Raw genomic sequence first — 55764 nt, forward strand, 5'->3', positions numbered from 1 at the left:
TCCGGGCGGTGCCTTCCAACTGGCCGGTGGCCTGCTGGAAGCGGAGGTTGAAAGCCTCTTTCTTCAGCGCAACCAGCTGGTCTTTCAGCTCGTCGGGCGTCTTCGATTTCAGTTCCTGCGCTTTCATGCGCCTCTTCCTTTCAACATCACCGGAGAGCCCCTGCATCGCAGGGCCACCCTGATTCCCGGTGGAGTTTCGTGATGAAGGCCTGCCCATACAGGCAGAGCCCGTTCCATGCAAGCCTTTTCCGGGGAAATGGCAAACCCCGCCGGCTGCCCGGCGGGGTCTATTCCAGAAGGTGGGGATTCACCCCACCCCTTACCAGTCTTCGCGCGCCACGATGCGGGTCAGAACCGGCAGCTTGTTGGCGCCAAGACGCAGGGCTTCACGGGCGATCTCGTCGGACACGCCGTCGATCTCGAACATGATGCGGCCGGGATGGACGCGGGCGGCCCAGAAGTCGACCGAACCTTTACCCTTACCCATCCGCACTTCCGTCGGCTTCGACGAGACCGGAACGTCCGGGAAAATCCGGATCCAGACCCGGCCCTGACGCTTCATGTGGCGGGTGATCGCGCGGCGGGCCGCTTCGATCTGGCGGGCGGTCACACGCTCGGGCTCGGTGGCCTTCAGCGCGAAGGATCCGAAGTTCAGGGCAAAACCGCCCTTGGCTTCGCCATGGATCCGGCCCTTGTGCTGTTTGCGGAACTTGGTCCGTTTCGGTTGCAGCATCTCATGTCTCCTTAGCGCGCGTCGCGGTCACGGCGCGGACCACGGGGGGCGGGACCTTCCTGGGCCTCGGCGGCCTTGCGGTCGCGGGCTTGGGGGTCATGCTCCATGATCTCGCCTTTGAAGATCCAGGTCTTCACCCCGATGATCCCGTAAGGGGTCGTGGCTTCGGCCAGGGCATAGTCGATGTCGGCGCGCAGGGTATGCAGGGGCACGCGGCCCTCGCGGTACCACTCGGTTCGCGCGATCTCGGCGCCGCCAAGGCGGCCCGACACGTTCACGCGGATGCCCAGGGCACCCATGCGCATCGCGTTCTGAACCGCGCGCTTCATGGCGCGGCGGAACGAAACCCGACGCTCCAGCTGCTGGGCGATCGACTCCGCAACAAGGGCGGCATCGACTTCCGGCTTGCGGACTTCGACGATGTTCAGGTGAACTTCGGATTTGGTGAAGTTCGCCAGCTTGTTGCGCAGCACTTCGATATCGGCGCCTTTTTTGCCGATGATCACGCCCGGACGCGCGGCATGGATCGTCACGCGGCACTTGCGGTGCGGACGTTCGATGATCACGCGGCTGATGCCGGCCTGCTTGGCTTCGGTCTTGATGAAGTCCCGGATCTTCAGGTCTTCAAGCAGCAGATTGCCATAGTCCTTGTCGTCGGCGTACCAGCGGCTGTCCCAGGTGCGGTTGACCTGGAGGCGCATACCGATCGGATTGACCTTCTGACCCATTACGCTTGCTCCTCGACTTGGCGCACCTTGATGGTGATTTCCGAAAACGGCTTCATGATCTTGCCATAACGGCCACGCGCCCGCGGACGGCCACGCTTCATCACCAGGTTCTTGCCGACCCAGGCTTCCGCGACAACCAGGTTGTCCACGTCCAGCCCGTGGTTGTTCTCGGCGTTCGCGATTGCCGATTGCAGGCATTTCTTCACGTCGCCCGCGATCCGCTTGTGCGAGAAGGTCAGGTCGGCCAGGGCCTTGTCCACCTTCTTGCCGCGGATCAGTTGCGCGACCAGGTTCAGCTTCTGCGGCGAGGTGCGAAGCATCTTGGTCTTGGCGAACGCCTCGTTCTCCGCCACGCGGCGCGGATTGTTTTCCTTACCCATGACGATTACTTCCTTTTGGCTTTCTTGTCCGCCGCGTGGCCGTAATAGGTCCGCGTGGGCGAATATTCACCGAATTTCTGGCCGATCATTTCCTCGGTCACGGCAACGGGGATGTGCTTCTGCCCGTTGTAGACGCCAAAGGTCAGGCCGACGAATTGCGGCAGGATGGTCGAGCGACGCGACCAGATCTTGATGACATCGGATTTCCCCGAGTCGCGGGCCTTTTCCGCCTTCTTGAGCACATAGGCGTCAACAAAGGGGCCTTTCCAGATAGAACGTGCCATAGGTCAGCGCCCCTTCTTCTTCGCGTGACGCGAACGCAAGATATACTTGTCAGTCGCCTTGTTGCTGCGGGTCTTCTTGCCCTTGGTGTCCTTGCCCCAGGGCGTGACCGGCGTGCGGCCACCCGAAGTCCGGCCCTCACCACCACCATGCGGGTGGTCGATCGGGTTCATCGCAACACCGCGAACGCTGGGACGGATGCCCTTGTGGCGGTTGCGGCCAGCCTTGCCCAGGTTCTGGTTCGAATGGTCGGCGTTCGACACCGCGCCAATGGTCGCCATGCATTCCTGGCGCACCAGGCGCAATTCGCCCGAGGACAGGCGAATCTGGGCATAGCCGCCGTCGCGGCCCACGAACTGGGCATAGGTGCCCGCCGAACGCGCGATCTGTCCGCCCTTGCCGGGCTTCAGCTCGACGTTATGGACGATCGTGCCGATCGGCATACCGCTGAAGGGCATGGCGTTGCCCGGCTTCACGTCGACCTTGGCGCCGGCGATCACCTTGTCGCCCACGGCCAAGCGCTGCGGCGCCAGGATATAGGCGCGCTGGCCGTCCTCATAGCCGATCAGGGCGATAAACGCGGTGCGGTTGGGATCATATTCGATCCGTTCCACCACGGCGGCCATGTCGAATTTGGTGCGCTTGAAATCGACGATGCGATACAGGCGCTTTGCCCCGCCGCCCTTGCGGCGCATGGTGATCCGTCCGGTGTTGTTCCGACCGCCGTTCTTGGTCAGGCCTTCGGTGAGGGCCTTGACCGGGCGACCTTTCCAAAGCTCCGAACGGTCGATCAGAACCAGCCCGCGCTGGCCAGGCGTCGTCGGTTTATACGACTTCAATGCCATCTTTCTGTCTTCCGTTGCTTTGGACCAGGGTGGTCCGTTGTCGTCAAAAGATCAGCGGCCCCGGTTTCCCAGGGCCGCAGATTCGTGCCTGCTATCAGAGTCCGGTGGACACGTCGATAGTGCTTCCTGCTTCCAGGGTCACATAGGCTTTCTTCACGTCGCTGCGCCGGCCCAGGATACCCCGGAAGCGCTTCTGCTTGCCTTTGGTGATGGTGGTGTTGACCGCCTTCACCTTGACGCCGAACAGGGCCTCGACCGCCTGCTTGATCTGCGGCTTCGAGGAATCCTTGGACACCTGAAAGACCACGCCGTTGTTTTCCGACGTCATGGTGGCTTTTTCGGTGATGATCGGCTTGACGATCACATCGTAATGTTCAGCTTTCGCGCTCATTTCAAACGAGCCTCCAGAGCTTCGACACCCGACCGCGTGATCACCAGGGTGTCGCGCTTGAGGATGTCATACACGTTGGCGCCCATCGACGGCAGGATGTCCACGCCCTCGATGTTGCGGGCGGCGCGGGCGAAGCCTTCGTTGACCTCGGTCCCGTCGATCACCAGCACGCGCTTCCAGCCGTTTTCCTTGACGGCCTTGGCGACGGCAGAGGTCTTGGCATCGGCGAGGTTCAGATCCTCGATAATCACCAGTTCACCTGCGGTTGCCTTGGCGGACAGGGCATGGCGCAGGCCCAGGGCACGTACCTTCTTCGGCAGATCGAAGGCGTGCGAACGCGGGGTCGGGCCTTTGTAGACGCCGCCGTGACGGAAGGTCGGCGCCTTGCGGGAACCGTGGCGTGCGCCGCCGGTGCCTTTCTGGCGATAGATCTTCTTGGTCGAATAGCTGACGTCGGACTTGCCCAGCACCGAGTGGGTGCCGGCCTGCGCCTTGGCGTGCTGCCAGCGAACGACCCGTTGCAGGATGTCGCCGCGCGGCTCCAGCCCGAAGATCTCGTCCGCCAGCTCGATTTCACCGGCCTTGCCGGTGTCCAGCTTGATCACATCGAGTTTCATCACTTGTCTCCTTCGGGCGCATCAGAGGCACCGTCAGCAGCCTTGTCGGCGTTCGGATCGGCGGCTTCCTTGTCGGCAGCGATCGCCTCCTGCGCTTCGGCCAGCGCGGCTTCTTCGGCAGCGGCAGCTTCGGCAGCAGCGGCTTCGCGCGCGGCTTCCTCGGCTGCAGCGGCTTCAGCGGCAGCGGCCTCGGCCAGGCGCCTGGCTTCTTCGGCGGCAGACTTCAGCGCGGCGGGATAGATCACGTTGTCGGGCGTCGCTTTCTTCACGGCGTCCTTGACGGTGACCCAGCCACCCTTGGATCCGGGAACCGAGCCTTTGACCATGATCAGGCCGCGGTCGGCATCGGTGCGCACGACCTGCAGGTTCTGGGTGGTGACCCGGACGGCACCCATGTGGCCTGCCATCTTCTTGCCCTTGAACACCTTGCCGGGATCCTGGCACTGGCCGGTGGACCCGTGCGAGCGGTGGCTGACCGACACACCATGCGAGGCGCGCAGACCACCGAAGTTGTGGCGTTTCATGGCGCCCGCAAAGCCCTTGCCGATCGAGGTGCCGGCAATATCCACATACTGACCTGCGAAATAATGGTCAGCGGTGATTTCCTCGCCCACGTTGATCAGGTTTTCCTCGGCCACGCGGAATTCCGCGATCTTGCGCTTGGGCGCGACCGATGCCTTGGCAAAATGGCCGCGCATTGCAGCGGTCGTGCGCTTTGCTTTCGCAACGCCGGCGCCCAGCTGGACGGCAGTATAACCGTCGCGGGCGGCGGTGCGCTGATCGACGACCTGAAGGCTGTCGAGTTGCAGAACGGTCACGGGAACCTGACGGCCGTCTTCCAGGAACAACCGGGTCATGCCCAGTTTCTTGGCGATAATACCAGTACGCAGCATCATCCCCTCCTTACACCTTGATCTCGACATCCACGCCGGCGGCGAGGTCGAGCTTCATCAGGGCGTCCACGGTCTGCGGGGTCGGATCGACGATGTCCAGCAGGCGCTTGTGGGTGCGGATTTCCCACTGGTCGCGCGACTTCTTGTCGATGTGCGGGCCACGCAGGACGGTGAATTTCTCGATCTTGTTCGGCAACGGAATCGGGCCGCGAACGGTCGCGCCGGTGCGCTTGGCGGTGTTCACGATTTCCTGGGTGCTGGCTTCCAGCACGCGGTAATCGAACGCCTTCAGCCGGATGCGGATATTCTGACTTTGCATAGTCATCCCTCTGACGGGGAGTTCCAGTCGAGAGGCTGACAACGCACCACGCGGCGCCAGCATCGGACCGTATAAAAACTGCAAGGCCGCCCGTAATCAGGCGGCCAGGCGCAAGGCAAACGAATCTTCGACGAACGGACTCGACTGCGATGCGCGCCTATAGCGCGTGGAGAGCCTTGGCGTCAAGTCCGATTGCCCCCCAACCGAAAGGCCGCCTCCTTTCGGAGACGGCCCCTGGTCTTTGGCGGGGGCGTTGTCCCGCCGTCAGATCACTTGATGATCTTGGAGACCACGCCGGCGCCGACGGTGCGGCCGCCTTCGCGGATGGCGAAGCGCAGCTTTTCTTCCATCGCGATCGGCGCGATCAGCTCGACCTCGAACTTCAGGTTGTCGCCCGGCATCACCATCTCGGTGCCCTCGGGCAGCTTGACGGTGCCGGTCACGTCCGTGGTCCGGAAGTAGAACTGCGGGCGGTAGTTGGCGAAGAACGGCGTGTGGCGGCCGCCTTCCTCCTTGGTCAGGATATAGGCCTCGGCCTCGAAGGTGGTGTGCGGGTTCACCGACTTCGGCTTGCACAGCACCTGGCCGCGCTCCACCCCGTCACGGTCGATGCCGCGCAGCAGAACGCCCACGTTGTCGCCCGCTTCCCCGCGGTCCAAGAGCTTGCGGAACATCTCGACGCCCGTGCAGGTGGTCTTGCGGGTGTCGCGGATGCCCACGATCTCCAGCTCGTCGCCCACGTTGACCGCACCGCGCTCGATCCGGCCGGTGACGACCGTGCCGCGGCCCGAGATCGAGAACACGTCCTCGATCGGCATCAGGAACGGCTGGTCGATGGCGCGCTCGGGGGTCGGGATGTATTCGTCCACCGCCGCGATCAGCGCCCGGATCGAGTTCTCGCCGATCTCGGGATCGCGGCCTTCCAGCGCCGCCAGGGCCGAGCCCTTGATGATCGGAATGTCGTCGCCCGGATAGTCGTAGGAGGACAGCAGTTCGCGCACCTCCATCTCGACCAGCTCCAGCAGTTCCTCGTCATCGACCTGGTCGACCTTGTTGAGGTAGACGACCATGTAGGGAATGCCCACCTGGCGACCAAGCAGGATGTGCTCGCGCGTTTGCGGCATCGGACCGTCGGCGGCGTTCACCACCAGGATCGCGCCGTCCATCTGCGCCGCGCCCGTGATCATGTTCTTCACATAGTCGGCGTGGCCCGGGCAGTCGACATGCGCGTAGTGGCGGTTTTCCGATTCGTATTCCACATGCGCCGTCGAGATCGTGATCCCGCGCGCCCGCTCCTCGGGCGCCCCGTCGATCTGGTCATAAGCCCGGAATTCGCCGAAATACTTCGTGATCGCAGCCGTCAGCGTCGTCTTGCCGTGGTCAACATGGCCAATCGTGCCAATGTTGACATGCGGTTTCGTCCGTTCAAACTTTGCCTTTGCCATAGCGCAGGATTCCTCAATTCATCAATTCATGGGGAGATGGGCGGGACCAAGGCCCCGCCCCGCCGGTCAGGCGTATTTCTTCTGGATCTCGTCCGAGATGTTCTGCGGCACGGCCTCGTAGTGGTCGAACTGCATCGTGAACACCGCGCGGCCCGAGGACATCGAGCGAAGGTTGTTGATATAGCCGAACATATTGGCCAGCGGCACGAAGGCGTCGATGACGTTGGCGTTGCCGCGGGTATCCTGGCCACGCACCATGCCGCGACGGCTGGTCAGGTCGCCGATGATCGAACCGGTGTATTCTTCCGGCGTCACAACCTCGACCTTCATGATCGGTTCCAGAAGCTTCGCACCAGCCTTGCGCAGGCCTTCGCGCATCCCGGCACGGGCCGCGATCTCGAACGCGAGGACCGAGGAGTCGACGTCATGGAAGGCGCCGTCCAGCAGCGCCACCTTGAAGTCGATCACCGGGAAGCCTGCCAGCGGACCCGAGTCCATCACCGACTTAATGCCTTTTTCGACGCCCGGGATGTATTCCTTGGGCACCGCGCCGCCGACGATCTTGGATTCGAAGGAATAGCCTTCGCCCGGTTCGGTCGGCGTGATCGCCAGCTTGATGCGGGCGAACTGTCCCGTACCGCCGGTCTGCTTCTTGTGGGTGTAGTCGATCTCGGCCGGTTGGCTGATCGTTTCGCGATAGGCCACCTGCGGGGCGCCGATGTTTGCCTCGACCTTGAACTCGCGCTTCATGCGGTCGACCAGGATGTCGAGGTGAAGTTCGCCCATGCCCTTCATGATCGTCTGTCCCGATTCAAGATCGGTTTCGACGCGGAAGGAGGGGTCTTCGGCAGACAAGCGCTGAAGGGCCAGGCCCATCTTTTCCTGGTCGGCCTTCGACTTGGGTTCCACGGCAATCTCGATCACCGGCTCGGGGAAGGTCATGGTTTCCAGGACCACCGGCTTTGCCGGATCGCACAGGGTGTCCCCCGTGGTGGTGTCCTTCAGACCCGCCAGGGCGATGATGTCGCCTGCAAAGGCTTCCTCGATTTCCTCGCGGTTGATGGCGTGCATCATCATCATGCGGCCAACGCGTTCACGCTTGCCCTTGGTCGCGTTCAGCATCTGGTCGCCCTTTTTCAGGCCACCGGAATAGATCCGCGTAAAGGTCAGCGAGCCCACGAAGGGATCGTTCATGATCTTGAACGCCAAGCCCGAGAAGGGTTGCGCGTCATCAGCGTGACGGTCAATGTTGCGCGTTTCCGTTTCGTCACCCGGGGCAAAGCCCATCAGTGCAGGAACGTCCAGCGGCGAGGGCAGGAAGTCGATGACCGAGTTCAGCAGAGGCTGCACGCCCTTGTTCTTGAACGCGGAACCGGCCGTGACCGGGAAGAACGACAGCGACAGCGTGCCCTTGCGGATCAGGGCGCGCAGGGTCGCCTCGTCAGGCTCGGTGCCGTCCAGATAGGCTTCCATTGCTGCGTCGTCCATGTCGACGGCCATTTCGACCAGGTTCGAACGCCATTCGTCGGCCAAGTCCTTCAGCTCGTCGCGGATCGAGCGGCGCACCCAGTTGGCGCCCAGATCCTCGCCGGTCCAGACCCATTCTTCCATCTTGATCAGGTCGACAATGCCTTCCAGCTTGTCCTCGGCACCGATCGGCAGGGCGATCGGGCACGGGGTGCCGCCGGTGCGGTCCTTGATCATGCGCACGCAGTTAAAGAAGTCGGCGCCGATCTTGTCCATCTTGTTGACAAAGACAATACGCGGAACTTTGTAGCGGTCGGCTTGGCGCCACACCGTTTCGGTCTGCGGCTCGACGCCCGCGTTGGCGTCCAGCAGGCAGATCGCACCGTCCAGAACGGCCAGCGAGCGTTCAACCTCGATGGTGAAATCGACGTGGCCCGGGGTGTCGATGATGTTAAAGCGGTACTTGGTTTCGGCCGTGCCGCCAGTGGTCGGATCTTCCTGTCGCTGCCAGGAAGTGGTGGTCGCGGCAGACGTGATCGTGATGCCGCGTTCCTGTTCCTGTTCCATCCAGTCCATGGTGGACGCACCCTCGTGGGTTTCGCCCATCTTGTGGTTCTTGCCCGTGTAGAAAAGGATGCGCTCGGTCGTCGTCGTCTTGCCGGCATCGATGTGGGCCATGATGCCAAAGTTACGGTAACGCTGCAGCGGATATTCGCGTGCCATGGTCTGGATCCTTTCGCCTTACCAGCGGTAGTGGCTGAACGCCTTGTTCGCGTCTGCCATCTTGTGCGTGTCTTCGCGTTTCTTGACGGCAGTGCCGCGGCCGTTCACCGCATCAGCCAGTTCGCCGGCAAGGCGTTCTTCCATCGTGTGTTCGTTGCGCTTGGCAGCGGCCGTGATCAGCCAGCGGATGGCCAAGGCCTCGCGGCGGATCGGACGCACTTCGACGGGAACCTGATAGGTCGCACCGCCGACGCGGCGCGAGCGGACCTCGACCGAGGGCTTCACGTTTTCCAGGGCTTCGTGGAAAACCTCGATCGGCTCGCGCTTCAGACGGGTCTGGACACGGTCCAGGGCCGAATAAACGATGCGCTCGGCCACCGATTTCTTGCCGTCAACCATCAGGTTGTTCATGAATTTGGTCAGCACGCGATCGCCGAATTTGGCGTCGGGCAGGACTTCGCGCTTTTCAGCGGCGTGACGACGGGACATGGATGCCTCTCCTTATTTCGGACGCTTGGCGCCGTATTTCGAACGACGCTGACGACGATCCTTGACGCCCTGGGTATCCAGCACACCGCGCAGGATGTGGTAACGGACACCCGGAAGGTCTTTCACGCGGCCGCCACGGATCAGCACGACGCTGTGTTCCTGGAGGTTGTGCTTTTCGCCCGGAATATAGGAAATGACCTCGAAGCCGTTGGTCAGGCGCACCTTGGCGACCTTCCGCATGGCGGAGTTCGGTTTCTTCGGCGTCGTGGTATAGACGCGCGTGCAGACACCGCGTTTCTGCGGGCAGCCTTGCAGGTGCATCGATTTGGATCGCTGCACTCGCGGCTGCCGCGGCTTGCGGATCAGCTGTTGGATCGTCGGCATTCGGTTCCCCGTCTTGCTCTGTCAATACTCGCAGCAGGTTTGCTGCGCCGCTTCTCGACGGCACGTCGCGCGAATCGCGAAATGCCAAACCCATCCGGCCCCAGTTCAGGGGTGGAGGGAAAAATTCCAGAGGATCGAGGCAGTTACAGGCCCGGATCGTGACCACAAAAGGTTCTGGCCCCCGGCCGGTTTCCCGGCGGGTTTGCGGCGTATAGGGGGAATCGCCCAAGCTGTCAACATGACGGGCCGGTTCCATCCGCTGCGCAAAGGCGCCGGGCCAGCCCGTCCAGGGTTGCCCGGTCCAGGCCAAAACGCAAGCTCAACTGGCGGTCCAGGGCGTCGGGCGCGATATCCCAGGGCAGGCCCGGGCCTATGTCGCCGGAATCGCTGTCGGCATGGATCCCGCGGATGAACATCAAGGGCCGCGTCACGGCCACCCCCGGCATCCACAAGGGCAGCCTTGTGTGGTTGAAATGAAGCGCGGTCTTGGGCTGGTCCGGGCGCAGGAAAATGGTCAGGGCTACCCCCATGTTATGGGCGATGCGGGGAACAAAGCCTGCGCCTTGCGGCCCCACCCGCATCATCAGACCGCGCGAATGATCCAGCGACAAATGGCCTTCGGGACGCCATAATCCTTGGACTTGCGCAAAATCGGCCCGCGCGCGGGCGACGTAATCCAGCGCCACGGCATCATCGTCGTCATGGCGGAAATGACCGATCGCATCTGCCGCCAGATCGACATGGGCAGCGATGGCTGCGCGGCAGGCATCCAGATGGCGGTCCATGGGCGGGACCAGTTCCAGGCGCAGTTGCGGATGGCCCGCCGCCAGATCCCGCAACTGCAACAGATAGGGGTCGGGCAGGTCGGGACCGGTCATGATGACCAAGGTGAAATCGGGATCGGTCTGGGCCAGCCAGCCGGGCAGCGCCAAGGTGGTGAACCACAGCCACCGACGGGCCAGCCGGGCCGAGTCATACAGAAAGGCGCGGCGTTCCTCGATCCCGGCATGGTCGCGCTGATAGCCGCGCAATCCGACATAGGAAAACCGGCACAGGCCCAGCATCTGCACCCGCATCAGCGGATCCTTGCGATCTGCGCCTCGCGCCAGATGGTATAGGTGCCCGCCGCGACCACCAGGGCCGATCCGGCCCAGGTCCACAGGTCGGGCCATTCGCCGAATACTACAAGCCCCATCGCAATCGCCACCAGCAGCGAGGTATAGCGGAACGGCGCGACATAGGAGATTTCGCCCACTCGCATGGATGCCACGGCGGACACATAGCCCACCGTCAGAAAGGCGCTGCCCGCCAGCAGCAACAGGATCTGCGACAGGCTCGGCATTGCCCATCCCTGCCCCAGGCTGATGACAAAGCCGGCGACCGTGACCCCCGTGGCGGCGTAAAAGGCGATGGTGGCGGAACTGATGTCGCTGCGGAAACTGCGGGTCGCAAGGTCGCGCAGGGCCACCATGGCCATGGCCCCCACGGCGACGACGGCCCAGGGACCCAAGACCTCTCCTCCCGGGCGCAGGATCAGCAGCACACCGCCAAAGCCCGCCACCACCGCCCCGACACGCCGCCAGCCCAGGGTTTCCCCGAAGAACATCGTGGCCGCGACCATCACCACCAAAGGCAGGGCTTGCATGATGGCGGACAGGTCGCCCATCGCCATATGCTGCAAGGCGTTCAGGAACAGGATGGTCGAGGCGATCTCTCCCACCAGGCGCCAGATCATCGGCTTGCGCGCCGCCGCCGGAATCCGCAGGTGCAATCCGCCCAACCGGGGCGCCACGGCCGCAATCATGGCCATCACGAACAGCCCGCGCAGGGTGATCGCCTGGTACAGCGGCAAGTCCTGGGCCACGAACTTCATCACCGTGTCGTTGAGGCCAAAGGCCACCATGCACAGCGTCATGATCAGCGCGCCGTGCAGGTTGTCGCCCGGCCGATGGGCCAGCGGACGAACCGAGGCAGGCCGGACGCGCCGGGTCGGAGACAAGAGGGGGGTGCGCATGGCCGGAGTCACCAGGGAAAGGGTGCTTCCCCGTTAGGCATTGCCAAAGGATCCGGCAAGCGAATTTTGCAGGATACGCAACCCGCCGCAATCTAGGTGCCCTCGCGGATCGTTCCTGTCCTTTGACCGGCATCGGATATGCCTGAAACGCAAAAGGCCCGGCATCGCTGCCGGGCCTTTGCATCTTATCGCAGAACGATCACTCGTCGCCGTCTTGCGGCAGGTCGGCCGCCATCTGGGGCGCGACCTGTTCCGTCGCGGGGGCGATCAGGGCGGCCGCCGCTTCGGCTTCGGCACGACGGGCCTCGATCACCTCGGCGTCGCGTTCGGTCGCGATGCGGCGGATGCGGGCAGTGGCACCGCCCGTGCCCGCCGGGATCAGCCGCCCGACGATGACGTTTTCCTTCAGGCCAAGCAACTTGTCGCGCTTGCCCTGAACGGCTGCCTCGGTGAGCACGCGGGTGGTTTCCTGGAAGGACGCGGCCGAGATGAAGCTGCGGGTCTGCAAGCTGGCCTTTGTGATGCCCAGCAGCACCGGCTCGCCCCTTGCGGGACGGCCACCCTTGCTTTCGCTCTTGGCGTTTTCTTCCTCGAACTCATCGCGCTCGATATGCTCGCCCTTCAGCAAGGTCGTGTCGCCGCTGTCGGTGATCTCGATCTTCTGCAGCATCTGGCGAACGATCACCTCGATGTGCTTGTCGTTGATCTTCACGCCCTGCAATCGGTACACGTCCTGCACTTCGTCGATCAGGTAATCCGCAAGCGCCTCGATCCCCATGATCCGCAGGATGTCGTGCGGTGCCGGGTTGCCGTCCATGATATAGTCACCCTTCTGCACGAAGTCGCCTTCCTGCACCGGGATGTGCTTGCCTTTCGGCACCATGTATTCAACCGGCGTCCCGCCCTCTTCCGACGGCTCGATGGTGATGCGGCGCTTGTTCTTGTAATCCTTGCCAAAGCGCACATAGCCGTCGACCTCGGCGATGATGGCGTGATCCTTGGGACGACGGGCTTCGAACAGTTCGGCCACGCGGGGAAGACCCCCGGTGATGTCCTTGGTCCGGGCGCCTTCGCGCGGGATGCGGGCCACTACGTCGCCGGCACGGATTTCCTGCTGGTCCTCGACCGATAGGACCGCGTCCACCGACATCGGATAGCTGATCGGGTTGCCTTGCTCGTTGCGCACCGGTTCGCCGTTCTCATCCATGATGATGATCTCTGGCTTCAGGTCGTTGCCTTTTGGCGCAGAGCGCCAGTCGGTCACGATCTTCTGCGTCATCCCGGTCGCATCATCGGTCTCGTCGCGCACGGAAATACCCGAAACAAGATCGACGAACCTGGTCATGCCGCCCTTTTCGGCGATGATCGGCAAGGTATAGGGATCCCATTCGAACAGCTTGGCGCCGCGAATGACCCGTTCGCCTTCCTTGACGAAGACCTTGGACCCGTAGAACAGCTTGTGGCTGGCGCGTTCCTGCCCCTGATCGTCCAGGATCAGCAACTGCATGTTGCGCGACATCACGACCTGTTCGCCATTGGCATTGGTCAGCAGGCTTTCGTTGCGGAACTGGACCGTTCCTTCATGCGAAGCGGCCTGGAACGACTGCTGCCCGCCCTGCGCGATGCCGCCGATGTGGAAGGTCCGCATCGTCAGCTGCGTGCCGGGTTCGCCGATGGACTGCGCGGCGATGATGCCCACCGCCTCGCCGATGTTGACCAGCGTGCCGCGTGCCAGGTCGCGGCCATAGCACAGCGCGCAGATCCCGTCTTCCGACTCGCAGGTCAGGGCCGAACGGATGCGCACGGTCTGCACGCCCGCCGCCTCGATGGCATCGGCCTTGCGTTCGTCGATCACCTCGTTGGCGCGGACGATGATCTCGTCCTCGCCCGGAACCAGGACATCCTCGGACGCGGTGCGGCCCAGCACGCGTTCGGACAGCGGGCTGATGACCTCGCCGTCGTTCACGGCTGCGGATGCCGTGATCGCCTGCTCGGTCCCGCAGTCGTGTTCGCGGATGATGCAGTCCTGCGCCACGTCCACCAGACGCCGCGTCAGATAGCCCGAGTTCGCGGTCTTCAACGCGGTGTCCGACAGACCCTTGCGGGCGCCGTGGGTCGAGTTGAAGTATTCAAGAACGGTCAGGCCTTCCTTGAAGTTCGAGATGATCGGCGTCTCGATGATCTCGCCCGAAGGCTTGGCCATCAGGCCGCGCATCCCGCCCAGCTGCTTCATCTGGTTGACGGAACCGCGCGCCCCGGAATGGGCCATCATGTAGACACTGTTCGGCTCCATTTCGGCGCCGTTCCCGTCCTTGCGGGTGGCCGAGATGGTGGACATCATGGCCTCGGTCACGCGGTCGTTGCACTTCGACCAGGCGTCCACGACCTTGTTGTACTTCTCACCCTGGGTGATCAGGCCGTCCAGATACTGCTGTTCGAACTCCTTCACCTGTTCCTGGACTTCGCCGACGATGTTCCACTTGGTGTCGGGAACGACCATGTCGTCCTTGCCGAAGCTGATGCCGGCGCGGAACGCCTCGCGGAAGCCAAGGCCCATGATCTGGTCGCAGAAGATCACCGATTCCTTTTGCCCGCAGTAGCGGTAAACGGTGTCGATGACGACTTGCACGTCCTTCTTGCGCAACAGACGGTTGACCAGTTCGAACGGCGCCTTGGCGTTCATCGGCAGCAGTGCGCCCAGCCGGACACGACCCGGCGTGGTCTCATACCGCTTGACGACCTCGTTGCCGTTCTCGTCGATCTGCTTGATGCGCGCGGTGATCTTGGCGTGCAGATGCACCTCGCCTGCAGCAAGGGCGTGCTCGACCTCGTTCACGTTTGAGAAGATCATGCCTTCCCCCTTCATGCCGTCGCGCTGCATCGAGACGTAATACAGGCCCAGCACCATGTCCTGGGACGGCACGATGATCGGCGCGCCGTTGGCGGGCGACAGCACGTTGTTCGTGGACATCATCAGGACGCGCGCTTCCAGCTGCGCTTCCAGCGACAAGGGAACGTGAACGGCCATCTGGTCGCCGTCAAAGTCGGCGTTGAAGGCGGAACAGACCAGCGGGTGCAACTGGATCGCCTTGCCTTCGATCAGGATGGGTTCGAACGCCTGGATGCCAAGACGGTGCAGCGTGGGCGCCCGGTTCAGCAGGACCGGATGCTCGCGGATCACCTCGTCTAGAATGTCCCAAACCTCGGGGCGTTCCTTCTCGACCAGCTTCTTGGCCTGCTTGACGGTAGAGGACAGGCCCTTCGCCTCAAGCCGCGAATAGATGAACGGCTTGAACAGTTCCAAGGCCATCTTCTTGGGCAGGCCGCACTGGTGCAGTTTCAGTTCGGGGCCGGTCACGATGACCGAACGGCCCGAAAAGTCCACGCGCTTGCCAAGAAGGTTCTGGCGGAAGCGGCCCTGCTTGCCTTTCAGCATATCGGACAGCGACTTCAGCGGGCGGCGGTTGTTGCCGGTGATGACGCGGCCGCGACGGCCGTTGTCGAACAGCGCATCGACCGATTCCTGCAACATCCGCTTTTCATTGCGCACGATGATGTCGGGCGCACGAAGCTCGATCAGGCGCTTCAGGCGGTTGTTGCGGTTGATGACGCGGCGATAAAGGTCGTTCAGATCGGACGTGGCAAAACGGCCGCCGTCCAGCGGAACCAGCGGGCGCAGTTCCGGCGGAATGACCGGGATCACCGTCAGGACCATCCATTCGGGACGGTTGCCCGATTCCAGAAAGCTTTCGACGATCTTCAGACGCTTGATGATCTTCTTGGGCTTCAACTCGCCCGTGGCTTCCTTCAGATCCTCGCGCAGCTGGTCTGCGGTGGCTTGCAGGTCGATATTGGCCAGCATTGCGCGGATCGCCTCGGCCCCGATATCGGCACTGAAGGCGTCGGCACCATAGTTGTCCTGCGCGTCCAGGAATTCTTCCTCGGACAGCAGTTGGCCATAGGTCAGGTCGGTCAGGCCCGGTTCGATAACGACATAGTTCTCGAAATACAGGATCCGTTCCAGATCGCGCAGCGTCATGTCCAGCATCAGGCCGATGCGCGAGGGCAGCGACTTCAGGAACCAGATATGCGCCACGGGCGCGGCCAGTTCGATATGGCCCATGCGCTCGCGGCGGACCTTTTGAAGGGTCACTTCCACGCCGCATTTCTCGCAGACCAGGCCGCGATATTTCATGCGCTTGTACTTGCCGCACAGGCATTCATAGTCCTTGATCGGACCAAAGATGCGCGCGCAGAACAACCCGTCCCGTTCGGGCTTGAACGTGCGGTAGTTGATCGTTTCGGGCTTCTTCACCTCGCCATAGGACCAGGCGAGGATTTCCTCGGGCGAGGCCAGCGAGATCTTGATTTCGTCGAACTGCCGCGGCGGGGCCAGCGGGTTCAGGGGATTGGTGGCAAGTTCCTGGTTCATTCTTTTTTCCTAATGAAAGGGCGCGGGGGAGAAACGGTGCGTGAAGATCACGCACCCCGTGGCGTCACAGGGTGCGTGCCTGCAGGCTCCGTTACTCGTCCTCCTCCGCATCCAGGAGTTCCATGTTGAGGCCCAGACCCCGGACCTCCTTGACCAGCACGTTGAACGATTCCGGCACGCCGGCCTCGAAGTTGTCGTCGCCCTTGACGATGGATTCGTAGACCTTGGTCCGGCCCGCCACGTCGTCCGACTTGACCGTCAGCATCTCCTGCAAGGTATAGGCGGCGCCATAGGCTTCAAGGGCCCAGACCTCCATCTCACCCAGACGCTGTCCGCCGAACTGCGCCTTGCCGCCCAGCGGCTGCTGGGTCACGAGGCTGTAAGGCCCGGTCGAACGCGCGTGCATCTTGTCATCGACAAGGTGGTGCAGCTTGAGGACATATTTCATCCCCACCGTCACCTTGCGCGAGAACTGCTCGCCCGAGCGGCCGTCGAAGACCACCGACTGACCCGAGGTGTCGAACCCGGCACGCGTCAGCGCATCGTTCACGTCAGCCTCCTTGGCGCCGTCGAAGACCGGCGTGGCGATGGGAACGCCGGTGCGCACGGTGTTGGCGTGCTCGACCAGCAGGTCGTCATCCATGCCCTCGAAGGTTTCGGCATACATGTCGTCGCCATAGCCGATCTTCATCGCCTCGCGGACCGGGGTCATGTCGCCGTTGCGGCGGTAATCTTCCAGTGCCTCGTCGATCTTGATGCCAAGACCGCGCGATGCCCAGCCCATGTGGGTTTCCAGGATCTGGCCGACGTTCATGCGCGACGGCACGCCCAGCGGGTTCAGAACCAGGTCGACCGGGGTGCCGTCCGCCAGGAACGGCATATCCTCGATCGGCACGACCTTGGACACGACGCCCTTGTTGCCGTGACGGCCGGCCATCTTGTCGCCCGCCTGCAGCTTGCGCTTCACGGCGACAAAGACCTTGACCATCTTCATCACGCCCGGCGGCAGGTCGTCGCCCTGACGGACCTTCTCGACCTTGTCCTCGAAGCGGGCCTCGAGGGCCTTCTTCTGGGCGTCGTACTGATGGTTCAGCGCCTCGACTTCCTTGGCGGTGTCTTCCTCGCTGACGGCAAGCTGCCACCATTGGCCGCGCGACAACGTGCCCAGCAGATCCTCGGTGATGTCCGAATTGGCCTTGATGCCCTTCGGACCCTTCACGGCGGACTTGCCCAGGATCAGCGATTTCAGGCGCGCATAGATGTTGCGGTCCAGGATCGCCTGTTCGTCGTCGCGGTCGCGTGCCAGACGCTCGACTTCCTCGCGCTCGATCTGAAGCGCGCGTTCGTCCTTGTCCACGCCATGACGGTTGAAGACGCGGACTTCCACGATGGTCCCGTAAGCGCCGGGCGGCAGGCGCAGAGACGTGTCGCGCACGTCCGACGCCTTTTCGCCAAAGATGGCGCGCAGCAGCTTTTCTTCCGGCGTCATCGGGCTTTCGCCCTTGGGGGTGATCTTGCCCACCAGGATGTCGCCCGGTCCGACCTCGGCGCCGATATAGACGATGCCGGCCTCATCCAGATTGCGCAGGGCTTCCTCGCCCACGTTCGGGATGTCGCGGGTGATCTCCTCAGGCCCCAGCTTCGTGTCGCGAGCCGCAACCTCGTATTCGTCGATATGGATCGAGGTGAACACGTCGTCGCGGTGGATCCGCTCGGAAATCAGGATCGAGTCCTCGTAGTTGTAGCCGTTCCACGGCATGAACGCGACAACCACGTTCCGGCCGATCGCCAGTTCGCCCTGGTCGGTCGAGGGACCGTCCGCAATGACCTGGTTGGCCATGACCTTTTCACCCACCTTGACCAGCGGACGCTGGTTGATGGTCGAGGACTGGTTGGACCGCTTGAACTTGCGCAGACGATAGATGTCCACGCCCGCATCGCCTGCGCTCAGACCTTCCGTGACGCGCACAACGATCCGCTGCGCATCCACCTGGTCGATGATGCCGCCCCGGCGCGCCATGATGGCGGCACCGGAATCGCGGGCAACGGTGGCTTCCATGCCGGTGCCGACGAACGGCGCCTCGGCCCGCAGCAGGGGCACGGCCTGGCGCTGCATGTTGGAACCCATCAGCGCGCGGTTGGCGTCGTCGTTTTCCAGGAAAGGGATCAGCGCCGCCGCGACCGAGACCAGCTGCTTCGGCGACACGTCGATCAGGTCAATGGCATCGACCGGATTCAGCGTGAAATCGCCGGCTTGGCGGGTCGAGATCAGTTCGTCAACGAACCGGCCATCCGCATCCAGGGTCGCGTTGGCCTGGGCCACCGTATGGCGCATTTCCTCGGTCGCGGACATATAGACCACGTCGTCGGTCACCTGACCCTCGATCACCTTGCGATAAGGGGTCTCGATAAAGCCATACTTGTTCACGCGGGCAAAGGTCGCGAGGCTGTTGATCAGGCCGATGTTCTGGCCTTCCGGCGTCTCGATCGGGCACATCCGGCCGTAATGGGTCGGGTGGACGTCGCGAACCTCGAAGCCCGCGCGCTCGCGCGTCAGACCGCCCGGCCCGAGGGCCGACAGGCGACGCTTGTGCGTCACTTCGGACAGCGGGTTGGTTTGGTCCATGAACTGCGACAGCTGCGAGCTGCCGAAGAATTCACGCACCGCAGCCGCCGCCGGTTTCGCGTTGATCAGATCCTGCGGCATCACGGTATCGATCTCGACCCCCGACATCCGCTCGCGGATCGCGCGTTCCATGCGCAGCAGGCCGACGCGGTACTGGTTCTCCATCAGCTCGCCCACCGAACGCACCCGGCGGTTGCCCAGGTGGTCGATGTCGTCGATCTCGCCCTTGCCGTCGCGCAGTTCGACCAAGCCACGAACACAGGCCACGATATCCTCGGGGCGCAGGGTCCGCTGGGTGTCGGGTGCATCCAGATCCAGGCGCATGTTCATCTTGACCCGGCCCACGGCGGACAGGTCATAGCGTTCGCTGTCAAAGAACAGGCTGTTGAACAGGTTCTGCGCGGCCTCGACGGTGGGCGGCTCGCCCGGGCGCATGACGCGATAGATGTCCATCAGCGCGCCTTCGCGGCCCATGTTCTTGTCGGCGGCCATAGTGTTGCGGATATAGGGGCCAACGTTCACATGGTCGATGTCCAGCACCGGGATCTCGGTGATGTCGTTGTCCAGCAGCACTTTCAGCAAGCCGCCCGACAGGTCGCCTTCCTTGTTGTATTCTGCGGTGATCTCGTCGCCCGCTTCGGCATAGATGAAGCCGGTGGTGTCGTTGACGATATCCTTGGACACGAAACGACCAATGATCCGCTCGAACGGAACCAGCAGGTTCAGCGCGTCGCCCGATTCCTGCAGCTTCTTGACCAGGCGGGGCGTGACCTTGTCACCGGCGCTGGCAATGACCTCGCCTGTATCGGCATTCACCAGGTCATAGGACGGACGAGTGCCGCGCACGCGTTCCGGGAAGAACCGCGTGACCCATCCTTGCGACCGGCCCTCGCGGCGCAGGGTATAGTTCACGGTTTCGTAAAAGGCATCCATGATGCCTTCCTGGTCCATGCCCAACGCGTAAAGCAGCGTCGTCACCGGCAACTTGCGGCGGCGGTCAATGCGCGCGAACACCAGATCCTTGGCGTCGAATTCGAAATCCAGCCACGACCCGCGATAGGGAATGATCCGGCAGGCGAACAGCAATTTCCCCGAGGAATGGGTCTTGCCGCGGTCATGGTCGTAAAACACGCCGGGCGAACGGTGCATCTGGGACACGACGACGCGCTCGGTGCCGTTCACGATGAACGTCCCGTTCAGGGTCATCAAGGGCATATCGCCCATGAACACGTCCTGTTCCTTGATGTCCTTGACCGATTTGGCACCGGTGTTTTCATCGACATCGAACACGATCAGGCGCAGCGTCACCTTCAGCGGCGCGGCATAGGTCATGTCGCGCTGCTGGCATTCGTCCACATCGTATTTCGGCCGCTCGAGTTCGTATTTCACGAATTCCAGCGTCGCCGTCTCGTTGAAATCCTTGATCGGAAAGACCGACTGGAACACGCCCTGGATCCCGTCGCCATCGTTGTGGCCGGCGCCCTCGCCCGAATTCAGGAACAGGTCATAGGAAGATTTCTGAACCTCGATCAGGTTCGGCATCTCCAGGACTTCGCGGATATTGCCGTAATAGCGCCGGATACGCTTTTGGCCGACATAGGAATGCGCCATGGGGTCTTGTCACCTTTCGTCTTCGCGCGGTCCAGGTCGGGGCACCCAGGACACGGGCCTACGAATGCAGGGGGATAAGGTCCAATTCGTGCCGAGCGTCCCACCGCGCGGCTCCCGAACCTTGAACATGCCCTGAAGGAATGTCTGTCACAGACCGCCCTTCAAGACAGGTTCGGCAGGGACCGGGAAATCCCGGACCCTGCCCTGTTCGAACCAGCCAAAAGGCCGATTACTTCAGCTCGACCTTGGCACCAGCCGCTTCGAGCTTCTTCTTCATTTCTTCGCCATCGGCCTTGGAAGCGCCTTCCTTGACCTTGCCGCCAGCTTCGACCAGATCCTTGGCTTCTTTCAGGCCCAGGCCGGTGATCGCGCGCACTTCCTTGATCACGTTGATCTTGTTGGCGCCGGCTTCGACCAGAACGACGTCGAATTCGGTCTTTTCTTCGGCGGCTTCAGCCGGGCCCGAGGCCGGGCCGGCCATCATGACGGCGCCACCGGCAGCCGGCTCGATGCCGTATTCGTCTTTCAGGATGGTCTTCAGTTCCTGGGCTTGCAGCAGGGTCAGGCCCACGATTTGTTCGGCGAGTTGTTTCAGATCAGCCATTTTTCCGTTCTCTCAGTTAATGTTCCAACGTCGGGTTTTCAACCACACGCGGGAATTGGGGTTGCTTACGCAGCCTCACGTTCCTCAAGGGTCGTAAGAATGCTCGCGATGTTCGAAGCAGGCGCGCCAATGGCGCCGGCGATGTTGGCAGCAGGCGCACCAAGGCACGACACGATCTGAGCAATAAGCTCTTCACGCGACGGCATCGAGGCGACGGCTTTCACACCGGCCGGATCCAGAGCCGAATCACCCATTGCACCGCCCAGGATCACGAAACGATCGTTGTCCTTGGCGTATTTGTCGGCGATCCGGGCCGCAGCGGTCGGATCTTCCGAATAGGTGATCACGGTCATGCCCGTCAGATAGTCGGCGATGCTTGCGCAGGCCTTACCTTCCAGGGCGATCTTGGCGAGCTTGTTCTTGGCCACGCGAACCGAACCGCCGGCTTCGCGCATGCGCGAGCGGAGATCCTGCATATGTGCAACCGTCATCCCCTCGTAGTGGGCAACCACCACGACGCCAGAGCTTTCAAAGATCTGGCCGAGTTCTTCGACCAGCTGTTCTTTTTGTGCTCTATCCACGGTTTCACTCCAAGTTGGGGGTTTCCCCCCGGCTCTCACTTTTCCCGCCCCACGGGGGGCAGGTCGGGTCCGCTAGGGCAAGATCACCGAAGAAAGAGCCTTCGGAAAAATGCTTCCCTATCTCAGGAAGGACATTAAGCGGGTTTCCCCGCACCCTCCGTCTCGGACAGGACGGGGCGACAGGCGCCCCGCCATCCCGGCTTGCGCCGGAAATCTTAGCTCGCGGTCGCGGAGGACACGTCCACCGACACGCCCGGCCCCATGGTCGAGCTGATCGAGACTTTCTTCATGTAAGTCCCTTTCGCACCCGAGGGCTTGGCGCGGCTGACCGCGTCCACGAAGGCGCGCAGGTTCACGGCCAGCTTGTCGGCGTCAAACGACACCTTGCCGATCCCGGCATGGACCACGCCCGCCTTTTCGGCCTTGAACTGGACTTCGCCGCCCTTGGCGGCCTCGACGGCCGATTTCACGTCCATCGTCACCGTGCCGACCTTGGGGTTCGGCATCAGGTTGCGCGGGCCGAGGATCTTGCCCAGCCGACCGACCAGCGGCATCATGTCCGGCGTCGCGATGCAACGGTCGAACTCGATTTTGCCGGACTGGATCGTCTCCATCAGGTCTTCGGCGCCCACGATATCCGCACCGGCGGCCTTGGCTTCGTCAGCCTTGGGGCCACGGGCGAAGACGGCGACGCGAACGTCCTTGCCGGTGCCTGCGGGCAGCGTGACCACGCCGCGGACCATCTGGTCGGCATGGCGGGGATCGACGCCCAGGTTCAGTGCGATCTCGACCGTCTCGTCGAACTTGGCCGATGCCGCGCCCTTGACCAGGGTGATCGCGTCTTCGACGGTCAGGTTGGCCTTGCCTTCGAACTGGGCGCGGGCGGCGGCTTTTTTCTTGGAAATCTTCGCCATGGCTTAGCCTTTCACCTCGATACCGATCGACCGGGCGGAACCCAGGATGATCTTCATCGCCTGTTCGACATCATTGGCCGACAGGTCCTTCATCTTGGCTTCGGCGATCTCGCGCACCTGCTTGACGGTGATGGAACCGGCGACCGTGCGGCCCGGCTTGTCCGAACCCTTGGCGCGGTTGCGCTTGCCCACTGGCTTCAGGCCAGCGGCCTTCTTCAGCAGGAAGGACGCAGGCGCGGTCTTCGTGTCGAAGCTGAACGACTTGTCGGCGTAATAGGTGATCACGACCGGAACGGGGGAACCCTGCTCCATCTCCTGCGTGCGGGCGTTGAATTCCTTGCAGAAGGCCATGATGTTGATCCCGCGCTGACCCAGTGCGGGGCCGACGGGGGGCGACGGGTTGGCTTGGCCCGCCTTGATTTGCAGCTTGAGGCTGCCGACGACTTTCTTGGCCATGGGGCCTTCTCCTTTGTCATCACGCCCGCGATGCGGGCCGACTTAGCGGTGCGGCTTCACGCCTCCCGCGCACGATCACGCAGTCTTGGCGACCTGCGTGAATTCCAGTTCGACCGGCGTGGGCCGGCCAAAGATCGACACCGTCACCTTGATGCGCGACGATGCCTCGTCCACTTCCTCGACCATGCCCGAGAAGCCTTCGAACGGGCCATCGGTCACGTTCACCTTTTCGCCCACGTCAAAGCGGATCAAGTTGCGCGGCGCAGCCTTTTCGCCATCCTCGCGCCGGTTCAGCATCCCGTTCACCTCGTCGTCGCGCATCGGCTGGGGCTTGCCTTGCGCGCCCAGAAACCCGGTGACGCGGTTGATCGAGTTCACCAGGTGATAGGTGCGGTCCGACATATCCATGTGGACCAGCACGTAACCCGGCATGAAGCGGCGTTCGGACGTGACCTTCTTGCCGCGGCGGATTTCGATCACTTCCTCGGTCGGGACCAGCACCTCGTCGATCTGGTCTTCCAGGCCCTTTTCGGCGACGGCCTGACGAATCGCCTCGGCGACCTTCTTTTCGAAGTTCGACAGGACGCTGACCGAATACCAACGCTTTGCCATGTTCGATCAAACCCCTGTTCGTCTGCGGGAATCACCCAGGCCCAGGCCCGACAACCCCTTGAATTCTCATGCGTCCGTCAAAATCGAAATCGGCGCGCACGCGGATTCGATGCACGCCGTCTGCCGGACAGTCGGGGGCAAATACCCCTTGACGGTCCCGAATGCAAGCCCCGATCAGTTGGCGATCAAGCGCAGCCCTTCGGTGATTCCGAAACGGATGGCGAAATCCACCAGGGAAAAGAACACGCTGAACAGCGCGGCCAGGATCAGGACCATGATCGTCGTCGTGATCACCTCGCGCCGGGTCGGCCAGGAAATCTTGGCCGCCTCGGCGCGGACCTGGTTGATGAACTGGACGGGATTGGTGGCCACGGCAGGCTCCTTGACAAGACGACCGCCCATGTATCCGCCGCGGCCCTGTGATTCAAGCCCGCCGTTGCAGGTCCACTCGTGACTGCCGGGTCGCGTCCGCTTCACGCGCAGGCTTGCGAAACGCGTTGCAATGGTTCTGGATGGCCCGATCGCAAAGCCCATGGATTGTCCGGTGCTGACGATCCGGTTGCGCGCGGTGTATTGTCCCGCCCTGCCCCGCCGCCTCGAAGCCCGATACCACGGGCAAATCACTGGAATGCGCAAGGCAGCGGCCAGCCTGCAAAGGTCGGAACAGCGGCGCTGACGGCTTGCAGCCCGCCTGCCCATTTCCTAGGGGTCGGTTCGCAATAGCAAAGGGCCGGATCATGCGCATCCTTGTCGACCAGACGGGCCATTCCCGGTTCCGGTCCCTGGGACCGACCGTCGCCGCCGTTCCCGCGGCCGAGGCGCTGCGCGCGGGCGTCGGCGCCATCATCGGTCTTGCCGTGGCCGGGGGTCTGGCGATCCTCGCCGCGCCCGAATTGTGGCTGGGCATCTATCTGATCGCGCCTTTCGGGGCGACCTCGGTCCTGATCTTTGCCGCCCCGAACAGCCCGTTGGCACAGCCCTGGCCCGCGATTGTCGGCAATACGCTGTCGGCCCTTGTGGCGCTGCTGGTTTGCCGTCTGGCGGGCGATCCGGTGATTGCCGTTCCGCTGTCGGTCGGGGCGGCGATCATGGCGATGGCGCTGTGCCGGGCCACGCATCCACCGGGCGGCGCGGTGGCGATGACGGTGGCCATCGGGGCGGACAAGATCGCGCCCCTGGGTCTGGGCTTTGCCTTCATGCCGGTGGCGGCGGGAACGGCGCTGCTGGTGGCGATCGCCTTTGTCTATGCCCATGCGACCGGGCGGCGCTATCCCTTTCGCCGGTTCGGAGAGGTCAATCCCAGCGGCACCACCGATCCCGCCCCGCCCGAGCGGCTGGGCCTGACCGAGGACGAGCTGGCGGGCATCCTGGTCCGCTATAACCAGGCGCTGAACCTGGGGGTCGAGGATCTGGCCCGCCTGATCGCCGCAGCCGAGATGCAGGCGGCATCCCACCGCATCCAGCCGCAGACCGCGGGCGACATCATGTCAACCGACCTGGTGACGGTGGATCCCGCCATGCCCTTGCTGGACATCGCGGCGCTGTTTTCGCGGCACGGCTTCACGTCGCTGCCGGTGGTGGGACCGGAAGGGCGCTATCTGGGGGTGATCTTCCAGTTGCACCTGATCGCCCGCGCCCATGCCCGGTTCCGCCCCGATGGCAGGCTGTCGCGCGCGGGATCGGACCTGCGTGCCGCCGACGTGATGGGGGACCGCCTGCCCACGGCCCGGCCCGACACGCCGATTGCCGCGCTGCTGCCGCACCTTGCGTCCAGCGGCACCGACGCCGTGCCGGTGCTGGAGGACGGGCGCATCGCAGGCATCGTCACGCGCACGGACCTGATCGCGGCCCTGGCGCGCGAAAGTCTGCGTGATCGGTGATGTCTGGAAGACTGGCAGGGGTTGGGGGACTCGAACCCACGACCCTCGGTTTTGGAGACCGATGCTCTACCAACTGAGCTAAACCCCTGCAGTGGGGGTCTGATAGGGTTTGCGCAAGGGCGCGTCAAGCGGGGAAACGCGCCTCAGGCGTCGGTGTCTGCCGCCAGGAACCCGCCGGACTGCCGCGCCCACAGCCGGGCATACAGCCCGTCCCCGGCCAGCAGGTCGGCGTGGCTGCCTTGTTCGATGATCCGGCCGCCGTCCATGACGATCAGCCGGTCCATCGCGGCAATGGTGGACAGGCGGTGGGCGATGGCGATCACGGTCTTGCCAGCCATCAGCACGTCCAGGCGGGACTGGATGGCGGCCTCGGCCTCGCTGTCCAGGGCACTCGTCGCCTCGTCCAGGATCAGGATAGGCGCGTCCTTCAGGGCCACGCGGGCGATGGCGATGCGCTGGCGCTGCCCGCCCGACAGCTTGACGCCGCGTTCCCCGACATGGGCTTCAAGACCCCGGCGGCCCTGGCTGTCCGACAGAAGCGGCACGAAATCATGCGCCTCGGCCATGCGCAGGGCCTGGGCGATCTCCTCCTCGGTCGCGTCGGGGCGGCCATAGGCGATGTTGTCGCGCACGGATCTGTGCAGAAGCGAGCTGTCCTGCGTCACCACGCCGATGGCCCTGCGCAGGCTGTCCTGGGTCACGCGGGACACGTCCTGCCCGTCGATGGTGATCCGGCCTTGTTCGATGTCGTGAAAGCGCAGCAGCAGGTTGATCAGGGTGGATTTCCCTGCCCCCGACCGGCCGACCAGCCCGACCCGTTCGCCCGGCGCGACGTGCAGGGTCAGGTCGTCCAGAACCGCCATCGGCTGCGCGCCCTCCATGCCGCGATAGCGGAAGGTGACGTTGTCAAAGCTGACAGCGCCCGGCCCCCGGACCAGGGGCTTGGCATCGGGTGCGTCCTTGACCTCTCGCGGCAGGGCAAGGCTGGAGATGCCGTCGCGCACGGTGCCGATATTCTCGAACAGGGCCGCGAATTCCCACATGATCCAGTGCGCCATGTTGTTCATCCGCATCGCCAGGGGAACGGCTACGGCCACCGCGCCGACCTCGATCAGCCCGCCCGTCCACAGCCACAGCCCGACGCCCGCGACGGAGGCGACCAAGGCCACGTTGATCACGTTCAGCGCGATGTCCTGGATGCTGGACAAGCGCATCTGCACATAAACCGTTTGCAGAAAGGCATCCATGCCGTCGCGCATCCAAGATTCCTCGCGCGAGGAATGGGAAAACAGCTTGACCGTCGCGATGTTGGTATAGCTGTCCACGACCCGGCCCGTCATGCCCGAGCGTGCATCCGCCTGGGCCTGCGCGACCCGGCCCAGCCGCGGCACGATCTGCCACAGCATGATCCCATAGGCCGCGACCCAGGCCAGAAAGGGCAGCGCCAGGCGCCAGTCCTGGCTGGCCGCCAGGATCAGCGCGCCCAGGAAATAGATCACGACATAGCTGCCCACATCCATGGCCTTCATCGCGACCTCGCGCACGGCCAGGGCCGTCTGCATCAGCCGCTGCGCGATCCGGCCCGCGAATTCGTCCTGGAAGTATCCGACCGACTGGCGCAGCAGATACCGGTGCGCCCGCCAGCGGATGCGCTGCGGGAAATTGCCCATCAAACCCTGATACAGGACCAGGGATCCCAGCAGGTTCAGCGCGGGCAGCACCAGCAGAAGCACAAGGGCCATGAAGGCCAGCCGCCCGCCGTGCAGATCCCAGAACTGGTCGCGCGGGGTTTGCGACAACTGGTCGATCAATTCGCCCAACCAGCCGAACAGCACGACCTCGACGATCGCGATCAGGGACGACGTAACGGCCACCAGCAGCAGCCACGGGATCGCGCCCTGGCTGTAATACAGCACGAACCGGACTAGCGACCGGGGCGGCATCTCCGGCGTTTCGGTCGGATAAGGGTCGATGCGTCGTTCGAACCACGAAAACATGGCGTCACCGGAATGTCGTGAACAGGATCAGGCAGGGTGCGCTTGCTGGACCCATCGGTGCCTCGTGTCAAGCCGCGGTGCCCTGGAACGATGCGACAGGACGCACGTTGCACGAGATGAAAAGACTGCCACCCGAAAGGACACAGATCATGGCGATCAAGAACCTGAACGACCTTTACCTGCACCAGCTGAAAGACCTTTATTCCGCCTGCAAGCAATCCATGGCGATCGTCACCGAAATGGGCCGCGTCGCCAAGTCTCGGGAACTGTCCGAGGCGCTGATCGCCGGCAATCAGGGCATTGCGCGCGGCATGGAAACCCTGGCCAGCATCTGCAACCAGCACGATACCGATCCGACCGGCGAACACTGCCGGGGGATGGAAGGCCTGGTGGCAGAGGCCCGCAAGCACGCCATCGAAACCGACTTCGGCGACGAGGACACGCAGGACGCAGCGATCATCACCCAGTATCAGCGGCTGACCCATTACGCCATCGCGGGCTATGGCTGCGTGCGGACCTTTGCGAACCGTCTGGGCCATGACGACGACGGGGCCGCGCTTCAGGAATGCCTGGACAGCACCCGCGAAGGCGACGAACACATGACCCGCATCGCCGAGGGCGGGGTCAACCAGGCCGCGGTGGACGGCCAGTAGGCGATGGATGCGCCGCAGCCCTGGCTTGCGGCGCAGGTTCTAGAGGTGGCGCGTTTCCCGCGCCTCGCTTTTCCAATCGTCATGCGCCCCGTCGGCATGAAACACGGGAACGGCGATCAGTTCTTCCTCCGGCACATCGTCCAGGGCCGGGACGAAGACCATCGTGAAGCGCCCGCCCAGTTCCGCCAGGTTCCCCTGGGTCCACAGCCGCGTCCCGCAGCGCCCGCAGAAGACGTGGTGCATATCCAGCCCGTCATCCTGCATCCGGGGCGTTTCGGCCAGGGCATCTGCGCCCCGCAGCAAGCGCAACCCGTCCGGATCCGGCAGAAGCATTTCCCAATAGCGCATCTTGCGACAGAACCGGCAGTTGCACCGCATGGTGCCATCAGCCAGATCGCCGTCGGCCTCGAAGGCTATGGCGCCGCAGAAGCAGCTTCCGTGATAGGTCTTCATGACACATCCCCTGTCGGTCGCGCAGGACCATCATGCAGGCGGAAAACCCGCTGGCAATCCCCTGCCAGCGGGCGGTTTCGTCAGACATTGCCCGCCGCCATTTCCCTGGCGATGTGATCGGCCTGCCGGATCGCCAGGGCGACGATGGTCAGCGTCGGGTTTTCCGCAGCCCCGGTGGTGAACTGGCTGCCGTCCGACACGAACAGGTTCGCCACGTCATGCGCCCGCCCGTTGCGGTCGACCACGCCATCCTCGGGGCGTTCCGACATTCGGTTGGTACCCAGGTTGTGTGTGGATGGATAGGGCGGCGTCGGCAGGATCCGCGTGGCCCCCACCGCCTTGTAGATCGCCTGCCCCCGTCCATAGGCATGGTTGCGCATGGCGATATCGTTCGGGTGGTCGCTGAAATTGACATTCGCGACCTTCAGGCCGAACGCATCTTCGGTATCCGCCAGGGTGACGCGGTTGTCGGCTTGGGGCATATCCTCGCCCACGATCCAAAGGCCCGCCATGTTTTCATAGCTGTCAAGCGCGGTCGTGAACTCGCGTCCCCAGCCACCCGGATCCAGGAAGGCGGCCATGAAGGGCAGCCCCAAGCTCAGCGTCTCAAGCTCGTAGCCGCCGACAAAGCCGCGCGACGGATCGTGCCTGGCCTCGTCGCGCATGATGCCCGCCATGGTCGTGCCGCGCCACATCCGCACCGGCTGTTCAAAGGTCGCGTAAACCGATCCGGTGGTGTGGCGCATATAGTTGCGCCCGACTTGGCCCGAACTGTTGGCCAGCCCGTCCGGGAACATCGCCGAATGCGAATTCAACAACAGGCGCGGGGATTCGAAGCTGTTGCCCGCCACGGCGACAATGCGCGCCTTCTGCATCTGCAGGTTGCCGTCCTTGTCGAAATACTCGACCCCCGTCACCTTGCCGCTGTCGTCATGCAGGATCCGCGCGACATGGGCGTGGTCCCGCACCTCGAGGTTGCCGGTCGCCTCGCCATTCGGAATGTCGGTATAGGCCGAGGACCACTTTGCCCCCCACTTGCAGCCCTGAAAGCAGAAACCCGTCTGCTGGCAGGCCATCCGCCCGTCATAATCGGCGCTGTTGATCGCCATGTTCCCAGTATGAACTTCCTTATAGCCGACGGCCAAGGCGCCCTTTTCGAAGACCTTGTAGTTGTTGCTGCCCGGCAAACGCGCCCGTCCCCCGACGCCGGTCACGCCCAGCTTGGCTTCGGCCTTGTCATACCAGGGGGCCATTTCGGCCGCATCCAGCGGCCAGTCCAGCAGGCTTGCGCCCGGAACTCCGCCGTAGGTGGTGCGCGCCTTCCATTCATGGTCCTGGAACCGCAGGGATGCGCCCGCCCAATGGATGCTGGTGCCGCCCACCGCCTTGACGATCCAGGCGGGCAGGCCGGAAAAATCCTTGGCCACGCGCCAGTCGCCGCTGGTCGTGCGCGGGTCGGTCCAGGCAAGCTGGCCAAAGCTTTCCCATTCGTCGTTGACGTAATCCTCGGGCAGATAGCGCCCGCCCGCTTCAAGGGAGACGACCTTGACTCCCTTTTGCGCCAGTTCGTTGGCCAGCACCCCGCCGCCCGCGCCGGTGCCCACGATGACGACCACGCTGTCGTCGGTCAGTTCGAATTTCGCTGCCTTCGCCATGGTAGCTGCCCCCTCACAACCAGTCGATGTCGTCAAAGCCGCGGTCGATGTAACCGCCCTGCGAGAAGGACTCGCCCTCGTAGCCGAAGATCGGCCAGATATCCTTCTGGTTATAAAGCCCCGTCACCAGCCCGCCCCGGACGGTCTGGAAGAAGGGCGTGTCCTGGATGGACCGCAGGATCGCCACGCGATCATCCTCCCACCCGGCGGCCAGATAGTTGTCGAAGCCGGCCTTCTTCGCCGCCTCGTCCAGTGCGGCGATGCCCTCGGCCACCATCTCCTTCTGCTCGGTCACGTCATAGGACTTGATCGCCACCGCATAGAAGCGGTCGCCTACCCGGTCGTGTGGATAGATGTCGCGCGCCATCTGCAACAGCGTCGCCATCTGATGTTCGCTGATCGCCGTCACCTCGACGGCCCAGGCGGCGTCGGTCGCCGCGATGAAGCCAGGCCCTACGATGGCCAGCGCCCCGGCCGCCACCGCACGCGACAAAAGCGCGCGGCGGGTCAGCCCCTGCTTGTTCATTCGGGTCATATCCTCTCCTCCCCTTGCCTGCGCGCCTTGGGGGTCTCCCCTCCCCCGATGGCGCGCTATTTGTAACGGCCGCCCCGCTGGATCACCTCGATCTGATAGCCATCGGGATCGGCGATAAAGAAGAACCGGGCGATCACCTCGCGGCCCGGGGCGAAATCCACCAGCTTGCGCGGTTCAAGGCCTTCGGCCTCCAGTTTCGCGTGCAGGGCGTCCACGTCATCCACGGTAAAGGCGATGTGCCCATAGCCGTCGCCCAGGGCATAGGGTTCGGTCCGGCCCTTGTTGACGGTCAGTTCCAGTTCCGTCTCGCTTTCGCCATTCGCCAGATAGACCAGCGTGAAGTCCGGGAAATCCAGGCGTTCGGCCACCTTCAGCCCGAAGCAGCGGTCATAGAATTCGACCGAGCGCGCCTCGTCCAGGACGCGGATCATGGAATGGACATATTTCGCCATAGGGTTCCCTTCTTGTCTTCCTGGGAACCAGTCTAGGGTGGCCGAATCCGGCTGGGTAGTAACGGATTACTACAAGCGCGCTTTATTCGGCGGCGATGGCGGTGGGGGTGAACTGATCCTCGCCCAGGTGGATCGTGCAGGCGCAGCGCAGAAGCGAGGTGAAGTTGCGCGCCTCGCCGTGCAGTTCCAGAACCTCGGCATGAAGCTTGGAGATGAAGGCGGGCGTCGTCACCCCCTGCCGCGCGGCGATGTCATCGAGGATCCGCCAGAACGCCCGTTCCAGCCGGATCGAGGTCGATTGCCCGTTCAGCCGCAGGCGGCGGGTTACGGTTTCATAGCGGTCGGGGTCTTGCCCCGCGAAGATCTGGCACATGGGCTTGATCCGAAAGAGTCCGATGGACCGATCCTGCGGCAGGATAGACGGCGGGTCAATGCAAGGTTTGGTTAAAGGAGGATGGGGAGAATTATGCATGCAAAGCACTCACCCTGCGCCATCTGGCAACCAGCAGATGCTAAGAGAAGTCTGTTCCTTGTTCAGGATTAATCATCCATGAAATCGTTACCTCATCTCTATCATCGCCCCGAGTTAAATCTTTGACATCGCATATTGTCACTGCAGCATAGTTACCATGCTGGTTTCGCATGATGACTACATTGCTCTCTGCCGCAGAAATGGCACGGTTACTATAATCTAAGGCCGTGGCATCGCGGATTTCATTGGGTCGGCCCGATCCATGGGCCAAAGCAATAGCGTCAATGTCAGGGGGATCACTATATAAATATATATTTTGATCACTGGCCTTGGAGAACTTCAAGGTAAAGCAGAGTTCCTCTCGACCAATAACAAACTTATGGTCGTTAGACATATAGTCCACTGAAGCCCGCCCTTTCAGACGCCGGTCTGTATAATGGGCTTCCACGGCCAAATTGACGCTAGAAGCGTCGCAGTGCCGCCAACAAATACTACGATGGGCTCCATAGGAAAACTTCGATCGTATAGCTCTGAAAAAAAACCAGCCTATCGAAAGGATCAAAAATAAAATTCCTAGGATAGCCAAGACACGTTTCTGGCTCCGTTCAAGACGATAAAGTGTGGTATGGAACATCTTGAACTCAGTTTACTCTTGCAAATTAAAGAAACCCGCCCCTTTCGGGACGGGCCTTGTTCTCACCGCGATGCGGTCTAGATCACTTGATGATCTTGGAGACCACGCCGGCGCCGACGGTGCGGCCGCCTTCGCGGATGGCGAAGCGCAGCTTTTCTTCCATCGCGATCGGCGCGATCAGCTCGACCTCGAACTTCAGGTTGTCGCCCGGCATCACCATCTCGGTGCCCTCGGGCAGCTTGACGGTGCCGGTCACGTCCGTGGTCCGGAAGTAGAACTGCGGGCGGTAGTTGGCGAAGAACGGCGTGTGGCGGCCGCCTTCCTCCTTGGTCAGGATATAGGCCTCGGCCTCGAAGGTGGTGTGCGGGTTCACCGACTTCGGCTTGCACAGCACCTGGCCGCGCTCCACCCCGTCACGGTCGATGCCGCGCAGCAGAACGCCCACGTTGTCGCCCGCTTCCCCGCGGTCCAAGAGCTTGCGGAACATCTCGACGCCCGTGCAGGTGGTCTTGCGGGTGTCGCGGATGCCCACGATCTCCAGCTCGTCGCCCACGTTGACCGCACCGCGCTCGATCCGGCCGGTGACGACCGTGCCGCGGCCCGAGATCGAGAACACGTCCTCGATCGGCATCAGGAACGGCTGGTCGATGGCGCGCTCGGGGGTCGGGATGTATTCGTCCACCGCCGCGATCAGCGCCCGGATCGAGTTCTCGCCGATCTCGGGATCGCGGCCTTCCAGCGCCGCCAGGGCCGAGCCCTTGATGATCGGAATGTCGTCGCCCGGATAGTCGTAGGAGGACAGCAGTTCGCGCACCTCCATCTCGACCAGCTCCAGCAGTTCCTCGTCATCGACCTGGTCGACCTTGTTGAGGTAGACGACCATGTAGGGAATGCCCACCTGGCGACCAAGCAGGATGTGCTCGCGCGTTTGCGGCATCGGACCGTCGGCGGCGTTCACCACCAGGATCGCGCCGTCCATCTGCGCCGCGCCCGTGATCATGTTCTTCACATAGTCGGCGTGGCCCGGGCAGTCGACATGCGCGTAGTGGCGGTTTTCCGATTCGTATTCCACATGCGCCGTCGAGATCGTGATCCCGCGCGCCCGCTCCTCGGGCGCCCCGTCGATCTGGTCATAAGCCCGGAATTCGCCGAAATACTTCGTGATCGCAGCCGTCAGCGTCGTCTTGCCGTGGTCAACATGGCCAATCGTGCCAATGTTGACATGCGGTTTCGTCCGTTCAAACTTTGCCTTTGCCATGATGGCCTCCTGATCGCGGGGCATGGCGAAGACGGCCCCGAATTGACGTGCGCCGCGATGTATAAGCAGGACTGGGGAAAATCAAGGGTGCCCGCGCGTCCCCCGGCACCTTAAGGGGGCGCCGTTCCGGGCGCCCTGCGGAACCATTCGGCACGCATATCTGTTCGGGGGCGAACCGGAATGGCCTTGTCGGCCATACCCGGCAATGGAGGATATGTTCGATGAGCCTGATGAAAACCCTGGGCCGTGTCGCGGCCGGTGTCATTCTTGCCAAGGGCCTGGGCGCGGCCATGCAGCAGCAACGCCCGCAAGGGAGGCCGGGTGACAGGATCACGCAGCACCGCACCGGCCAGGGCGGGCTTCTGGGCGATCTGTTCGGAAACAACACCGCTTCTGGCCAGGGCAGCGGCGGCCTGGGCGATATGCTGGGCCAGGTTCTGGGCGGAGGGCGCCCGGGCGGCGGATCGCGCTATGGCGGGCCGAACTCTCGTGGTGCGTCGGGCGGGCTGGGCGGGCTTCTGGACGGCCTGACCAACAAGGCCCGCACCAGTGGCAGCAGCGGCGGCGGGCTTGGCGATCTGCTGGGCCAGCTTGGCGGCGGCACCAAGACCCGCAGTGCGGGCAGCAGCGGGGGTCTTGGCGACCTGCTGGGCGGTCTTCTGGGCGGTGCGGCCGCGGGCGGCATGGCTGGGAGCCTGGCCCGCAAGGATTCACAACGCACCAACGATGCCAGCTTTGGCGAGTTGTTCAACGATGCCGTCGTCAAGCAGGACGAACCTGAAATCGCGCCCACCCCGGAACAGAACGCCGTAGCCGGGCTGATGCTGCGCGCGATGATCCAAGCCGCCAAATCCGACGGCACCGTGGACGAGGCGGAAAAACAGCGCCTGCTGGGCAAGCTGGGCGACGACCTGGACGATGAGGAACGCCAGTTCATCCGCGACCAGATGGCCGCGCCCGTGGACCCCGAGGCCCTGGCCCGCGAAGTTCCCCCAGGCCTGGAATCCCAGGTTTACCTGATGTCGCTTCTGGCCATCGACCTGGATCACGAGGAAGAAGCCCGTTACCTGGACCGGCTGGCCCGCGCGTTGAAACTGGACCGCCCGGCGGTCAACGACATCCATGCCGAAGTGGGCGTGACCAAGCTTTACAATTGACGGCTTAGGCGGTCCTTCGGGGCCGCCTTTCCAAATCCGCAATTGCCCTTCAGTCCAATTGATCCAGGCTTTTGATCCTGCCACTCTTTTCCTGACAGTTGTGTCGTCATCATCGCCAGTCCCTGTAAGGAGCCAGCCCATGACCCCCGTCAAAGCCCTTGCCGTCACCCTTGTTCTTGCCTTGCCGGGCCTTGCGCTTGCGCAATCCGCCGAAGAAGCCGCCGAGAAGGCCATCGAGGCGCGGCACGGCTTCATGACCATGCTTGGCATCAACATGGGGCAGCTTTCCGGCATGGCAAAGGGCGAGATCGCCTATGACGAGGCTGCCGCGACCAGGGCTGCCGCGAACATCGTCGCCTTGACGCAATACGACGCCCCGGCTTTGTTCATTGAAGGCACGTCGTCCGAAGATAACGACGACTCCGACGCCCTGCCCGCGATCTGGGAAAAGCCCGACGATTTCCGCGCCAAGTTCGCCGCCTTGGGCGAGGCTGCGGCGGGCAGCCCGGACGCCGTCAAGGGCGGGCAGGAAAACCTTGGGCCGGTGCTGCAAAAGATCGGCGGCGCCTGCAAGGCTTGCCACGACAATTACCGCAAGGCCGACTGATGGCGGGACGCCCGGCGCAGCGCGAAAGGATCTGGGATCCGGCGCTGCGGGCGTTTCACTGGGCCTTGGCGCTGCTGGTCGTTTCGAACTGGCTTCTGGGCAAGATCGGCCCCTCTGACATGACGCTGCATTTCTGGTTGGGCTATGGGGTCATAGCCCTGCTGATTTTCCGGCTGGTCTGGGGCGTTGTGGGCCCGGCCCCCGCGCGGTTTACCCGCTTTGTCAGGGGACCGCGCGCCGTTCTGGGCTATGTGCGGGAAATGGTCCGCCCCCGGCCCAGCCACTGGCCCGGACACAGCCCCGTGGGCGCCTTGGCGGTCCTGGCCATGCTGGCAGTGCTGGTCCTGCAGGTCACGACCGGCCTGTTCGCCGATCCCGACGATTACATCAATGTCGGCCCGCTGGCTGGGCAGGTCAGTTCCGCCACGTCGCGCATGGCGCTGCAATGGCATCACCGTGGCGCCGATCTGATCCTGATCCTGGTGCTGCTGCACTGGGCGGTGATCGCCTTTTACCGGTTTTGGAAGCGAGAGGATCTTGTCCGGCCGATGATCAACGGCTGGAAATGGGTCCGGCGGCAGTAAGCGGGAACCCTTGCGGACGGGGCTTGTTGGACAGGGCAACCCGAAAGGACAGCCCATCATGACCACCGACCAACCTTTCCGCAGCGGCGCGATCAGCGGCCCGCGCCTGCCCCGGCCCGACTTTCCGAAACAGGAACAGCCCTTTCCCGGACTGGCAAGCCGGATGAACCCGCTGCCCGACCACGGCGAGGACAGCTATCGCGGCACCGGGCGCCTGAAGGGCAAGCGCGCCCTGATCACTGGCGGCGACAGCGGCATCGGCGCGGCGGCCGCCATTGCCTATGCCCGCGAAGGGGCGGATGTCGCGATCAACTATCTGCCCGACGAACAGGAAGACGCTGACAAGGTCATCGCCCTGATCGAGGCCGAGGGTCGCCGCGCCATCGCCATTCCCGGCGACCTGCGGGACGAGGACTTCTGCAAGGCCCTGGTCACAAAGGCGGTCGAGGGCCTGGGCGGGCTGGACATCCTGGTCAACAACGCGGGCCGCCAGCAATTCTGCGACAAGCTGGAGGATCTGACGACCGAGGCCTTCGACGCCACGATCAAGACCAATGTCTATGCCCCCTTCTGGGTCACCCGCGCAGCCCTGCCGCATTTGGAGGCGGGCGCGTCGATCATCATCACTTCGTCCGTGCAGGCTTTCTCGCCGTCGAACCACCTGTTCGACTATGCCCAATCCAAGGCGGCAAATGTCGCCTTCGCCCAGTCGCTTGCCAAGCAGCTTGCGCCGCGCGGTATCCGCGTGAACGCGGTCTGTCCCGGCCCCTACTGGACGGCGCTTCAAATCTCGGGCGGGCAGCCGACCGACAAGGCGGCCGAGCACGGCAAGTCGCAGCCCCTGGGCCGGCCGGGCCAGCCGGTGGAACTGGCGCCGATCTATGTGCTGCTGGCATCGGACGAGGCGAGCTATATCACCGGAGAATACTTCGGATCCGTTGGCGGTTCGGGACTGTAGGCGAGGCAAAGGATTTTTTCCTCTGGCGGGGATATTTTAACCAAGCTGAAAGAGTTCCGCTTCCATACTGGGATCACGGCACAGGCGGGGACGCCGATGACCGTCCAAGGTGAAAGCCCCCTGCCCGCCGCATCATGCCGGCGCGGCAGGGGGCCGTCTTTCATCTTGGATCAACTATCCTGGGGAGTCCGCCAAAGGCGGACGGGGCAAAGCCCCCTGAGAGAACGGCACCGAAGGGCGTAAGCCCTTCGTCAGTTGAACTTGTTGTCCCGCGGAAAGCCGCGCGGGGCCATGCTGCCTGCGGACGCGCGCTTGCCCAGCCAGGCGGTCAGGTCGGGTTCCGTCCGGGTTCGGCCACCGCTTTCCTGCCAGCGCAGCCCGTCGGCCAGTGTGATGAAGGCCGCGTCCGACAGGCTGTCGTCGGCCACCAGGCCGCCGCCGCTGCGGTATTTCTGCAAGCGCACGCCCTTGCCGCGCGACATCTCGGGCAGCTCGGACACTGGAAAGACCAGCATCTTGCGGTTCGTTCCAACCACGGCGACATGATCCCCCCCAACGGGGCGGCACAGCAGCGCATCCCCGTTCAGCACCTGCTTGCCGGACTTGGTCTGCGCCAGGATGTCGCCCGCGCCCACGATGAAGCCATCCCCCGCCTTGGATGCAACCAGATACCGTTCGCCCTCGCGCCAGGGGAACAGGGCGATCACCTCGGCCTCGTTCGGCAGGTCGATCATCAGGCGCAGGGGTTCGCCCATTCCGCGCCCGCCGGGCAGGCTGTTGGCGGGCAGGGTATAGAAACGGCCGTTGCTGGCGAAAACCATCAGCTTGTCGGTCGTTTCCGCATGAAGCGCCATGCCAGGTCCGTCGCCGTCCTTGAACTTGACCTCGCCGTCCAGCGGCTGGTGGCCCTTCATGGCGCGGATCCAGCCCATCTTGGACAGGATCACCGTCAGCGGCTCGCGCTCGATCATCGAGTCCATGTCCAGGGGGGCAATGTCCTGCGCTTCGGCGATCTGCGTGCGGCGCTGGCCCTCGGGCTTCGACTTGCCGAACAGGTTGCGCACTTCTTTCAACTGGTCACTGATGCGGGTCCATTGCGCACGCTCGTCCGCCAGCATGGCCTCCAGGGCTTGCCGTTCCTCCTGCAAGGCATCGCGTTCGGCGCGAAGCTCGATTTCCTCAAGCTTGCGCAGGGCGCGCAGGCGCATGTTCAGGATCGCCTCGACCTGCACCTCGGTCAGGGCGAACTCGGCGATCATCACCGCCTTGGGATCATCCTCCTGGCGGATGATCTCGATCACGCGGTCCAGGTTCAGATAGGCGATCAGATAGCCTTCCAGCACCTCCAGCCGGGCGGCGATCTTGTCCAGGCGGAAACTGGCGCGGCGCACCAGCACGTCCCGGCGGTGGTCCAGGAAGGCGCGCAGGACTTCCTTCAGGCTGCACACCTTCGGGACGCGCCCGTCGATCAGCACGTTCATGTTCATGCTGAAGCGCAGTTCCAGATCGCTCACGCGGAACAGCGCGCCCATCAGCTGTTCGGGATCGACCGTGCGGGTCTTTGGTTCCAGGACGATGCGGATGTCTTCGGCGGATTCGTCGCGGACATCGGCCAGGATCGGGATCTTGCGCGTCTGGATCAGTTCGGCCAAGCGTTCGATCAGGCGGGATTTCTGGACCTGGTAAGGGATCTCGGTCACGACGATCTGCCACAACCCGCGGCCCAGATCCTCGACGGCCCACCGCGCCCGGACCCGAAAGGCGCCGCGCCCGGTGCGATAGATCTCGGCAATGGTTTCGCGGTTTTCCACGATCACGCCGCCGGTGGGGAAATCCGGCCCCTGCAGGATGCCCGCCAGCGTGTCGTCGCGTGCGTCCGGCGTCTTGATCAGGTGCAGGCAGGCGTCGATCACCTCGTGCAGGTTATGGGGCGGGATGTTGGTTGCCATCCCCACGGCGATCCCCGACGCGCCATTGGCCAGCAGGTTCGGAAATGCCGCCGGCAGGACCACGGGTTCCTGCAAGGTGCCATCGTAATTGGGGCGAAAATCCACCGCATCCTCTGACAAGCCTTCCATCAGGCTTTCCGAGGTTTGCGCCAGCCGTGCCTCGGTATATCGGGCAGCGGCCGGGTTGTCCCCGTCGATATTGCCAAAGTTCCCCTGCCCGTTCACCAGGGGATAGCGCATGGCGAAATCCTGGGCCAGGCGCGCCATGGCGTCATAGATCGCAGCGTCGCCATGCGGATGATAGTTGCCCATCACGTCGCCGGTGATCTTGGCCGACTTGCGGAACGCCCCGTTTGGCGCCAGCCGCAATTCGCGCATCGCATACAGGATGCGGCGATGCACCGGCTTCAGCCCGTCGCGCGCGTCGGGCAGCGCCCGGTGCATGATCGTGGACAAGGCATAGGTCAGATACCGCTCGCCGATGGCGCGGCTCAACGGCTCGGTCTGGGTATTGTCGTCGGGGTCGATGGGCAGGCTGGACATGGGCACTCAGATAGGGCGCGACGGGCGCGCGGTCCAGCGGGAATCCGTTGGAACGCAGGTGCCGCCGTTGGCGTTGCGGGGCACCATAGGGTAACAAGGTCCGCAAGGACCGGCGGGGGCAAGGCATGATCAAACTGGGCGCGCTGCTATTGGCGACCTTGGCGGGCCTGTTTGTGATCCTGTCGGTCTGGGGGGACGGCAACCTTCGCGCCGACCGCCGTCCCGTGCCCCCACCACAGCCTGCCGCCCTGGATGCCGGGGCCGCATCCCCCGCTGCCCCCGAACCGCAGGCGACCCCCGCCGCCGCCGTCGTGCAGGCCGAATCGCAAACGCCCGAACAGGTCCAGCGTTTTCCCGGGCCCATGCTGCAACCGTCGCCCGAATATGTGGGGGAAACGCCTGAACCGGTGGCAGTTGCCGATGGTCCGGTCCTGTATGTCACTGGCGACCGGGTGAATGTCCGCGCCGGACCCTCGACCGGGGACCGGGTCGTGACCTCCTTGGAACGCGGCACGGGGGTGCAGGCGCTCGGGCCTCAGGATGGCGAATGGGTCAATGTTCGTGACGCCGATGGCCGCACGGGTTACGTCGCGGGCCGCTTTCTGTCGGCCACCGCCCCGTGAGGAAACGCGTCCTGATCACCGGCTGCTCGTCCGGCATCGGACTGGACGCTGCCCGACGGATGCAGCGGACCGGCTGGCAGGTCGTCGCGACCTGCCGCAAGGATGCCGATATCGCCGCCCGCCGGGCCGAGGGGATGGAATGCCACCACCTGGAACTGTCGGATGGCGACAGCGTGGCACGGCTGGCCGATCAGGTGCTGGCGGGCGGCCCGCTGGACGCGCTTGTCAACAATGCCGCCTTCGCCCTCCCCGGCGCGGTCGAGGATATGCCGCGCGGCGCCCTGCGCGACATCTTTGAAACCAACCTGTTCGGCACCCACGACCTGACCGTCCGCATGATCCCGCATTTTCGTCAAAACGGCGGGCGGGTCGTCAATATCAGCTCGGTCCTGGGACTGATCGGCATCCGCTGGCGCGGTCCCTATGTCGCGACGAAATTCGCGCTTGAAGGGCTGACCGACGTGCTGCGGCTGGAAATGGCGGGCACCCCGGTCAAGATCATCCTGATCGAACCCGGTCCCATCGCCAGCCGCATCCGCGCCAATGCCATCCCCCATTTCGAACGATGGGTGAACTGGCAAGACAGCGCCCGCGCGGACGAATATCGCGCGACCCTGCTGAAACGGCTGTACGAACCCGGCGGCAAGGACCGTTTCGAGCTGCCGCCATCCGCCGTCAGCGACCGGATCGTCCATGCGCTGACGGCATCCCGGCCCCGCCCGCGGTATTATGTCACAACGCCGACCTGGATGTCGGGCACCGCGCGCCGGCTGTTGCCCACGCGCGCACTGGACTGGTTCGCGCGCCACGGCTAGGGTCCGGGCCAACGAAAGGCGGCAGCATGACGGACGAACCCCTGTTCTATGTGATTGCGTTGGCGATGCTGGCGGTGCTGGCGATCCTTGCCACCGGGATCGGCGGCTTTGCAAAGGGCGGTGACTGGAACCGCAAGCACGGCAACCGGATGATGCGATGGCGCCTGATCGCGCAGGCGGTGGCGGTGGCGCTGATCATGCTGTTCGTTTGGCTGGGGGGCCGCTGATGGTTGTTCTGAACAGGATCTATACCCGCACGGGCGATGGGGGCGATACTGCGTTGTCCGACGGCACGCGCGTCGCCAAGCACGATCCCCGGGTCGAGGCCTATGGCACCGTGGATGAATTGAACGCGACGCTGGGCCTGTGCCGCCTGCACGCGACAGGCGATCTGGAAGGGCCGCTAGCCGTGATCCAGAACGACCTGTTCGACCTTGGTGCGGATCTGGCCCGTCCGAACCTGGCCACCGATGCCCAGGCGGGCCATCCCGTCCTGCGCATCATCGACAGCCAGGTTGCCCGCTTGGAGGCGGAGATCGACGCGATGAACGCCGACCTCGACCCGCTGCGCAGCTTCATCCTGCCGGGCGGTTCCGTCTTGTCGGCGCATCTGCACCTGGCGCGCACCGTGGCCCGCCGGGCGGAACGCTGCGCAACGGACCTGGCTGTCGGCGGCGACGTGAACGGGGCGGCGATCCGTTACCTGAACCGCCTGTCGGACTGGCTGTTCGTGGCAGCCCGTGTCGCCAACAACGGCGGTGCCGACGATATCCTGTGGGTGCCGGGGAGCAGCCGCTGAAAGCGTTTCGCGTGCCGGATGCTGGCGCAAACGCAGCGTCGAGGGACGCTTTTATATTGTAAACCGTGTCGATCCGTCGCTAACACTGCCCCCAACACGTGAAGACAAGGGAGAGCGTAGCCCATGAAGATCTTGGTGCCCGTGAAACGGGTGATTGACTACAACGTGAAGGCTCGGGTTCGGGCGGACGGGTCTGGGGTTGACCTGGCCAATGTGAAGATGTCGATGAACCCCTTTGACGAGATCGCGGTCGAGGAGGCGATCCGGCTGAAGGAGAAGGGCGCGGCCGCGGAGGTCGTGGTGGTCTCGATCGGCGTGAAGCAGGCGGCCGAGACGTTGCGCACTGCGCTGGCGATGGGCGCGGACCGGGCGATCCTGGTGGTGGCCTCCGACGACGTGAACACCGACATCGAGCCGCTGGCGGTGGCCAAGCTTTTGAAGGCGGTGGTCGATGCGGAACAGCCGCGCCTGGTGATCGCGGGCAAGCAGGCCATCGACAACGACATGAACGCCACCGGGCAGATGCTGGCGGCGCTCTTGGGCTGGGGCCAGGCGACCTTCGCCTCCAAGCTCGAGATCGCGGATGAGGTGGCCCGCGTCACGCGCGAGGTGGACGGCGGGCTGCAGACCATCGAGGTGGCGCTGCCGGCGATCGTGACGGCCGACCTGCGGCTCAATGAGCCGCGCTATGCCAGCCTGCCCAACATCATGAAGGCCAAGAAGAAGCCCTTGGAGGAAAAGACTGCCGCCGATTACGGCGTGGACGTGAGCCCGCGGCTGGAGGTCGTGTCCACCCGCGAGCCCGAGGGCCGGCAGGCGGGCATCAAGGTGGGCTCGGTCGATGAGCTGGTGTCGAAGCTGAAAGAAGCGGGGGTGATCTGATGGCTGTTCTTCTTCTGGGCGAGGTGACGAACGGGGTGCTGAACCGCGACGCCACCGCCAAGGCGGTGAGCGCGGTGGCGGCGCTTGGCGCGGTGACGGTGCTGTGCGCGGGTGCCCATGCCAAGGATGCGGCGGCCGAGGCCGCGACCATCGCCGGCGTTGCAAAGGTGCTGGTGGCCGAGGATGCCCGCTATGGCCACCGCCTGGCCGAACCCACCGCCGCGCTGCTGGCCAGCCTCGCGGGTGATTACGATCACATCGCAGCCCCCGCCACCACGGACGCCAAGAACGTGATGCCGCGCGTGGCGGCGATGCTCGACGTGATGGTGATCCCCGAAGTGTCCAAGGTGATCGACGCCGACACCTTCGAGCGCCCGGTCTATGCCGGCAACGCCATCCAGACGGTGCGCTCGCGCGACCCGAAAAAGGTCATGACCATCCGCACCGCCAGCTTCGAGGCGGCGGGCACGGGCAACAGCGCCCCCATCAGCGACGCGAGCCTTGCCGATGACCCGGCCCTGTCGTCCTGGATCGGCGACGAGGTGGCGGCCTCGGACCGGCCCGAGCTGACGGCGGCGGGCCGGGTGGTCTCGGGCGGGCGCGGCGTGGGCTCCAAGGAGCAGTTCGCGATCATCGAGGCCCTGGCCGACAAGCTGGGCGCCGCCGTTGGCGCATCCCGCGCGGCGGTGGACTCGGGCTATGCCCCGAACGACTGGCAGGTGGGCCAGACCGGCAAGGTGGTGGCGCCGGCGCTTTACATCGCAGTGGGCATCTCGGGCGCGATCCAGCACCTGGCCGGCATGAAGGACTCAAAGGTCATCGTCGCCATCAACAAGGACGAGGAAGCCCCGATCTTCCAGATCGCCGACTACGGCCTGGTGGGGGATCTGTTCACCCTCGTGCCGGAACTGACCGAAAAAGTGTGAGGGGACGGTCGTTCCCGACATATCCCGCAGCCTGCAACCGCCCCCACCGGGGGCGGTTTTGCATTGCAGCATCGCGGCACCGGCCCTATCGTCCCGCCCAACAGACAGCGAGGCAATCATGACGGTTCAAACGGTTGGGATCATCGGAGCGGGGCAGATGGGCAACGGCATCGCCCATGTCTTTGCCTTGGCCGGATACGATGTCCTGATGACCGACATCAGCCAGGAGGCGATGGACAAGGCGCTTGCGCTGATCGACCGCAACCTCGAGCGCCAGGTCAGCCGCGACAAGATCAACGCCGAGACCAAGAAAGCTGCCATGGCCCGCATCCGCACCACGCTGCGGCTGGCCGACCTGGGCCGGACCGACCTGGTGATCGAGGCCGCGACCGAACGCGAAACGGTCAAGCAGGCGATCTTCGAGGACCTGGTGCCGCACCTGAAGCCTGACACGATCCTGACCTCGAACACGTCCTCGATCTCGATCACGCGACTGGCAAGCCGCACCGACCGGCCGGAAAAGTTCATGGGATTTCACTTCATGAACCCCGTCCCGATCATGCAGCTGGTCGAACTGATCCGCGGCATTGCCACGGACGAGGCGACATACAAGACCTTGCACGGGGTGGTGGAACGCCTGGGCAAGACCGCCGCCAGCGCCGAGGATTTCCCGGCCTTTATCGTCAACCGCATCCTGATGCCGATGATCAACGAGGCGGTCTATACGCTGTACGAAGGGGTGGGTAACGTCAAATCCATCGACGAATCCATGAAGCTGGGCGCGAACTGGCCCATGGGTCCGCTGGAACTGGCCGACTTCATCGGGCTTGATACCTGTCTGGCGATCATGAACGTGCTGCATGACGGCCTGGCCGACACCAAGTACCGCCCCTGCCCGCTGTTGACCAAATACGTCGAGGCGGGATGGTTGGGCCGCAAGACCGGCCGGGGTTTCTATGACTATCGCGGAGAAACGCCGGTTCCGACACGGTGATGCCACCCCCATGTCGGATTCAGGCGCGACGGCGGCGCAAATTCGTTCTTGATTGAGCCGATAACCAACAACGTCACAGGAGGTAGTATGATGAAGGCCCTGACCACAACGGCCGCCCTGATGCTGGCGGCATCGGCCCTGCCCGCTTTCGCCGATGATGCGGCCACCTGCGCCACAGTGCGCTATTCCGATCCGGGCTGGACCGACATCACCGCGACAAACGGCGTGGCAGCGGTCGTGCTGGAGGCGCTTGGTTACACGCCTGACATCGCCACCCTGTCGGTGCCGGTCGGATACGAGGCGCTGAAGAACGGCCAGACCGACGTTTTCCTGGGCAACTGGATGCCCGCCCAGCAGAAATTCCGCGACGATCTGGATGCGGCAGGCACCATCGACGTGCTGGCGCAGAACCTGGAGGGCGCCAAGTTCACGCTGGCCGTCAACAAGGCGGGCGCCGATGCAGGCGTGGCCGATTTTGCCGACCTGGATGCGCAAAAGGATGCCTTTGGCGGCAAGATCTATGGGATCGAACCCGGCGCGCCCGCGAACCAGTCCATCCAGACGATGATCGAGAACGACGATTTCGGCATGGGCGATTGGGAACTGGTGGAATCGGGCGAACAGGCGATGCTGGCCCAGGTCACGCGCAGCGGCGATACGCCGGTCGTGTTCCTGGCCTGGGCGCCCCATCCGATGAACGAGGCGATCGAGATCACCTATCTGTCGGGCGGCGACGCGCAGTTCGGGCCAGACTTCGGCGGCGCGACTGTGCATACACTTGCGCGCAAGGAATGGGTCGCGGCCTGCCCGAATGCCGCCAAGCTGTTCAGCCAACTGGTCTTCGACGTGCCGATGGAAAACGTGCTGATGGGCAAGATCCTGGACGACGGCATGGACGCCAAGGACGCCGCAAAGGAATGGCTGGCCGAAAATCCCCAGGCTGCGGACGCTTGGCTGGAGGGCGTGACCACGCTGGACGGCCAGCCGGGCGGGGATGCAGTGAAGGCGGCAGTTGCCGGATAAAGACCTTGAAGCCGAATATCCTGATCCTGATGGTGGACCAGCTGTCGGGGGTGCTTTTCCCCGACGGCCCGGCGCCCTTTCTGCACACGCCGAACCTGCGTCGGCTGGCCGAACGGTCGACGCGCTTTGCCAACACCTATACCGGCAGCCCGCTTTGTGCCCCCGCGCGGGCCAGCTTCATGTCGGGGCAGTTGCCGCGCCGGACGCGGGTCTATGACAACGCTGCGGAGTTTGCATCCGACATCCCGACCTATGCCCATCATCTGCGCCGGGGCGGATACCAGACCAGCCTGTCGGGCAAGATGCATTTCGTTGGGCCCGACCAGTTGCACGGGTTCGAGGAACGGCTGACGACCGACATCTATCCCGCCGATTTCGGCTGGACGCCCGATTACCGCAAGCCGGGCGAACGGATCGACTGGTGGTATCACAACCTCGGTTCCGTCACCGGCGCCGGGGTGGCGGAAATCACCAACCAGTATGAATACGACGACGAGGTGGCCTTCAACGCTTGCCGCAAGATCTATGACCTCTCGCGCGGCAAGGACCACCGCCCCTGGTGCCTGACGGTCAGCTTTACCCATCCGCACGACCCCTTTGTGGCGCGCCGCAAATACTGGGATCTGTACGAGGGCATTCCCGAGCTTGAGCCGCCTGCCGCCATCCCCTATGACGACATGGACCCTCATTCGCAGCGGCTGATGGATGCCTGCGACTGGCGCGCGCTTGAGATCACGCCCGACCATATCCGCCGCGCCAGGCAGGGATATTTCGCCAACATCACCTATGTTGACGAAAAGATCGGTGAAATTCTGGACGTGCTGGACCGCACGCGCCAAGACGCGATCGTCCTGTTCCTGTCCGACCACGGAGAGATGCTGGGCGAGCGCGGGATGTGGTTCAAGATGAACTTCTTCGAGGCGTCCGCCCGCGTGCCGCTGATGATCGCGGCGCCGGGGATGGCGCCAGGACGCGTGGACCAGCCGGTCAGCACCATCGACGTGCTGCCGACACTTTGCGACCTGGCAGGCCTGTCAATGGACGAGATTGCACCCTGGACAGACGGCCGGTCTTTGGCGCGCGGCGCGGCGCGTGGGCCTGTGCCGATGGAATATGCGGCCGAGGGCAGCGTGTCGCCCATGATCGCCCTTCGGGACGGTCGGTGGAAATATGTTGCCTGCAACGCCGATCCCGAGATGCTGTTCGATCTGGAAACTGACCCGGCAGAGCGCATGAACCTTGCGGGCGATCCCGAGCACGCTGTCACGGTGGGGCATCTGCGCGCCATGGCCATGCAGCACTGTGATCTGGACGCCTATGACGCCGAGGTGCGCCAGTCCCAGGCCCGTCGCTGGATCGTCTATGGGGCGCTGCGCAATGGGGCCTATTACCCCTGGGACCATCAGCCGCTGCAACTGGCGTCCGAGCGATATATGCGCAACCACATGGACCTGAACGTGCTGGAGGAAAGCCAGCGGTTCCCGCGCGGGGAATAAGGAAAGGGCCGGTCGTCCCGGCCCTTTTTCGTTATTGTGCCTCGGTCTTTTCGCCGCGGTTCTGCATGAACTGGTCGAATTCGGCCTTGTCCTTGGCCTCGCGCAGCTTTTGCAGGAAGTCCACGAACTCGCGGTGCTCATCCTCCAGCCGCTTCAGCGTTTCCTCACGATAGGCATCAAAGGCGCTGTTGCCGGTGGTGGGCGCGTAATAGCGGACGCGCGACTGACGGGTGCTGCAACCAAACATGCGTTTGCTCCAGATCATATAGCCCAGAAGGGCAAGTCCAAGGGGCCAGAAGGCAACAAAGCCGAGGATCATGGCGACGATCCAGGCCGCCTTGCCGCGCGCATCCAGCCAGTCGCGGGCGCGGGACAAGGGGCCCGCCACGCGCGAGGACATCGGATAGGCGGGCATTCGGGACGATGCGCTGTGCATCCAGGGAACCTCCATGTTAATGTTAATCACATTTACATAGATGGGCGGAGACAGCGGACCGTCAAGCGGCTGCCCGAAAATTATTCGCCGATCAGGCCAAGCCCCCGCAGATAGATGATGGCGCCGCTTTCCAGCATCTCGGACGGGCCGACGGGGCTGCGCCCGCCGGGCTTGCCGCGAGAGAACAGTTCGACCACGCCATGGCTTAGCGCCCAGATGTGGTTTGCCACCATCCGGGCGGGCGGGCGGCGATCAGGGGGAAGGCGTTCGGCCATGGTTTCAGCCGCGTCGATCAGCACCCGCTGCGCCCGTTCGGATGCTGCCGACAGATCGGCATTCCCGGCGATGGAAATCCCGGATTCGAACATTGCCATATAATATCCCGGCCGCTCGGCGGCAAAGTCCAGATAGGACTGGCCCATGCGCATGAAGGCGGTCAGCGGGCGAGGCCGGCCCCCGTCAAAGGCCCGTTCCAGCCGTTCGCCGAAATCGACAAATCCCTGCCGGGCCACTTCTTCCAGCAGATCGTCGCGCCCCTTGAAATGACGATACGGGGCTGCCGGCGAAACGCCTGCCCTGCGCGCGGCTTCGGACAAGGTAAAGGCAAGGGGGCCGGTTTCCTGGATCAGCAGGGCCGTGGCGTCGACAAGGGCCTGGCGCAGATTGCCGTGGTGATAGGTCTTGCGGTCGGGCACAGGATCCTGACCCTTCACATGCCTTCGCCGAAATAATCCGACACCAGGGCTTCCAGGGCGTCGGCCAGGGCTGCGGCCTCGCGGCCACTGGTCGTGACGGTGATCTGGCTGCCGCGCGGCGCGGTCAGCATCAGAAGACCCATGATCGAATCCCCTGACACGGCCATGCCATCCTTTTCCACCTGAGCTTGTGCGTCAAAGCGTTCGACCAGATCGACGAATTTCGCGCTGGCTCGGGCGTGCAGGCCCTTTTCATTGATGATGGCCAGCCGGCGCGTAATCGGCCCAGTCATCCGAAACGGGAACCCGTGTCAAAAGCTGCCTCGACCGGGACATTATAGGAGTTGATGTATTTGCGTCCGGCTTCCTTGGCGAAAGCCACGGCATCGGGCACCGGAAGGTGCCGCGACTTGGCCAGCTTCACCAGCATCGGCAGGTTGGCGCCATACAGGATGGTGCGGTCGCGCATCGCGCAGGCAGGCAGCGACAGGTTCGAGGGGGATCCCCCGAACAGGTCCGTCACCACCACCACGCCATTGCCGTCGTCCACCGAATTGGCGGCCGCCTGAATTTCCGCCGTCTTGGCCGCGCGGTCGTGATCATCCTCGATCGCGACGGCTGCAATGCCGTTTTGCGGACCAACCACATGTTCGATCGCCAACAGGTATTCCCTGGCAAGGCCGCCATGCGCCACGATCACGATTCCAATCAACGCGTTCCACCACGTTCAAAACCGCGCAGCCGGACCGTTTCCTGGGGAATGCACGCGGCATCCCCCAGGGAAGACGGCGCCGGAATGCGACGTTCAAGTTCCCTATGCCTTATTGACACCGGCCAGCCCGCCTTAGCAAGCACGGCAGCCACCATTTCAGCCAAAGTGACGGAACGGTGTTGCCCGCCCGTGCATCCAAAACCGACCGAAAGATGAGATTTTCCTTCCTCGACATAGGCGGGCAACAGAAACAATATCATTTCGCATACGCGATCCAGGAATTCCGCGAATCGCGAATCACCCGCCACATGATCCTGAACCGCGGCTTCGCGCCCCGTCAGGGGACGCAGGGCCGGTTCCCAGTGGGGATTGGTCAGGAAGCGGCAATCGAACATCATGTCGATGCCGCGCGGCACGCCGCGCTTATAGCTGAAGGAGTGCAAGGAGACGGTCAGTCTGCCATCAGGCCGGATGTCAAACCACCGCGTCAGTTCCGCTTTCAGGTCGTGGGGCGACAGGTCCGACGTATCCACCAGCACGTCGGCGCGCACCCGGATCGGCTGCAACAGGTCGATTTCCGCCATGACGCCCGTCGCAGGCCCGCTGTCGGGAGACAACGGATGACGGCGGCGGGTTTCGTTATAACGGCGTTCCAGCACCTCGGGGGCGCAGTCCAGGAACAGCACCTCGGGCGCATAGCGAGGGTCACGGGTCAGCCGATCGATCAGCTCGATCACATTGCTGGCCGAAAAGTCGCGGTTGCGCACATCCAGACCAAGGGCCAGCGGTTCAGGACGGCTGGGACCATCCAGCAAGCGCGGGATCAGCGACAAGGGCAGGTTGTCAATGGCCTCGAAACCCAGGTCTTCCAGCACGTTGATGGCGGTAGACCGGCCTGCGCCCGACGGGCCTGTGACCAGAACCAGCCGCTGCGCCCCGTCCGACGGGACGGCAGGGTCAACAGGGGTCTTGGTGGAATCTTCGGTCAAGGCGACCATCTTTCCTGCCTGAAAAGGATGCGGATCGTCCGTCATGCGACACGCCCGCCCAGCAAAAGCTGCCGCAGCGCAGCATGAAGATGCGGTCGATAAGGCCCTGTGACAAGGGGCAAGCCCATCCCCAGCACGTCATAGACACGCGACTGTGGCAGCCGATCCTCAGCCGCAGCCCCCAGATCGACCACCTGCGCGACCGTGACAGGCCCCGCAGGGTCCGCGTGCAGGATACCGATCCCCCGCGCCTCGATCCGGCCCGACAAGGCAGGAGGACAACTCGCAATGATTTCAACACCCTTGCGGCACAGGTCGGTTCGGTCGTCAGCCACCAGCATCGCACCCACCGCCATAAGGTCCAAGGCAAGCGTCGACTTTCCCGAACCGGACGGTCCCAAGATCATCAAGCCAGTGCCATTAATAGAGATTGTGGTCGCGTGAAGTTGCACTTCCGAATCACTCCTTCGATCCGATCATCTGCGAATTCCGCTAACACAGGGTTGAGAAACACTCTCGACGCGGACCGTTGGCGATAACATCACCTGTTTACGCTAACTGTTCGCGCCAACTTCTTTTTTGCCCTTTGGGCCGTGTTATAGGCCCCGCATACTGCTTCACGAACGTGTCGCAAGCCCAATCGAATGAGGAGCGTCGATATCATGGCCACCCGTGTAAACCCGGACTGCAAGCTTGAGGATCAGGGAATCGAGGGCCTTGGCCGGGTTTATTACAATCTTCTGGAACCGGCGTTGATGACCGAGGCGGTCGCGCGCAAGGAAGGCCAGATGGGATTGGGCGGCACCTTCCTGGTGTCCACCGGGGCGCATACCGGCCGTTCGCCCAAGGACAAGTTCGTGGTCCGCACCCCCGAGGTCGAGCACTCGATCTGGTGGGAAAACAACAAGCCGATGTCGTCCGAGGCCTTTGACCGGCTGTATGCCGACATGCTGGACCACATGAAGGGCCGCGATTACTTCGTGCAGGATCTGTTCGGCGGCGCCGACGCCGCCAACCGCCTAGACGTGCGTGTCGTGACCGAACTGGCCTGGCACGGGCTGTTCATCCGCCATCTGCTGCGCCGCCCGGATGCGGCGGAACTGGAAAGCTTCACCCCCGACTTCACCATCATCAACTGCCCCAGCTTCAAGGCCGATCCCGAACGCCATGGCTGCCGCAGCGAAACTGTGATCGCGCTGAACTTCGCGCGCAAGCTGATCCTGATCGGCAACACGGCCTATGCGGGCGAGAACAAGAAGTCGGTCTTCACGCTGCTGAACTATCTGCTGCCGGAAAAGGGCATCATGCCGATGCATTGTTCCGCCAACCACGCCATCGGCAACCCCGACGACAGCGCCGTTTTCTTCGGCCTGTCGGGCACCGGCAAGACCACGCTGTCGGCCGATCCCTCGCGCGTGCTGATCGGCGATGACGAACACGGCTGGTCGGACAAGGGCATCTTCAACTTTGAAGGCGGCTGCTATGCCAAGACCATCAACCTTTCGGCCAAGGCCGAGCCGGAAATCCACGCCACCTGCTCGCGTTTCGGCACCGTGATCGAGAACATGGTCTTTCACCCGGACACGCTGGAGCTGGACTTCGAGGACAACTCGATCACCGACAACATGCGCTGCGCCTATCCGCTGGAGGCGATCTCGAACGCCTCGGAAACCAGCCTGGGCGGACATCCGAAGAATATCATCATGCTGACCTGTGATGCCTACGGCGTGCTGCCGCCCATCGCGCGGTTGACCCCCGCGCAGGCCATGTATCACTTCCTGTCGGGCTTCACGTCCAAGACACCGGGAACCGAGGTCGGCATCGTTGAGCCTATCCCGACTTTCTCGACCTGCTTTGGCGCGCCTTTCATGCCGCGCCGGCCAGAAGTCTATGGCAAGCTCTTGCAGGAAAAGATCGCCCAGCACGGCGCCAGCTGCTGGCTGGTCAACACTGGCTGGACCGGGGGCGCCTTCGGCACCGGCAAGCGGATGCCCATCGCCGCGACCCGCGCCCTGCTGTCGGCGGCGTTGGACGGCAGTCTGAACGACGTGCAGTTCCGCAAGGATCCGAACTTCGGCTTCGAGGTTCCGGTCAGCGTGCCGGGCGTCGAGGACAGGCTGCTGGATCCGCGCCAGACCTGGGCCGACCCCGCCGCCTATGACAAGCAGGCCGCCAAGCTGGTGGGAATGTTCAGCGACAACTTCGCCCAATATCTGGGCGCGATCGACGACGAGGTTCGCGCGGCGGCCATCGGCTGATCGCCCGCCGAAGTCGAATGGAAAAGGCCGCGCGGATTGCGCGGCCTTTTGCTTTTGCGGCTTGCGGTGCGTGCAAAGCACGCACCCTACCGGATATTGGCCCTGCGTAGGGTGCGTGCTTGCACGCACCATGAACCTATCCGATCCGGCCGCCGCCCTGTTTCGTGATTGCCACCACCGCCGGGCGCACCGGCATGGCGTCGTTGAAGTCCGGCCAGCGGGTGGAAAGATCCTCGTAATACGACGGGCGGCCATGGCCTTCCCAGTCTTCGCCCCCGTCGCCCGGATGCTGGACCGCGACGAAGAAGGTGGTCATGTCCTCGGTGATGCAGGGTCCGCACAACTCTCCACCGACCGGCACGCGATAGAACAGCCGCGACGTGCCGCGCGCGGTGCCCTCGGTATCCACCGCCCACAGCCCGTCCGTGCGCCCCGTGTCCTCCATCGAATTGCCGTCGGTGGACACCCACAGCCGACCATCCGTATCGACTGCGGCGTTGTCCGGCATCCCGAACCAGCCGTTCGCCGTGGTTTCGGTCGAGAAGGTCGCGCCCACCTCGGCAATGCTTGGATCGCCGCATTTCACCAGGATTTCCCAGGTGCCGGTGGTGGCGGTGAAATCGCCGTCCTGTTCGATGATCTCGACGATATGGCCGAAGGCGTTGTCCATGCGGGGGTTGGCGCCGTTTGCTTCCTTGCGCTTGGTGTTGTTGGTCAGCATGACATAGGCGCGGCCCGTCAGCGGGTTCGGCTGGATGTCCTCGGGACGGTCCATCGGGGTCGCTTCCAGCAGGTCGGCGGCGCGGCGGGTGTCGATCAGGACATCGGCCTGGGTCGGAAAGCCGTTGGCGGCTGTCAGCGGGCCTTGGCCCTGAACCAGCGGCAGCCATTCGACACGGCCATCATCGTGGAAGCGCGCGACATACAGCACGCCCTCGTCCAGCAGGTCCATGTTCTGGGCGCGGTCATCGGGATTGTATTTTCCCGCCGTCACGAACTTGTAGACGTAATCGAAGCGTTCATCGTCGCCCAGATAGAAGACCACGCGGCCATCCTTGGCCACGACGCTTTCCGCGCCCTCGTGCTTGAAGCGGCCAAGCGCGGTGCGCTTTTTCGGGGTCGAGGTTGGATCCATCACGTCCACCTCGACGATCCAGCCGAAGCGGTTGGCCTCGTTCGGGTGCTTGGACACATTGAAGCGGTCGTGGAAGCGGCCCCAGGAATAGGTCGAATCCGGGATTCCCAACCTTTCATAGTTTGCAGCTTCGGCGTGACCTTCGGGCAAATCGCCTGTGAAATAACCGTGGATGTTCTCCTCGGCCATGATGTAGGTGCCCCAGGGGGTCACGCCGCCCGCGCAATTGTTGATGGTGCCAAGAACCTTGCGGCCCGAGGGATCGGCTGCCGTTTGCAGGCGTGCATGGCCCGCCGCCGGACCCGACAGCTCCATGGCGGTCTTGGCGGTGATGCGGCGGTTCAGCGCGCCGTCCAGCACCGGCTGCCATTTGCCATCCACGCGGCGGATTTCAATGATCGTGCCGCCATGGGCCGCCATCTCGATGTTCACGCGGGTTTCGTTGGCTTCAGCGATCTGGATCTCGCCGTCCTTGATGGTAACGATGCCGGGGAACATCAGGTGTTCGTTGGTGTATTCGTGGTTCACGACCAGCAGGCCCCGGTCGTCGGCGCCGTCGAGCGGGATGAAGCCCACGAAGTCGTTGTTATAGCCGAACTGGCGTTCCTGCGCAGCCTCGGACTGGTTTAGCGGGTCGAAGTCGGGCGCGTCTGCGAACACCTTGTCGCCCCAGCGCAGCAGCACGTCGGCGTCATAGCCTTGGGCGACATGATGGTTGGCGTCCACGCCTGCCGTCACTTCGGAGAAATTGAAGGCCGAACCCGGCACCCGGCCTTGCGCATCCGTCGCCGCCTGCGCGTCGCCCGCCGACAACAGCGCAATCGGGCTGACCGTGGCGGAAATTGCCGTCACGGCCATTGCGCCTTGCAGGAAGCCGCGCCGGGAAAAGCGGGACGCGATGATCTCGCCCATGGTGCGGTTGGCGGTGGGGTTCAGGCCGGGGCCGTCGGCCTCCTCCAGCTTGCTGGTGCGAAAGATGTTGCGGGTCTGCTGGTCACGCATCGCGCTCTCCTGGCTGGTCGTTGGGGCCGGTCATAGCCTGTCGGGCAGCGGATAGGCGGGCGGTGCGACAGTGATGCGTCAGCAGTGTGAAGGTTTTTCGAAACCGCCAAGGAATGGCGAAACGCCCGCCAATGGCGGGCGTTCGCTTTATCGGCCTAGACGCCCAGGCACCACCGCATCACGGCCTTCTGGGCGTGCAGCCGGTTCTCGGCCTCGTCCCAGATCACCGAATGGGGGCCGTCCATGACGGCGCTTGTCACCTCGTCCTCTCGGTGCGCGGGCAGGCAGTGCATGAACAGGCTGTCGGATTTGGCGCGCGCCATCAGCGCCTCGTTGACCTGATAGCCGCGCAACTGGTTGTGGCGGCGTTCCTTGGCCGACTGGGGGTCGTGCATGGACACCCAGGTATCGGCAATGACCAGATCGGCGCCCTCGACCGCCTGGGCGGGGTCGCGCACGATCTCGGCCCGGACGCCCTGGGCGCGTGCGAAATCAAGCGCCTCGCGCTCGGGATCCAGCGGGGGCGGACCGCTGAAGGTGAAGTCGTATCCGAACTGGCCCGCGCCATGGATCACGCTGGCGCAGACATTGTTGCCGTCGCCGACCCAGACCACCTTCTTGCCCGCGATCGGCCCGCGATGTTCCTCGAAGGTCATCACGTCGGCCATGATCTGGCAGGGATGGGTCCGGTTCGTCAGGCCGTTGATGACGGGGACGGTGGCATGTTCCGCCATTTCCAGCAGCGTCGCTTCCTCGAAGGTGCGGATCATGATCAGATCGACATAGCGCGACAGCACGCGGGCGGTATCGGCAATGGTCTCGCCATGTCCCAGCTGCATCTCTGACCCTGACAGGACCATGGTTTGCCCGCCCATCTGGCGCACGCCCACGTCGAAGCTGACGCGCGTGCGGGTGGACGGTTTTTCAAAGATCAGCGCGACCATGCGGCCCGCCAGGGGCTGTTCGTCGTCGGTCATGCCCTTGGGGCGATTGTTGCGCGCGGTCTTCATGGCAAGCGCCTGGTCGATGATCGACCGCAGATCCGCCTTGCCGGTGGTGTGAATGTCCAGAAAATGCTTCATCTTTTCGTCTTTCGCGATTTGGGCAAGGAAGCCCGCTTGGCGTTCCGCGGTCAAGAGGGGGCGCTGCCCCCACGCGCGTGCCGCGCGTTCCCCCGGGATATTTGCGTGAAGAAGAAGCGCTTATCGTCGGCGTGTCAGCAGGCGGCAGGGATGGTTCCTGCCGCCGATGCCGTGTCTGGGTGCAAGGTCAGCCAAGGCTTGCCGCCGCGCGGTCGAGCCGCGCCACGGCCTCGGCAATCTCGTCATCGGTGATGTTCAGGGGCGGCAGCAGGCGCAGGGTATTGTCGGCGGCGGGCACGGTCAGCAGGTGCTGGGCATAGCCCGCCTTGACCACATCCGTGGGCGCGACCTTGCATTTCAGGCCCAGCATCAGGCCCTGGCCGCGCACGGCTTCGAACACATCGGGATGGGCGGCGACCAGGCCTTCCAGCCTTTGGCGGAACAGGGCGGCCTTGCGGTTGACCTCGGCCAGGAAGGAATCGTTGGCCACGATCTCCATCACCCGTGCGCCCACGGCACAGGCGAGGGGGTTGCCGCCATAGGTGGACCCATGCGTGCCCGCGA

General features: G+C 63.8%; 58 protein-coding genes and 1 tRNA gene (2 of these 59 running past the window's edge). 16 read left to right on the forward strand and 43 right to left on the reverse strand.

Annotated features, from left to right (window positions below; genetic code table 11):
* From rpmC to secE, 24 genes are all read right to left on the reverse strand, one after another.
* Window positions 1–127, reverse strand: the 5' portion of a protein-coding gene (gene rpmC, locus LZ585_RS12320; protein ID WP_234853840.1) for a 50S ribosomal protein L29. Its footprint begins 80 nt before the window's first position; only the first 127 of its 207 coding nucleotides appear in the window; its start codon is at window positions 125–127; the stop codon falls past the left edge of the window.
* Window positions 128–319: 192 nt separating this feature from the next.
* On the reverse strand, window positions 320–733 hold the full coding sequence (gene rplP, locus LZ585_RS12325; RefSeq protein ID WP_126156001.1) for a 50S ribosomal protein L16: 414 nt from the start codon (window positions 731–733) through the stop codon (window positions 320–322).
* Window positions 734–744: 11 nt separating this feature from the next.
* Entirely contained in the window at window positions 745–1461 is a 717-nt protein-coding gene (gene rpsC / locus LZ585_RS12330) for a 30S ribosomal protein S3 (protein ID WP_126156000.1), read from the reverse strand.
* A complete protein-coding gene (gene rplV / locus LZ585_RS12335) occupies window positions 1461–1841 on the reverse strand; it encodes a 50S ribosomal protein L22 (RefSeq protein WP_154763378.1) in 381 nt (126 codons plus the stop codon). Before rplV ends, rpsC begins: the two co-directional genes overlap by 1 nt.
* A 5-nt stretch (window positions 1842–1846) precedes the next feature.
* A complete protein-coding gene (gene rpsS / locus LZ585_RS12340; RefSeq protein ID WP_126155998.1) occupies window positions 1847–2125 on the reverse strand; it encodes a 30S ribosomal protein S19 in 279 nt (92 codons plus the stop codon).
* Window positions 2126–2128: 3 nt separating this feature from the next.
* The gene (rplB, locus tag LZ585_RS12345; RefSeq protein WP_234853841.1) at window positions 2129–2968 is read right to left on the reverse strand and encodes a 50S ribosomal protein L2; all 840 of its coding nucleotides are present in this window, start codon (window positions 2966–2968) and stop codon (window positions 2129–2131) included.
* Window positions 2969–3062: 94 nt separating this feature from the next.
* Entirely contained in the window at window positions 3063–3359 is a 297-nt protein-coding gene (locus tag LZ585_RS12350; protein WP_234853842.1) for a 50S ribosomal protein L23, read from the reverse strand.
* On the reverse strand, window positions 3356–3976 hold the full coding sequence (gene rplD, locus LZ585_RS12355) for a 50S ribosomal protein L4 (RefSeq protein WP_234853843.1): 621 nt from the start codon (window positions 3974–3976) through the stop codon (window positions 3356–3358). The genes LZ585_RS12350 and rplD overlap by 4 nt, the downstream gene beginning before the upstream one ends.
* A complete protein-coding gene (gene rplC / locus LZ585_RS12360) occupies window positions 3976–4869 on the reverse strand; it encodes a 50S ribosomal protein L3 (RefSeq protein ID WP_234855829.1) in 894 nt (297 codons plus the stop codon). Before rplC ends, rplD begins: the two co-directional genes overlap by 1 nt.
* A 10-nt stretch (window positions 4870–4879) precedes the next feature.
* Window positions 4880–5188 carry a 30S ribosomal protein S10 gene (gene rpsJ, locus LZ585_RS12365; protein WP_089386317.1) on the reverse strand — a complete coding sequence of 103 codons (309 nt, stop codon included), beginning with the start codon at window positions 5186–5188 and terminating at the stop codon, window positions 4880–4882.
* Window positions 5189–5457: 269 nt separating this feature from the next.
* Window positions 5458–6633, reverse strand: a complete 1176-nt coding sequence (gene tuf / locus LZ585_RS12370) for an elongation factor Tu (protein WP_234853844.1) — start codon at window positions 6631–6633, stop codon at window positions 5458–5460.
* A gap of 66 nt (window positions 6634–6699) precedes the next feature.
* The gene (gene fusA, locus LZ585_RS12375) at window positions 6700–8823 is read right to left on the reverse strand and encodes an elongation factor G (RefSeq protein ID WP_234853845.1); all 2124 of its coding nucleotides are present in this window, start codon (window positions 8821–8823) and stop codon (window positions 6700–6702) included.
* Between the two features lie 18 nt (window positions 8824–8841).
* Complete coding sequence (gene rpsG, locus LZ585_RS12380; protein ID WP_130991679.1) at window positions 8842–9312, reverse strand: 30S ribosomal protein S7; 471 nt, start codon at window positions 9310–9312, stop codon at window positions 8842–8844.
* A 12-nt stretch (window positions 9313–9324) separates the two neighbouring features.
* Window positions 9325–9696, reverse strand: a complete 372-nt coding sequence (gene rpsL, locus LZ585_RS12385) for a 30S ribosomal protein S12 (RefSeq protein WP_042252808.1) — start codon at window positions 9694–9696, stop codon at window positions 9325–9327.
* Window positions 9697–9929: 233 nt separating this feature from the next.
* Window positions 9930–10772: a glycosyltransferase gene (locus tag LZ585_RS12390; protein WP_234853846.1), complete on the reverse strand. Its 843-nt coding sequence runs from the start codon at window positions 10770–10772 to the stop codon at window positions 9930–9932.
* On the reverse strand, window positions 10772–11710 hold the full coding sequence (locus tag LZ585_RS12395) for a DMT family transporter (protein ID WP_234853847.1): 939 nt from the start codon (window positions 11708–11710) through the stop codon (window positions 10772–10774). The genes LZ585_RS12390 and LZ585_RS12395 overlap by 1 nt, the downstream gene beginning before the upstream one ends.
* A 199-nt stretch (window positions 11711–11909) precedes the next feature.
* Complete coding sequence (gene rpoC / locus LZ585_RS12400) at window positions 11910–16142, reverse strand: DNA-directed RNA polymerase subunit beta' (protein WP_234853848.1); 4233 nt, start codon at window positions 16140–16142, stop codon at window positions 11910–11912.
* A gap of 91 nt (window positions 16143–16233) precedes the next feature.
* Window positions 16234–20379: a DNA-directed RNA polymerase subunit beta gene (gene rpoB, locus LZ585_RS12405; RefSeq protein WP_234853849.1), complete on the reverse strand. Its 4146-nt coding sequence runs from the start codon at window positions 20377–20379 to the stop codon at window positions 16234–16236.
* 229 nt (window positions 20380–20608) lie between these two features.
* Window positions 20609–20983 (reverse strand): 50S ribosomal protein L7/L12, encoded by a 375-nt coding sequence (rplL, locus tag LZ585_RS12410; RefSeq protein WP_234853850.1) that lies wholly within the window; start codon window positions 20981–20983, stop codon window positions 20609–20611.
* Between the two features lie 65 nt (window positions 20984–21048).
* On the reverse strand, window positions 21049–21564 hold the full coding sequence (rplJ, locus tag LZ585_RS12415) for a 50S ribosomal protein L10 (protein ID WP_234853851.1): 516 nt from the start codon (window positions 21562–21564) through the stop codon (window positions 21049–21051).
* A gap of 215 nt (window positions 21565–21779) precedes the next feature.
* Window positions 21780–22478 carry a 50S ribosomal protein L1 gene (gene rplA / locus LZ585_RS12420; RefSeq protein WP_234853852.1) on the reverse strand — a complete coding sequence of 233 codons (699 nt, stop codon included), beginning with the start codon at window positions 22476–22478 and terminating at the stop codon, window positions 21780–21782.
* Window positions 22479–22481: 3 nt separating this feature from the next.
* On the reverse strand, window positions 22482–22934 hold the full coding sequence (rplK, locus tag LZ585_RS12425) for a 50S ribosomal protein L11 (RefSeq protein WP_234853853.1): 453 nt from the start codon (window positions 22932–22934) through the stop codon (window positions 22482–22484).
* A gap of 75 nt (window positions 22935–23009) precedes the next feature.
* The gene (gene nusG, locus LZ585_RS12430; protein WP_234853854.1) at window positions 23010–23546 is read right to left on the reverse strand and encodes a transcription termination/antitermination protein NusG; all 537 of its coding nucleotides are present in this window, start codon (window positions 23544–23546) and stop codon (window positions 23010–23012) included.
* A 174-nt stretch (window positions 23547–23720) separates the two neighbouring features.
* Complete coding sequence (gene secE / locus LZ585_RS12435) at window positions 23721–23948, reverse strand: preprotein translocase subunit SecE (RefSeq protein WP_234853855.1); 228 nt, start codon at window positions 23946–23948, stop codon at window positions 23721–23723.
* A gap of 335 nt (window positions 23949–24283) precedes the next feature.
* Between secE and LZ585_RS12440 the strand changes: the two genes are divergently transcribed.
* A complete protein-coding gene (locus tag LZ585_RS12440) occupies window positions 24284–25426 on the forward strand; it encodes an HPP family protein (RefSeq protein ID WP_234853856.1) in 1143 nt (380 codons plus the stop codon).
* A gap of 12 nt (window positions 25427–25438) precedes the next feature.
* Here the strand turns inward: LZ585_RS12440 and LZ585_RS12445 are convergent.
* A tRNA-Trp gene (locus LZ585_RS12445) sits at window positions 25439–25514 on the reverse strand.
* A gap of 55 nt (window positions 25515–25569) precedes the next feature.
* Window positions 25570–27423 carry an ABC transporter ATP-binding protein gene (locus LZ585_RS12450; protein WP_234853857.1) on the reverse strand — a complete coding sequence of 618 codons (1854 nt, stop codon included), beginning with the start codon at window positions 27421–27423 and terminating at the stop codon, window positions 25570–25572.
* Between the two features lie 149 nt (window positions 27424–27572).
* On the opposite strand from LZ585_RS12450, the gene LZ585_RS12455 reads away from it, so the two are divergent.
* Window positions 27573–28076: a ferritin-like domain-containing protein gene (locus LZ585_RS12455; protein WP_234853858.1), complete on the forward strand. Its 504-nt coding sequence runs from the start codon at window positions 27573–27575 to the stop codon at window positions 28074–28076.
* Between the two features lie 39 nt (window positions 28077–28115).
* Here LZ585_RS12455 and LZ585_RS12460 read toward each other — a convergent pair whose 3' ends face one another.
* The 7 genes from LZ585_RS12460 to tuf (LZ585_RS12490) all read right to left on the reverse strand — a co-directional run bounded on the left by LZ585_RS12460 (window position 28116) and on the right by tuf (LZ585_RS12490) (window position 33535).
* Complete coding sequence (locus tag LZ585_RS12460) at window positions 28116–28529, reverse strand: GFA family protein (RefSeq protein WP_234853859.1); 414 nt, start codon at window positions 28527–28529, stop codon at window positions 28116–28118.
* An 80-nt stretch (window positions 28530–28609) separates the two neighbouring features.
* Window positions 28610–30184, reverse strand: a complete 1575-nt coding sequence (locus LZ585_RS12465; protein ID WP_234853860.1) for a GMC family oxidoreductase — start codon at window positions 30182–30184, stop codon at window positions 28610–28612.
* Window positions 30185–30197: 13 nt separating this feature from the next.
* A complete protein-coding gene (locus tag LZ585_RS12470) occupies window positions 30198–30719 on the reverse strand; it encodes a gluconate 2-dehydrogenase subunit 3 family protein (RefSeq protein ID WP_234853861.1) in 522 nt (173 codons plus the stop codon).
* 56 nt (window positions 30720–30775) lie between these two features.
* Window positions 30776–31171: a VOC family protein gene (locus tag LZ585_RS12475; RefSeq protein ID WP_234853862.1), complete on the reverse strand. Its 396-nt coding sequence runs from the start codon at window positions 31169–31171 to the stop codon at window positions 30776–30778.
* 82 nt (window positions 31172–31253) lie between these two features.
* The gene (locus LZ585_RS12480) at window positions 31254–31544 is read right to left on the reverse strand and encodes a ribbon-helix-helix domain-containing protein (protein WP_234853863.1); all 291 of its coding nucleotides are present in this window, start codon (window positions 31542–31544) and stop codon (window positions 31254–31256) included.
* 139 nt (window positions 31545–31683) lie between these two features.
* A complete protein-coding gene (locus tag LZ585_RS12485; RefSeq protein ID WP_234853864.1) occupies window positions 31684–32277 on the reverse strand; it encodes a hypothetical protein in 594 nt (197 codons plus the stop codon).
* Between the two features lie 82 nt (window positions 32278–32359).
* Window positions 32360–33535, reverse strand: coding sequence for an elongation factor Tu (gene tuf / locus LZ585_RS12490; RefSeq protein ID WP_234853844.1), 1176 nt, complete (start codon window positions 33533–33535; stop codon window positions 32360–32362).
* 221 nt (window positions 33536–33756) lie between these two features.
* Here tuf (LZ585_RS12490) and LZ585_RS12495 point away from each other — a divergent pair, with 221 nt between their 5' ends.
* The 4 genes from LZ585_RS12495 (at window position 33757) to LZ585_RS12510 (ending at window position 36841) form a co-directional block, all read left to right on the forward strand.
* Window positions 33757–34692, forward strand: a complete 936-nt coding sequence (locus tag LZ585_RS12495) for a tellurite resistance TerB family protein (protein ID WP_234853865.1) — start codon at window positions 33757–33759, stop codon at window positions 34690–34692.
* Between the two features lie 139 nt (window positions 34693–34831).
* Window positions 34832–35299 (forward strand): c-type cytochrome, encoded by a 468-nt coding sequence (locus LZ585_RS12500; protein ID WP_234853866.1) that lies wholly within the window; start codon window positions 34832–34834, stop codon window positions 35297–35299.
* Window positions 35299–35883, forward strand: a complete 585-nt coding sequence (locus LZ585_RS12505; RefSeq protein WP_234853867.1) for a cytochrome b/b6 domain-containing protein — start codon at window positions 35299–35301, stop codon at window positions 35881–35883. Before LZ585_RS12500 ends, LZ585_RS12505 begins: the two co-directional genes overlap by 1 nt.
* Window positions 35884–35941: 58 nt before the next feature.
* The gene (locus LZ585_RS12510; RefSeq protein WP_234853868.1) at window positions 35942–36841 is read left to right on the forward strand and encodes an SDR family oxidoreductase; all 900 of its coding nucleotides are present in this window, start codon (window positions 35942–35944) and stop codon (window positions 36839–36841) included.
* A 251-nt stretch (window positions 36842–37092) separates the two neighbouring features.
* Here LZ585_RS12510 and parC read toward each other — a convergent pair whose 3' ends face one another.
* Window positions 37093–39333, reverse strand: coding sequence for a DNA topoisomerase IV subunit A (parC, locus tag LZ585_RS12515; RefSeq protein ID WP_234853869.1), 2241 nt, complete (start codon window positions 39331–39333; stop codon window positions 37093–37095).
* Window positions 39334–39458: 125 nt separating this feature from the next.
* On the opposite strand from parC, the gene LZ585_RS12520 reads away from it, so the two are divergent.
* The 9 genes from LZ585_RS12520 (at window position 39459) to betC (ending at window position 46891) form a co-directional block, all read left to right on the forward strand.
* Window positions 39459–39956 (forward strand): SH3 domain-containing protein, encoded by a 498-nt coding sequence (locus LZ585_RS12520; RefSeq protein WP_234853870.1) that lies wholly within the window; start codon window positions 39459–39461, stop codon window positions 39954–39956.
* The gene (locus LZ585_RS12525) at window positions 39953–40771 is read left to right on the forward strand and encodes an SDR family NAD(P)-dependent oxidoreductase (RefSeq protein WP_256445618.1); all 819 of its coding nucleotides are present in this window, start codon (window positions 39953–39955) and stop codon (window positions 40769–40771) included. Before LZ585_RS12520 ends, LZ585_RS12525 begins: the two co-directional genes overlap by 4 nt.
* A 26-nt stretch (window positions 40772–40797) precedes the next feature.
* Window positions 40798–40998: a twin transmembrane helix small protein gene (locus LZ585_RS12530; RefSeq protein ID WP_234853871.1), complete on the forward strand. Its 201-nt coding sequence runs from the start codon at window positions 40798–40800 to the stop codon at window positions 40996–40998.
* On the forward strand, window positions 40998–41570 hold the full coding sequence (locus LZ585_RS12535) for a cob(I)yrinic acid a,c-diamide adenosyltransferase (protein ID WP_234853872.1): 573 nt from the start codon (window positions 40998–41000) through the stop codon (window positions 41568–41570). Before LZ585_RS12530 ends, LZ585_RS12535 begins: the two co-directional genes overlap by 1 nt.
* Window positions 41571–41693: 123 nt before the next feature.
* The gene (locus tag LZ585_RS12540; protein WP_234853873.1) at window positions 41694–42452 is read left to right on the forward strand and encodes an electron transfer flavoprotein subunit beta/FixA family protein; all 759 of its coding nucleotides are present in this window, start codon (window positions 41694–41696) and stop codon (window positions 42450–42452) included.
* Entirely contained in the window at window positions 42452–43378 is a 927-nt protein-coding gene (locus LZ585_RS12545) for an electron transfer flavoprotein subunit alpha/FixB family protein (protein ID WP_234853874.1), read from the forward strand. Before LZ585_RS12540 ends, LZ585_RS12545 begins: the two co-directional genes overlap by 1 nt.
* Before the next feature lie 118 nt (window positions 43379–43496).
* Window positions 43497–44372: a 3-hydroxybutyryl-CoA dehydrogenase gene (locus tag LZ585_RS12550; protein WP_234853875.1), complete on the forward strand. Its 876-nt coding sequence runs from the start codon at window positions 43497–43499 to the stop codon at window positions 44370–44372.
* Between the two features lie 90 nt (window positions 44373–44462).
* Entirely contained in the window at window positions 44463–45395 is a 933-nt protein-coding gene (gene choX / locus LZ585_RS12555; RefSeq protein WP_234855831.1) for a choline ABC transporter substrate-binding protein, read from the forward strand.
* 5 nt (window positions 45396–45400) lie between these two features.
* Window positions 45401–46891, forward strand: coding sequence for a choline-sulfatase (gene betC / locus LZ585_RS12560; RefSeq protein ID WP_256445619.1), 1491 nt, complete (start codon window positions 45401–45403; stop codon window positions 46889–46891).
* Window positions 46892–46922: 31 nt separating this feature from the next.
* Here the strand turns inward: betC and LZ585_RS12565 are convergent, their stop codons facing one another.
* The 6 genes from LZ585_RS12565 to LZ585_RS12590 all read right to left on the reverse strand — a co-directional run bounded on the left by LZ585_RS12565 (window position 46923) and on the right by LZ585_RS12590 (window position 50175).
* Window positions 46923–47306: a DUF2852 domain-containing protein gene (locus tag LZ585_RS12565; RefSeq protein ID WP_234853876.1), complete on the reverse strand. Its 384-nt coding sequence runs from the start codon at window positions 47304–47306 to the stop codon at window positions 46923–46925.
* Window positions 47307–47407: 101 nt separating this feature from the next.
* The gene (locus tag LZ585_RS12570; protein WP_234853877.1) at window positions 47408–48022 is read right to left on the reverse strand and encodes a TetR/AcrR family transcriptional regulator; all 615 of its coding nucleotides are present in this window, start codon (window positions 48020–48022) and stop codon (window positions 47408–47410) included.
* 14 nt (window positions 48023–48036) lie between these two features.
* On the reverse strand, window positions 48037–48315 hold the full coding sequence (locus LZ585_RS12575; protein ID WP_234853878.1) for an HPr family phosphocarrier protein: 279 nt from the start codon (window positions 48313–48315) through the stop codon (window positions 48037–48039).
* Window positions 48312–48734 carry a PTS sugar transporter subunit IIA gene (locus tag LZ585_RS12580; RefSeq protein WP_234853879.1) on the reverse strand — a complete coding sequence of 141 codons (423 nt, stop codon included), beginning with the start codon at window positions 48732–48734 and terminating at the stop codon, window positions 48312–48314. The genes LZ585_RS12575 and LZ585_RS12580 overlap by 4 nt, the downstream gene beginning before the upstream one ends.
* Window positions 48731–49732 carry an RNase adapter RapZ gene (gene rapZ / locus LZ585_RS12585; RefSeq protein WP_234853880.1) on the reverse strand — a complete coding sequence of 334 codons (1002 nt, stop codon included), beginning with the start codon at window positions 49730–49732 and terminating at the stop codon, window positions 48731–48733. Before rapZ ends, LZ585_RS12580 begins: the two co-directional genes overlap by 4 nt.
* Window positions 49733–49764: 32 nt before the next feature.
* A complete protein-coding gene (locus LZ585_RS12590; protein WP_256445621.1) occupies window positions 49765–50175 on the reverse strand; it encodes an HPr kinase/phosphorylase in 411 nt (136 codons plus the stop codon).
* 210 nt (window positions 50176–50385) lie between these two features.
* Here LZ585_RS12590 and LZ585_RS12595 point away from each other — a divergent pair, with 210 nt between their 5' ends.
* A complete protein-coding gene (locus tag LZ585_RS12595; RefSeq protein WP_390625070.1) occupies window positions 50386–51981 on the forward strand; it encodes a phosphoenolpyruvate carboxykinase in 1596 nt (531 codons plus the stop codon).
* Between the two features lie 136 nt (window positions 51982–52117).
* On the opposite strand, the gene LZ585_RS12600 is transcribed toward LZ585_RS12595, so the two are convergent.
* The 3 genes from LZ585_RS12600 to LZ585_RS12610 all read right to left on the reverse strand — a co-directional run.
* The gene (locus LZ585_RS12600; RefSeq protein ID WP_234853882.1) at window positions 52118–54118 is read right to left on the reverse strand and encodes a PhoX family protein; all 2001 of its coding nucleotides are present in this window, start codon (window positions 54116–54118) and stop codon (window positions 52118–52120) included.
* Between the two features lie 155 nt (window positions 54119–54273).
* A complete protein-coding gene (gene argF / locus LZ585_RS12605; RefSeq protein ID WP_234853883.1) occupies window positions 54274–55200 on the reverse strand; it encodes an ornithine carbamoyltransferase in 927 nt (308 codons plus the stop codon).
* Between the two features lie 187 nt (window positions 55201–55387).
* Window positions 55388–55764, reverse strand: partial view of an aspartate aminotransferase family protein gene (locus LZ585_RS12610; protein WP_234853884.1) — the end only. The gene runs 790 nt beyond the window's last position; only the last 377 of its 1167 coding nucleotides appear in the window; its start codon lies beyond the right edge, outside the window — the gene reads right to left on this strand; it ends in the stop codon at window positions 55388–55390.

This window comes from Paracoccus everestensis (genome assembly GCF_021491915.1).
GTDB lineage: Bacteria > Pseudomonadota > Alphaproteobacteria > Rhodobacterales > Rhodobacteraceae > Paracoccus > Paracoccus everestensis.

Coding starts and splice junctions, on each gene's coding strand:
- rplP (WP_126156001.1), bottom strand. CDS start 733: ATGCTGCAACCGAAACGGACCAAGTTCCGCAAACAGCACAAGGGCCGG.
- rpsC (WP_126156000.1), bottom strand. CDS start 1,461: ATGGGTCAGAAGGTCAATCCGATCGGTATGCGCCTCCAGGTCAACCGC.
- rplV (WP_154763378.1), bottom strand. CDS start 1,841: ATGGGTAAGGAAAACAATCCGCGCCGCGTGGCGGAGAACGAGGCGTTC.
- rpsS (WP_126155998.1), bottom strand. CDS start 2,125: ATGGCACGTTCTATCTGGAAAGGCCCCTTTGTTGACGCCTATGTGCTC.
- rplB (WP_234853841.1), bottom strand. CDS start 2,968: ATGGCATTGAAGTCGTATAAACCGACGACGCCTGGCCAGCGCGGGCTG.
- LZ585_RS12350 (WP_234853842.1), bottom strand. CDS start 3,359: ATGAGCGCGAAAGCTGAACATTACGATGTGATCGTCAAGCCGATCATC.
- rplD (WP_234853843.1), bottom strand. CDS start 3,976: ATGAAACTCGATGTGATCAAGCTGGACACCGGCAAGGCCGGTGAAATC.
- rplC (WP_234855829.1), bottom strand. CDS start 4,869: ATGCTGCGTACTGGTATTATCGCCAAGAAACTGGGCATGACCCGGTTG.
- rpsJ (WP_089386317.1), bottom strand. CDS start 5,188: ATGCAAAGTCAGAATATCCGCATCCGGCTGAAGGCGTTCGATTACCGC.
- tuf (WP_234853844.1), bottom strand. CDS start 6,633: ATGGCAAAGGCAAAGTTTGAACGGACGAAACCGCATGTCAACATTGGC.
- fusA (WP_234853845.1), bottom strand. CDS start 8,823: ATGGCACGCGAATATCCGCTGCAGCGTTACCGTAACTTTGGCATCATG.
- rpsG (WP_130991679.1), bottom strand. CDS start 9,312: ATGTCCCGTCGTCACGCCGCTGAAAAGCGCGAAGTCCTGCCCGACGCC.
- rpsL (WP_042252808.1), bottom strand. CDS start 9,696: ATGCCGACGATCCAACAGCTGATCCGCAAGCCGCGGCAGCCGCGAGTG.
- LZ585_RS12390 (WP_234853846.1), bottom strand. CDS start 10,772: ATGCGGGTGCAGATGCTGGGCCTGTGCCGGTTTTCCTATGTCGGATTG.
- LZ585_RS12395 (WP_234853847.1), bottom strand. CDS start 11,710: ATGCGCACCCCCCTCTTGTCTCCGACCCGGCGCGTCCGGCCTGCCTCG.
- rpoC (WP_234853848.1), bottom strand. CDS start 16,142: ATGAACCAGGAACTTGCCACCAATCCCCTGAACCCGCTGGCCCCGCCG.
- rpoB (WP_234853849.1), bottom strand. CDS start 20,379: ATGGCGCATTCCTATGTCGGCCAAAAGCGTATCCGGCGCTATTACGGC.
- rplL (WP_234853850.1), bottom strand. CDS start 20,983: ATGGCTGATCTGAAACAACTCGCCGAACAAATCGTGGGCCTGACCCTG.
- rplA (WP_234853852.1), bottom strand. CDS start 22,478: ATGGCGAAGATTTCCAAGAAAAAAGCCGCCGCCCGCGCCCAGTTCGAA.
- rplK (WP_234853853.1), bottom strand. CDS start 22,934: ATGGCCAAGAAAGTCGTCGGCAGCCTCAAGCTGCAAATCAAGGCGGGC.
- nusG (WP_234853854.1), bottom strand. CDS start 23,546: ATGGCAAAGCGTTGGTATTCGGTCAGCGTCCTGTCGAACTTCGAAAAG.
- secE (WP_234853855.1), bottom strand. CDS start 23,948: ATGGGCGGTCGTCTTGTCAAGGAGCCTGCCGTGGCCACCAATCCCGTC.
- LZ585_RS12440 (WP_234853856.1), top strand. CDS start 24,284: ATGCGCATCCTTGTCGACCAGACGGGCCATTCCCGGTTCCGGTCCCTG.
- LZ585_RS12450 (WP_234853857.1), bottom strand. CDS start 27,423: ATGTTTTCGTGGTTCGAACGACGCATCGACCCTTATCCGACCGAAACG.
- LZ585_RS12455 (WP_234853858.1), top strand. CDS start 27,573: ATGGCGATCAAGAACCTGAACGACCTTTACCTGCACCAGCTGAAAGAC.
- LZ585_RS12460 (WP_234853859.1), bottom strand. CDS start 28,529: ATGAAGACCTATCACGGAAGCTGCTTCTGCGGCGCCATAGCCTTCGAG.
- LZ585_RS12465 (WP_234853860.1), bottom strand. CDS start 30,184: ATGGCGAAGGCAGCGAAATTCGAACTGACCGACGACAGCGTGGTCGTC.
- LZ585_RS12470 (WP_234853861.1), bottom strand. CDS start 30,719: ATGACCCGAATGAACAAGCAGGGGCTGACCCGCCGCGCGCTTTTGTCG.
- LZ585_RS12475 (WP_234853862.1), bottom strand. CDS start 31,171: ATGGCGAAATATGTCCATTCCATGATCCGCGTCCTGGACGAGGCGCGC.
- LZ585_RS12480 (WP_234853863.1), bottom strand. CDS start 31,544: ATGTGCCAGATCTTCGCGGGGCAAGACCCCGACCGCTATGAAACCGTA.
- LZ585_RS12485 (WP_234853864.1), bottom strand. CDS start 32,277: ATGTTCCATACCACACTTTATCGTCTTGAACGGAGCCAGAAACGTGTC.
- tuf (WP_234853844.1), bottom strand. CDS start 33,535: ATGGCAAAGGCAAAGTTTGAACGGACGAAACCGCATGTCAACATTGGC.
- LZ585_RS12495 (WP_234853865.1), top strand. CDS start 33,757: ATGAGCCTGATGAAAACCCTGGGCCGTGTCGCGGCCGGTGTCATTCTT.
- LZ585_RS12500 (WP_234853866.1), top strand. CDS start 34,832: ATGACCCCCGTCAAAGCCCTTGCCGTCACCCTTGTTCTTGCCTTGCCG.
- LZ585_RS12505 (WP_234853867.1), top strand. CDS start 35,299: ATGGCGGGACGCCCGGCGCAGCGCGAAAGGATCTGGGATCCGGCGCTG.
- LZ585_RS12510 (WP_234853868.1), top strand. CDS start 35,942: ATGACCACCGACCAACCTTTCCGCAGCGGCGCGATCAGCGGCCCGCGC.
- parC (WP_234853869.1), bottom strand. CDS start 39,333: ATGTCCAGCCTGCCCATCGACCCCGACGACAATACCCAGACCGAGCCG.
- LZ585_RS12520 (WP_234853870.1), top strand. CDS start 39,459: ATGATCAAACTGGGCGCGCTGCTATTGGCGACCTTGGCGGGCCTGTTT.
- LZ585_RS12530 (WP_234853871.1), top strand. CDS start 40,798: ATGACGGACGAACCCCTGTTCTATGTGATTGCGTTGGCGATGCTGGCG.
- LZ585_RS12535 (WP_234853872.1), top strand. CDS start 40,998: ATGGTTGTTCTGAACAGGATCTATACCCGCACGGGCGATGGGGGCGAT.
- LZ585_RS12540 (WP_234853873.1), top strand. CDS start 41,694: ATGAAGATCTTGGTGCCCGTGAAACGGGTGATTGACTACAACGTGAAG.
- LZ585_RS12545 (WP_234853874.1), top strand. CDS start 42,452: ATGGCTGTTCTTCTTCTGGGCGAGGTGACGAACGGGGTGCTGAACCGC.
- LZ585_RS12550 (WP_234853875.1), top strand. CDS start 43,497: ATGACGGTTCAAACGGTTGGGATCATCGGAGCGGGGCAGATGGGCAAC.
- choX (WP_234855831.1), top strand. CDS start 44,463: ATGAAGGCCCTGACCACAACGGCCGCCCTGATGCTGGCGGCATCGGCC.
- LZ585_RS12565 (WP_234853876.1), bottom strand. CDS start 47,306: ATGCCCGCCTATCCGATGTCCTCGCGCGTGGCGGGCCCCTTGTCCCGC.
- LZ585_RS12575 (WP_234853878.1), bottom strand. CDS start 48,315: ATGACTGGGCCGATTACGCGCCGGCTGGCCATCATCAATGAAAAGGGC.
- rapZ (WP_234853880.1), bottom strand. CDS start 49,732: ATGGTCGCCTTGACCGAAGATTCCACCAAGACCCCTGTTGACCCTGCC.
- LZ585_RS12595 (WP_390625070.1), top strand. CDS start 50,386: ATGGCCACCCGTGTAAACCCGGACTGCAAGCTTGAGGATCAGGGAATC.
- LZ585_RS12600 (WP_234853882.1), bottom strand. CDS start 54,118: ATGCGTGACCAGCAGACCCGCAACATCTTTCGCACCAGCAAGCTGGAG.
- argF (WP_234853883.1), bottom strand. CDS start 55,200: ATGAAGCATTTTCTGGACATTCACACCACCGGCAAGGCGGATCTGCGG.